Here is a 57,671-nt window from a genome sequence, read left to right on the forward strand (position 1 = left end):
TTTCCCTACACGACGCTCTTCCGATCTTAGCTACTGGGAGTCGGTCCAAAAGCAGACGGAACCATTCCTCAGGATGCCATAACCAGACTTGAAGATATAGGTAAATGGCTAAATGTAAATGGAAAGGCTATTTATAATACAAGAATCACTAAGGAATATCACGATGGTGATACCTGGTTTACGCAGAGTAAAGACGGGAAAATCAAATATGCATTAACCTGCCTTAAAGATAAAACTCCGGAATATGTAGTTTGGAACGGAAACATACCCGCCAAAGGTTCATCAGTTGAACTCGTTCAAACCGGTCAGAAACTTAAATGGGAAAATAAGGGGACTACCGTAAAGGTATGGTTGCCAAAAAATATCCGGAAAGATCTACCGGCATTAGCATTTTCTTTTAAAGGGGCTTTATAGCCCCTCTATTTCCAATTTTTTAGCGAGTTGGTTCAAGTCATGGACAACCACGTCAATTAACGGAATGCCGTTAATTCTACGCTCTTGCTCATAAGCAAATTCCGGTTCACCCGGAATAATTACCTTTTTATCCGGATCAACAGTTTTAGCGCTTTTAAAGCGTTCAATCCAATTGTCGAGATGATCTTTAAAATCCTGTGCCGGCCTAAATCCATCAATGCTCATCGCACCAAGAAAATGTCCTATACCTTCTCCAACAGGGTCTGTAGGGGGCTCTAAAAAAGCAACAAATGGCGGTACCCAAGGGCCATAATTTGCACCAGACAATACTGCCGATAAAATATCCACAGTAGCACTTAAACCATAACCTTTATGGCTTCCATGATCTTTGTCGCTACCAAGAGGCAGTAAAGAACCACCTTCTTTTAATTGATGCGGATTTGTAGAAGTATTACCCGAAGCGTCCTGTACCCATCCTTCAGGAATTGGCTGATTTGCTCTTTGAGCAATCTCCAGTTTTCCATTTGCCGCTGCGGCAGTTGCCATATCAACTATAACAGGAGGGTATTTGCCTGCAGGGAAAGCATAGCACATAGGGTTGGTGCCCAGCAAACGTTCATTGGCATAAGTAGGTGCAACAAGAGGGCTTGCATTAGTCATGCTAATCCCAATCATTTCCTGTTCAACAGCCATTAACGAATGATAGCCAGCAATTCCAAAATGGTTTGAATTTTTAACGGCAACCCATCCGCTGCCATAAATACGTGCTTTTTCAATTGCTACTTTCATAGCAAAAGGAGCAACTACCAGGCCTAAACCGCCGTCGCCGTCAACGGTGGCGGTTGTAGCCGTTTCATGAACAATTTTTATTACCGGATTGGCATTTATCCGCTGCTTTTCCCATAAGCGAACATAGCCGCTTAAACGTGCTACACCATGCGAATCAATACCTCTTAAATCAGATTTTAATAATACATCTGCCGCCAACTGAGCATCCGTTAATGGGCATCCCATTTTTAGAAATACATTCTCCGTAAACTGGCGTAATTTGGTTTCTGTAAACGTATAAAAGGTCATCGGATTTTTTAAGCAAAAAGAACTGTAAACTGATGGTCTAAAGGTTTGAAATGGGCGATCAATGACTCAATAAAATCATCACCGTAAAGCACAATCATTGGTGCAATATTAAGTACCCTTTCCTGTAGCACACCCGAAGGGAATAGTTTTTCTTTAAGATTATCTATTTGAGCGAATGAAGTAACATGCTTTCGCTTTTCGGCTCTTAGCATCTTTTTCTCCAGCGTAGAGATTAGTTTTAATGCCTTTGTTTTTGCAGCATCTGCAGATTGAGAAAGGCTTTTGTCTATTTTATAAGCATTAAGCTTTATTTGATCAAACACAGCTCTTATGGATCGTTCTTCATTATCAAGAGAGAACTGAAGATTAACGTGAGATTTAACCCACTCATTCTTTAACGCTTCCGATTCATTAAATAAATTCCTGTGACTAATCCCCAACACTTCCATTCTGGCTTCGCTTCTTTTATCAATAAGCATAGCCGAATTACGTAGGATCAATACAGGGAAATCTATCTTATAATAATCAAAATTTGCTTTTAATTGCAACCAGTAAGTAACTTCGGCACCGCCACCAATATAGGCTATATTGGGTAAAATAACTTCCTGGTAAACCGGTCGCATAACCACATTAGGACTAAATCTTTCAGGGTACGCATTGATTTCTTTTTGCAGCTCTTCTTTAGTAAAATCAATAGCAGCGTTCATCACTTTGTAATGGCCTTTTTCTTCAATAATACGTTCCCTTAAGCCATCAATCATGTAAAAGAAATTGATCTCTCTGGGGTTAACCTGGGGCTTGTAACCAAGGGTTTCCAACTCAGCATTTGTTTTGCTGATATGCTTAAAGCTGTTTTCTTCGGTAATGTCTTTATATATAATTTCGGCAAACTGACTTTTAAGATTGTGGTCATCGGCATCTACGCAAACCAAACCATATTTACCAAAAAGAGCATCTACCAGTTCGCGGGTAGCATCACTTAACTTTTTGTTTTTAGCATAAGCATGATCAACCATTTTAGAAAACTTAATGCCATTTTCGCTTATCCCAAGGTATCCTTTATAAGCAGCAAGCGCTTCTGCAATATCAGCGGTATCCAGTCTTCCTGTTGCACCGGCAGCCTCTTTATTCCAGGTAATCATTTTGTCCTCAACCTTAACATGATTGATCTCTTCAAAATCATGATCTTCTGTGGCCATCCAATAAACGGGAACAAAATTATACTCAGGAAATTGTTGTTTCAAATCAGCGGCAAGGTTTATTGCCGTTACTATTTTGTAGATAAAATATAGAGGCCCGGTAAATATATTTAACTGATGGCCTGTGGTAATCGTAAAAGTTTTCTTGTCGGCTAACAGCTCAATGTTGGCTTTTACTAATGGCGAGACATGAATTGATGAATATTGCTTTTGTAAAGTGCTAACCAGGATAGCTCTGTCGGCACTAAAATGCCGTTCAGCAATAGCCTTGGTAAAACCAGTAAAATCCGGTTCATACTTGTAAAAAGAGCTCAGCTTCTCATTTTTTCCGATGTAGTCTAGTACAGTGGAAGAGAACGCATTAGTTTCCTGATAAGAGATGTATTTAGCTTGCATTGCCACGAATTTAAGCTAATAAAGTATAAATCTAAATATGAAGCCTTTATTTTACAATCTGTCCATATAGATCGAAATCTTCAGCACGATCAATCTTAACATTTACAAAGGTTCCATTGGCGGCATAGCCGGTTGCAGCGTCAATTAAAACTTCGTTGTCAACCTCCGGAGAGTCAAATTCAGTACGGCCAATAAAGAAATCACCTTCTTTTCTGTCAACCAAAACTTTATAGGTTTTTCCTACTTTATCCTGGTTTATATCAAAAGAAATACCTTGTTGTAATTCCATAATCGCATCCACACGTGCTTGTTTTACTTCTTCAGGAACATCGTCAACTAAATTATGTGCATGGGTTTTTTCTTCATGAGAATAAGTGAAGCATCCTAACCTGTCGAAACGGGTTTCCTCTACCCAGCTAAGCATTTCTTCAAAATCCTGCTCAGTTTCTCCTGGGTATCCGCAAATTAAAGTAGTACGCATAGCGATGTTCGGTACTTTATCTCTAATCTGATTCACAATGTCGATGGTCTTTTGCTTGGTAATACCACGGCGCATAGATTTCAACATGTTGTCTGTAATGTGCTGCAGCGGCATGTCTAAATACTTACAAATATTTTCACGCTCATTCATTGCATCAAGAATTTCCATAGGGAAGCCAGAAGGGTAGGCGTATTGCAATCTGATCCATTCAATGCCTTTTACATCAGATAATCTGCGTAGTAATTCATCAAGGTTACGTTTTCCATAAATGTCAAGACCATAATAAGTAAGGTCCTGTGCAATTAGAATAAGTTCTTTGGTTCCGTTGGCGGCTAATATTTTAGCTTCGTTTACCAATTCTTCCATATCACGGGATACGTGTTTACCACGCATCAGCGGAATGGCACAGAAAGAACAAGGTCTGTTACAGCCTTCTGCAATCTTAAAATAAGCGTAATGAGAAGGAGTAGTTAACAGGCGTTCGCCGATTAGCTCATGCTTGTAATTCGCACCTAAAGAGTGCAGTAAGTTATTTAAATCATTGGTGCCAAAGTAAGCATCAACATTAGTAATTTCAGCTTCTAATTCAGGTTTGTAACGTTCAGATAAGCACCCGGTTACGATTACTTTGCCAACTTTTCCTTCATCTTTTAACTGGCTGTATTGTAATATGGTGTCTATAGATTCCTGTTTTGCGTTATCTATAAATCCACAGGTATTGATTACTACAATATCATTTTTGCCAATCTGATTAGATTCATGAACAACATCTAAACTGTTTCCGCGCAATTGCCCCATTAAAACTTCAGAATCGTAAGTGTTTTTGGAGCAGCCCAGTGTGATTACGTTGATCTTTGGTTTTTTAACAGGGATTATTTTTGTGGAAGTTTTTGTATTCATGTTTTGTAAGTCAGTATATTTTTTTATTTATTTTATGCTTGTCACTATTTAAACAAGCTATCAACAAATGCCTTTTTATCAAATAATTGCAGGTCGTTCATGCTTTCGCCAACGCCTATGTATTTTACGGGTATTTTAAACTGATCTGAGATTCCGATAACAACGCCACCTTTAGCAGTACCGTCAAGTTTAGTAATAGCTAAGGCATTTACATCAGTTGCTTCAGTGAACTGCTTGCACTGTTCAAAAGCATTTTGTCCTGTAGATCCGTCAAGTACCAATAGTATTTCGTGCGGTGCACCAGGAACTACCTTTTGCATCACATTTTTAATTTTACCAAGCTCGTTCATTAAACCAACCTTGTTGTGCAAACGTCCGGCTGTATCAATAATTACAACATCTTCGCCACTGGCAACGGCCGACTGCAGTGTGTCGAAAGCTACAGAAGCGGGATCAGATCCCATTGCTTGTGCTACCACACGTACACCAACACGCTCACCCCAAAGTTTAATCTGCTCAACTGCTGCGGCTCTAAAAGTATCGGCAGCGCCTAAAACAACTTTAAGATTTTCTGCTTTAAGTTTATGTGCCAGTTTTCCTATTGTTGTGGTTTTGCCCACACCATTTACACCAACTACCATTATAACGTATGGCTTGTGGTTACCGTATTCAAAACTTCTGAAATCGTTGCTGTTATTTTCTGCAAGTAACAGTTGGATTTCATCGCGCAGCAGATTGTTTAATTCAGAGGTAGATAAGTATTTGTCCTTTGCTACACGTTTCTGTATGCGATCGATAATCTTTAATGTGGTGGATACACCAACATCAGAGGTTACCAGAACTTCTTCGAGGTTATCCAGTACATCATCATCCACTGTAGATTTACCTGCTACAGCTTTAGTGATTTTACTTAAAAAACCCTCTTTAGTTTTCTCTAATCCCTTGTCGAGAGCTTCCTGCGCTTCAGGCGCGGTCTCTTTTTTCTTAAAAAAATCAAATAAACCCATAAGAATGTATAGAAAAACAAAAAAAGCCCTCCCAGAATAAAGGGACGGCTTTAATATTATAAAATATTAAAATTATTTTTTAGATGCAGAAATAGCATCTTGAACGTGATCGTTGTGAACAATAACTTCTTTGAAAGAATAAGCACCGGATTTTGGCGACTTAGTCATTGTAATAACTTTCGAATATTCCTTTCCTTTACCCGTTTTCAGGGTTGCAACTACCTTTTTTGCCATGATCTAAATAGATTGTATTTAGTTAAATACTAAATGTATTACTTAATTTCTTTGTGTACAGTTACTTTTCTCAACACTGGATTGAATTTTTTCAACTCTAATCTCTCAGTAGTGTTTTTACGGTTTTTAGTAGTGATATATCTAGAAGCACCAGGCATGCCGCTTGCTCTATGTTCTGTACACTCTAGAATAACTTGTACTCTGTTACCTTTTTTTGCCATTTTATTAATATTAAGGTTGATTTCACATCAACCAATGTTTCTACAAATATCCTTTTTTCATGAAGCGGTTAATCGCTTCTGTAATACCAATTTTATTGATGGTTTTGATAGCTGAAGTAGATACTTTCAGTGTTATCCAACGATCCTCATCAGGAATATAAAATTTCTGAAGTTGTAAGTTGGGATAAAACTTACGCTTGGTTTTAACGTTTGAGTGAGAAACATTAAAACCTGTCATTGCCATTTTTCCGGTTAAATCACAAACTCTAGACATGCCTTTAAATATATTGTTAATTGTTCTTCGCTTAATTTTTTTAAGAGTGTGCAAATATCAGTAAAATATTTGTAATCATCAAGTAAGAGTCAAAAATAATTTCAATTATTATTTATTCATCACAACTACATATATAAAGTAATAACATCGCCAATACCTCTAACGTACATGGTACGAACCACCTTTGTCGTATGTTCGACAAAAAGTGCATTTTTTCGAATCTGTTCCGAAGATACCTCGAACAAGCGTGCAACAAGCTCAACGGCAAATCTCTTTCAGAACAGGCTTTTTTCCCGCTATAATATTGATCAATAAAATTGTTTTTATAAAGCGCAATTTTATCTAAGTTTGGGTTTTAGTTGTTGAAATAAACCAAATATGCAAATTAATTCATTTGAAGAATATCAAAAAACTTATCAGTTAAGCGTAGATCAACCTGAGCAATTCTGGGCAGGTATTGCCGACAATTTTCTTTGGAAAAAAAAGTGGGATAAAGTACTTTCCTGGAATTTCTCGGAACCTAATATCAAGTGGTTCGAAGGTGCCAAACTGAACATTACGGAAAATTGTCTTGATCGGCATCTGGCTGAAAATGGCGATAAACCTGCCATTATCTGGGAGCCAAATGATCCACAAAAAGACAGCATTACTTTAAGCTATAAAATACTACACGAACAGGTTTGCCGGTTTGCCAATGTTCTGAAAAAGAACGGTGTGCAAAAAGGCGATAGGGTTTGTATTTATATGCCAATGGTTCCGGAACTGGCGGTGGCGGTACTTGCATGTGCACGTATTGGCGCTGTGCATTCTGTTGTATTTGGTGGTTTTTCTGCTAAATCTATAGCCGATCGTATTAATGATGCCCAATGCAGGGTCGTAATTACCGCTGATGGTGCATTTAGAGGTAGTAAGCAAATTCAATTAAAAGAAGTAATTGACGACGCACTGATCGGTTGCCCAACTGTTGCAAAAGTGATTGTTTTAACCCATACCAGAACTCCTGTTTCTATGTTAAAAGGACGCGATATCTGGTGGGAAGATGAGATAAAATTAGTTGATACCAATTGTCCGGCCGAAGAAATGGATGCCGAAGATTTACTGTTTATATTATATACATCCGGCTCTACAGGTAAACCAAAAGGTGTAGTGCATACCGTTGGTGGATACATGGTTTATGCCGGATACACGTTTGCTAATGTATTTAACTATCAGCCTGATGAAGTGTTCTTTTGTACGGCAGATATAGGCTGGATAACAGGACACTCTTATATTGTTTACGGGCCTCTTTCGCAAGGCGCAACCACAGTAATATTTGAGGGTATTCCAACTTATCCAGATGCATCAAGAATGTGGCAGGTGGTTGAAAAACATAAAGTAAATATTTTATATACCGCCCCCACAGCAATCCGCTCGCTAATGAGTTTTGGGTTACAGCCTGTTGAAGGGGTTGACTTAAGCTCCTTAAGGGTTTTAGGGTCGGTAGGAGAGCCTATAAATGAAGAGGCCTGGCATTGGTTTGACGAAAATATAGGCAAGAGTAATTGCCCTATTGTTGATACCTGGTGGCAAACTGAAACCGGTGGTATCATGATTTCGCCAATCGCCTTTGTAACGCCAACTAAACCTAGTTTTGCAACACTTCCTTTACCGGGTATACAGCCCGTGCTGGTGGATGAGCAAGGCAACGAGATTGAAGGTAACGGTGTGAGCGGTAATTTGTGTATTAAATTCCCTTGGCCTGGTATGCTGCGTACAACTTACGGAGACCATGAACGTTGTAAACTGACTTATTTCTCTACTTATGAGAACATGTATTTTACAGGCGATGGCTGTTTAAGAGACGAAGATGGTTATTATAGAATTACCGGTAGGGTAGATGATGTAATTAATGTATCGGGCCATAGAATTGGTACTGCCGAAGTTGAAAACGCAATAAATATGCACGCAGGTGTGGTAGAAAGTGCGGTAGTAGGTTTCCCTCATGAGGTAAAAGGCCAAGGTATTTATGCTTTTGTAATTTTTCCTAATGCACATGGTGATGAAGACCTTACCCGCAAGGATATTCTTCAAACGGTTACCCGTGTTATCGGGGCTATTGCTAAGCCAGATAAAATACTCTTCGTTTCAGGATTACCTAAAACAAGATCTGGTAAAATCATGCGCCGTATTTTAAGAAAAATTGCAGAGGGTGATACTACCAATTTAGGAGACATTACTACACTTCTGGATCCTGCGGTGGTTGATGAAATTATAGAAAAAGCAAAAAAGTAACAAACAATTTTTCCTTGAACTTGTTCATGTAGTATCTATTTATTGTTAAACAAAATAAGGAACTATCATGGATAAGTTAGAATTAAAAGGAAAATGGAATGAAATTAAGGGTAAAGTGAAACAAGCATATGCTGATTTAACCGAGGATGATTTGAAGCATGAAGAGGGGAAAGATGATGAGTTGTTGGGCAAATTGCAACAAAAAACAGGTAAAACCAGAGATGAACTGGTAACCTGGATAAAATCATTATAAAAAACATAAATAAAAACGCCTGATCATTTGATCAGGCGTTTTTATTTATGAGGACTTTTTAGGGTTTAGTACCCAAATATCTGTTCCAGTGTCAGTTTGGTTACGGTTCCGAACTTCTGCATGTCTTCCAATTTCACTTTTTTCTCTGAAGCAACAATGCAATAATTGTAAGGTTTATGGGCAACATTGCTGGTGTGGAATGCTTTGATGTCAGCAAATGTCAAAGGCTTTAAACCATTGTATTCGTCGATTCTCGAATCATGGTCAATCCCAAGTTTCTGATCTGCAAAGTAACTCTGTATAATATCATCCTTGGTAACGCGACTGGTTTCCAATGCATTCAATGCATTGTATTTTGAGGCGTCGAAAGACTTATCTGCTTGCGGTAAAACATTCAGCAATTCATTCATCCCGGCTACAGCGTCGTTCATTTTATCAGCCTGACTACCTACATAAGCTATCATAGCGTAATTTTTGTCTTTTCTGTCGGGCGATGAATAAACGGCAAACGTTGAATAAGCCAAAGCTTTAGATTCACGTATAGTTTGGAAAACTATAGATCCCATACCGCCACCAAAATAGCTATTAAATAAGTTTACTTTAGCCGTAAGATCTGGGTTAAAAGCACTTCCATTTCTTATCCAACGAATTTCTGACTGTACCATGTCGTAATCTGCAAAATAGACCTGATTGGTCGCATTGTTGGTATATGTGAATTTTTTGGCCTGAGGCTCAGGGCTAAACGCTGCAGGTAATTTATGGAGTTTACCTATGCTTTCTGTAAATGCTTCCAGGGTTTGTGGTCCATAATAGGTAATGGTATGTTTAAAGTTGTCGATATTATGTAAGATGCTGATCAACTGGTCTGAAGTAATATTTTTTACTTCCTCGTTGCTTGAGGTAGAATTAAATGGATTACTAGCGCCATATTGAGCATAGTTCATTAAGCCACCCAGTATGGCACTCTTATTAAGTTTATTGTTCTCTCTCGCTTTAAGGATACGGCTTTTAAGTTCTACCAATGCCTGTTCATTAGGTTTGCAGTTGGCCAAAATATGCTCAACCAGCGTTACTGCTTTCTCAAAGTTTTCTTGCAATCCACTAATATTTATTGTCGTAACCTCGTTGCCCACATTGATGCTGTAGGTGCAGGCAATATTGTAAAATTCTTTACTTATCTGTTCGGCAGAGTATTTGTCAGTCGCTAAAAAAGTCAAGTATTGCGAAGCATATGGTTGCAGCATATTATTTAATGCACCCATTTCAAAACGGTAAGATAAGCGGAAAATGCTGTTTTCTTTATTTTGAACTGTGATCACGTCGGCAATGCCCACTTTGCCATAGTTTAAGTCTTTTTTATAATCGAGAAACTTAGGTGCTATAGGATTTGTGGGGGCTTCAAGCAGATCTTTGGTGAAAACAGATGTTTCAGCAGCATTTGTATTTACAGGAGTGATGGCAGGTTTTTCGACCTTAGCAATGTTTTTGTCTTCACCTTTGTGTTTAAATGCAATAACATAGTTGTTAATGAAAAACTGTTTTGCAAATGCAGTAACCTGGCTTTTGGTAATCTTAGCCATCTCATCAGGATTGCTTAAAGATTTATCCCATTTAGTTCCACGGTTTAAAATAAACTCATTAGTGGCAGCATCGACACGGTATGCGTTATTGTCGAAGGCTTGCAGTAATCCTAGTTTACTATTGGCTACAGTTGCTTTGATAAGACTTTCATCAAAATCTCCTTTTTTTAAGATCTCAATCTGATCAAGTAAGAGCTTCTGAACTTCTTCTAATGTTTGGCCTTGTTTAGGTTGGGCCGACATATTGAAAACGCCATAATCCTTCATCTGCTGATAGCCAGCGCTTGAGCGTAAAACTTTTTGCTGTTTGTTTAAGTTGATGTCGAACAAACCTGCTTTTCCGTTAGCTAAAATGCTTGATATTAAATCTAATAACATACTCTGTTTGGTGTTCTCAGCATATCCTCTATAAGATATTTCTACACTTTCTGCGCTGGGGCCATATATGTCGACCTTTTGAATTTTAGTTAGCGGTTTTTCAGGAGCCGGATTGTAAAGTGTAACAGGCTTTGATTGCATAAAGGCAAATGACTTGTCAACTTTTTTAATCATTTCATCAGGGTTAAAATCACCGGCCAATACTATAGCCATATTGTCTGGTACGTAGTATTTGTTGTAATATTTTCTGATTTCGACAAGAGATGGATTTTTAAGGTGCTCTATTGTACCAATTGTTGTCTGCTGACCATAGTTGTGGGTAGGGAATAAGAGTGCCGACATTTTCTCCTCCATTTTCCAGGCATCATTATCAAGTCCACGGTTTTTCTCTTCATAAACAGCCTCCAGTTCAGTGTGGAAGATGCGGAAAACAGGGTTGCGGAATCTTTCGGCCTGCAGGGCTAAAAACTTATCAGTGGCATTAGCCGGAAAATCTTCATTGTAAACAGTTTCTTCATACCATGTATGAGCGTTGCTAGACTGGCCACCAATTGCTTTAATCATTTTATCGTATTCATTGGCGATAGAATAGTTAGATGCCAGACCAGATGTTTTATCTATCTGCGCGTAAATCTCTTTCCGTTTAGCAGGATCAGTGGTTTTGTTGTACTGCTCGTATAACCCATCTATTTTGTCTAACAAAGGTTTCTCCTTTGCATAGTCCATTGTTCCGAATTTGTCGGTACCTTTAAATAGCAAATGCTCCAGATAATGTGCTAAACCAGTTGCTGTACGCGGATCGGTATTACTTCCCGCTCTAACAGCCATTCTGAACTCAATGGTAGGCTCTTTTAAATTTTGTGATAAGATAACTGTTAGTCCGTTTTTTAGTGTGTAAAACCGCGACTTGGTTGGGTCGTTTGTTACGTATTTGTAAGTGTATCCATCAGTGGTGGCTGTTTTCCATTGATAGCCGGATTGAGCGATAACCCCAGATCCTATTAAAAGGAAAAAGGATAGCGCTAATAGTTTGTTCTTCATATATTTTATTTTTTTATGTATTGTGAGGTTGTTTTGGGTTCTAAATTAAAATAAATGTAAATCCCATATGGCCTCACAGCTTTTAAGTTATACATCAAATATATGTGGATTGTATATTAAGTCCTGAACTTTAGATCGAATTCTTGTACTTTTACAGCAACAAGGGCTGTAGGTATACCAGTTTTGCTTGAATAGGTGATTCTGACATATCAACAGGCTTTTATGATCCTAATAAAACAGATATATCTTAAATGAAAAAGCAGCAATCCAGACCTAATATTTTAGTGGTAAACGACGACGGTATAACCGCTCCGGGAATTAAGAATTTGATTGAAGTTGTTCAGGAAATCGGAAATGTAGTTGTAGTAGCACCAGATGGGCCTCAGTCGGGGATGGGCCACGCAATTACTATTGGTAAACCGTTGCGTTTTGATCGGGTAGATTTGTATCCGGGTGTGGAAATGTACAAATGTTCCGGTACACCGGTTGATTGTGTTAAGCTTGCTGTAAATAAAATATTTAAAGGTAAAAAGCCTGATCTGTGCGTTTCTGGTGTAAATCATGGGTTAAATAATTCCATCAACGTGATCTATTCAGGGACCATGTCGGCCGCGGTTGAAGGGGCAATAGAAGGTATTCCTTCAATTGGTTTCTCACTTGATGACTTTTCACAGGAAGCGGATTTTAGTCATTGTAAGAAGTTCATTAAGGCCATTTCTTTACAGGTACTTGAGCATGGTTTGCCGCCTGCAACATTGCTTAATGTTAATTTTCCAAAAGGCGATGGTTTAAAAGGCATTAAGATTTGCCGACAAGCGAATGCGAAATGGGCAGAAGAATTTGATGAAAGAAAAGACCCATATGAGCGTCCTTATTACTGGTTAACAGGTGTCTTTCAAAATAATGATAAAGGTGAAGATACGGATGTTTGGGCGCTTGAGAATGGTTTTGTTTCAGTTGTTCCTGTTCAGTTTGATTTAACAGCTCATCATGCAATTCCTGTTTTAAATACCTGGACATTTGATGTTTAGAAATGTAAAGAATTCTGTATTAATAGGTTTGGGTATTGGTGGGTTGGTGCCGGGTGTACTGGTTGCGGGGGTATGGTACCTGATGCATAGGTTTGCTTTTTTAGCTAAAGCAGATCTTTTGCTGATTGGCTGTATTGCGGTTAACGCCGTATTAATGCACTATTTTTTTAAGCAGGACAAGGAAAATGTAGGTAGGGGTATTATCAGTGCAACTTTTCTATGGGCTTTTGCCTTCTTTTATTATAAAGTTACCCAATCATGAGATACTATTTAGTAGCCGGAGAAGCATCCGGAGATTTACATGGAGCCAACTTAATGAAGGCATTAAAAGTTCAGGATCCAAATGCGGAATTCAGATTTTATGGTGGCGATAAAATGAAAGCTGAGGGTGGTGTTCTTCAAAAGCATTATGCTGAAATGGCATTTATGGGTTTCACTGAGGTTTTATTAAATATACGTACCATCCTCAAAAACATGAAGGCATGTAAGGCTGATGTACTGGAATATCATCCGGATACACTGATCCTTATTGATTTTCCTGGCTTCAATTTAAAAATCGCAGAGTTTGCAAAAGAGAATGGAATTCGGGTTTGCTACTATATCTCTCCAAAGGTTTGGGCGTGGAACCAAAAACGTGTATTGAAAATCAAAAGAATAGTTGATAAGCTGTTTTGTATTTTACCTTTTGAAGTAGATTTTTATAAGGGATGGGGCATGGAGGTTGATTATATAGGCAATCCTTTACTGGATGCAATTGCTCAATTTACTCCTGATCCTTCTTTCAAAAAAACTTATGGGTTAAATGATAAAACTATTGCACTGCTTCCTGGCAGCAGAAAACAAGAAATTGAACGCTTGTTGCCGGATATGCTAAGTGTAACAGGTCGTTTTCCCGATTATCAATTTGTTGTTGCAGCCGCTCCTAATTTTGATGAGGACTATTACAAACAATTCATCTTGTCTGAAAATGTAATACTGGTTTTTGAACGAACCTATGACCTATTGAATGTTGCCACGGCCGCAATTGTAGCATCTGGTACTGCAACGCTTGAAACGGCTTTGTTTCATATACCCCAAGTTGTGGTTTATCGCGGAGGGGCAATCTCTGTTGCTATTGCCAGAATGCTTGTCAAAATAAGGTTCATTTCTTTAGTGAACTTAATTATGGATAGAAAGGTGGTTACAGAATTAATTCAGGAAGATTGTAATACACAAAATATTTCTGATGAGCTTGGCATCATCTTAAGTGGAGAAGGCAGGCAAAAAATGCTGAGCGATTACGAAGAATTGTCTTCAAAAATGGGAACTGCGGGTGCATCAGAACGTACTGCAAAGCTCATAATTTCGTATCTAAAGGGTAATTAGGAAGTCCCTCTGTTTCAGTTTTTTAAGTGTGATTTATTTTTTAAAAAATATTCTTTTGTGAATTATTTTCCTTATTATTGGTATAGATAAAACGTTTTTATAAAATATAGCTCCCATATATTATGAGAAACAGAACCAACCAACCAGTAGTACATCTACACCAGGAATTTCTCCTTTTGATTGTAAGAGAAATTAGATTTTTTTTACATCCCACCATGTATGATCCCGTTGCTATAAAAGCATCTTAATTATACCCTTTTCAAACTTTTCTTAAGCATTCCTTTTAAGGTCATGTGCGTAATTGCGCGCTTATGATTTTATATTGGAATGGGGGGTTTTTAGTACGCTTACTCTAACTAAATATAAACTAAAATTAAGCTAATGAAAATCAAACAAATTATCCTCGCAGGGATTCCAATGCTCTGTTTAACAGGGTTACAATCCTATGCGCACCCCGCTGATTATACCAAGATCAGCTCCGGTATGGGCAGTGTCGCCTTCTTTCAGGCACAGAAAATTGTAATTACAGGCACTGTGGTTGATGAAAAATCTCAACCTATACCTGGTGTAGGGATCAAATCTCTCAAAACAAACAAGTCTACCGTTACCAATGCCAGTGGTAAATTCAGTATTGAGGTAGATAATGCAAATGAGCAGCTCTCATTCTCGTATATCGGGTATGCTACTCAAACACGGGCCGCGGGGTCTGGGGCATCACCACTTTCCATTAAAATGGTCCCAGCCGAAGGTGTGGAACTGGAAGATGTAGTGGTGATTGGTTATGGTACCTCCAAAAAATCTGATTTAACGGGCGCAGTAGGAACGGTGAAAGCCGAACAATTACAGGAACGTCCGGCATCTTCTCTAAATCAGGCCTTAACAGGAAGAATCTCGGGGGTTCAGGTCAATACAAACTCCGGACGACCTGGGGGAAGGGCTAATGTAAGGATCCGCGGTTTTAGTTCCATCAACTCATCTAATAATCCATTGTATGTAGTAGATGGGGTTCAGTTGCCAATGGGGAATCAAGCGCAGGCCAGCCAGGCGATTGACTACATCAATCCTAATGACATCGTTTCAGTAGAAGTGTTGAAAGATGCATCCTCTACCGCTATTTATGGTTCCAGGGGAGCCAATGGTGTTATTTTGGTTACAACCAAGCGCGGAAAGACCGGTGAAAGCAGGATCGATTATAATGTAGATGTGAGTGTGCCGTCAGTTGGTCCTAATTTTCCGAAAGTATTAAATGCGAAAGAATTTCTGGCTGTGGAAGATCTGGCGTATAAAAATATGGAGAAATATGATCCGGCAGGATGGGCAGCAGGTAAATATGTTACCAGAAACCCGGCACTGGCCAGAAAAGATCCGAGGTTGTTTGACAGCAGCGGCAATCCTTATTTTGATACCGACTGGCTTAAAGAGGCTACCCAGAACAAGCTATCTCAAAATCATGAGCTTGGTTTTAGTGGAGGTAATGAGCGCACTACTTATGCCTTTTCAATCGGACACAGAAATGATCAGGGACTCATCAAGACCTCATTCCTCAAAAGATATTCTGGCAGGTTCAGTATTGATGATCAGGTAAAACCGTGGTTAAAGGTAGGGGGTACACTAAGCTATACCAATCAGAACGAAAATCTGGTAGATCAAAGTGATCAGGTAGCGCGTAGTATTGTAGAAGATTTTCCGTTTTTACCTGTAAAATACAGTAACGGTTTTTATGCTGATAACAGAGACTATCCAAATGCCGAGGGCCGTTTCAATGTAGTGCACAGATTGTATGATACCAAGTTTTTACTTGGAACCCAAACCACTCTTGGAAGTCTGTATTCAAACATCAAGTTTGCCGAAGGGTTAGAAATGAAGACCATAATAGGTGCAAATGTGATTTCACAGGAAAATAATGAATATAGCGGACGTACGCTGAATATCTCCGATCAGGGTTATGCTGCCGGACGTACCAGGAAAGAAGCCTTTTGGTCTATAGAAAATTTCCTGACCTACAACAAGCGCTTTAACGAGAATCACTCCATCACTGGTTTGTTGGGGATATCCTGGCAGAAAAGCACTTTCAACAACATCAGCTCTGAGGTAAGAGGCTTTGCAACTGATTATTTTGAATTTAACAATTTGGGGGCAGGCAGTCTGAATCCGCAGGTCGGATCCAATAGATCGCTGCAGCAACTTAACTCTTATTTTGGTAGACTAAATTATAGTTTTAAGGATAGATATTTGTTCACTGTTACCGGCCGTGCGGACGGCTCCTCGAAGTTTGGCGAAAGTAACAAATATTCGTTCTTTCCTTCTGCTGCAATTGCATGGAGAGTTTCTGAGGAGAACTTCTTAAAAGACAACCGCGTGATTTCTAATTTAAAACTTCGCAGTAGCATCGGCGTTACAGGTAACTCGGAAATACCACCATACTCATCACTTCCATTGCTGGGCACCAATTATCCAGCAGTTATTAATGATGTAAGAGTAGTTGGAACAGGTCTAAACAGACTTGCTAATCCGGATCTTCGCTGGGAAAAGACCACACAAAGTGATGTTGGTGTTGAACTGGGAATGTTTGGCGGCAAAATATCACTGGAGTTAGATCTTTATTATAGGAAAACCACTGACATGTTGCTGGATGCGCCGGTTCCGCGTACAAGCGGTTTTGTAAATATCCGAAAAAATATCGGATCTATGGAGAATAAGGGGTTGGAGGCTGCATTGAACACCACAAACTTTGATTCAGAAGACTTTTCATGGAAAACGTCTTTTAATATATCCTTTAATAAAAACAAAATACTTTCTCTGGCAACACCTGCCGATATCTTTGGTATAGGTGGCCCTAACTTTACCAATCCAACTAATATTATCCGTGTCGGAGAGGCTGCCGGTTCATTCTGGGGACTTACCCGTTTGGGTGTTTGGTCTGAAGCAGAGCGGGCAGAAGCAGCGAAATTTGTGAGTTATCGAAATGGAAATACAATTCTACCAGGTGATATTAAATATCTTGATGTGAATGGAGATTATGCTATAAATGATGCCGATAGATCAATTATTGGTAATGGTAGTCCGGACGCCTGGGGTGCATTGTCCAATACTTTCCGCTATAAGAGTGTTGACCTAACTGTTGAACTTCAATATTCAGTTGGGGCAGACGTAATGGACATGACTACTCACTCGAGCGAAGACAGGGTTTCTCTGGCCAACAGTTATGCTACGGTATTGAACGCGTGGACTCCTCAAAACCAGAATACGCAGATTGCCGAAATCCGCGATACTCGTGCCGGCTATGTAACTAATGTGGATACCCACTGGATCAAAGACGGTTCGTTCATCCGTGGCCGGAATGTGTTGCTTGGATATAACTTCGCCAATTCACTTGTGCAGAAAATGAGGTTGAACAGATTAAGAGTCTATGTATCTGCACAAAACCTCTTTTTGATCACCAGTAAAGAGCTTCAGGGAGACCCTGAAACGACACCAACAGGTGGGTATGCAAATGACGGCAATAACGTATTCTCGCAGGGAATGAACTGGCACAGCTACCCAAGACCAACAATCTTCATGTTGGGTTTAAATATAGGTTTGTAATGTTTTTATTAATTCATTTTAATGATGCGATTAACACTTAAAAAAGATATACTGATGAAAATTAACATAATAAAACATATTAGCAGTGCGGCCCTTTTTGGACTATTACTGCTTGGATCAGGTTGTACAAAGTTTCTCGAAGAGCGCGATCCTTCAAATCTGGCACCTGATAATTTCTATACCATACCGGAACATGCTGAAGCCGCAATAGCCTCAGTATATGCAGGGACACGATTTATTGGCGATGGGGCCGGAATCTTCTCTTCAAACTGGCAATTGCTGGAAGCAGTGACGGGAACTTCTACCACAGAGACCGCGCAAAACTCCGACCTGAATAACTTATACGGACTGATTTACGACCCGAATACGGGACATGTAATCAATTACTGGAATGGTATCTACCGGGTCATTGCTCAGGCAAATCTGGTCCTTGCAAAAGTTCCGGGTATTACGCCTATGGATGATGCACAAAAGAAACGCATTTTAGGCGAAGCAAGATTCCTTCGTGCATGGGCATATTTCTATGCAGTAAGGTTGTGGGGAGATGTACCATTAATCACCAAACCACAAACACTGGAGTCTGAGGATTTTTTCCCTAAGCGGGGCACAACTGAGAGTGTATATGCGTTAATCGTAGAAGATTTGATTGCTGCTGAAGAAGCGGGATTATCCTGGATGAATAAAAACGGCAGGGTGTCACTGGCAGCGGTTAAGTCGGAACTGGCGTTGGTTTACCTGACAATGGCTGGCTTCCCATTGAGTAAAGGAGCGAGTCATTATAAATTGGCAGCGGATAAAGCCAATGAGGTGATCACTTATGCAAAAGCGAATCCGGCAGCTATTGATCTTTTTGCAACTTATGCCGAGGTACACAGAGAAACATTAAAAAATGAAAAAGAACACATTTTCATGATCCAATACAATTCAGTAGTTGCGGGTAACCCAATGGACAATATGTATCCAAACTTCAAACCAGTTACATTTAATGGTGCATCGGGTACCGGAAGTACCGTTCCTACCCGTCAGTTTTATAATTCCTACGAAGCAGGAGATGAACGTGCCAAAGACAGGGAAGGGTATTTTTATACCAGCTACTTTACTAATGGTAACGGAGCTTTATTTCAATTGGGAGCACCTTATATATTCAAACACTTTAATACAATCGCCAATGGTTCTTCGGGCGTAGCAGGGACACGCAATAACAATTTGAATGTGCCGTTGATTCGCTACGCGGAAATTCTGCTTGTCTACGCCGAAGCTCAAAATGAGTTAGGTGCTCCAACACAGGATGCTTATGATGCTTTTAAGCGCATTCGCGATCGCGCAAAACTGGTAACTCCAGCATTAGGCACTTACAACCAATCAACATTCCGTGAGGCCGTATGGAGAGAGCGCTGGCATGAGCTGTGCTATGAGCAGATTACCTGGTTTGATATGGTGCGACTTAGAAAGGTATACAACGAAACTACCAACGGTTTTGATAATTTTGTGGGGCACGTGAACCTAAGTTCCAACCAACCTTTGCAGAGCAAACACCTGCTTTTCCCTATTCCAAGACCTGAGTTGCAAAACAATCCTAACCTTGCCCCTCAGAATCCCGGATATCAATAATATTTAACAATAATTAATCAGAATAGAGCCTGCAGTCGTGTTTATACTGCAGGCTCTTTTTTTTGTGATTTTTTTGCTACAAAGCTCGGATTTTTATCAATTGTACGACCTCTTTTTTTGCCTTAAATTCCTTTAGTAATTGCTTTATTTTAAGGGGACTTAGCTTCTATTTGCCCTTCATATCATTTCAAATTGTAACAATATTGTTTGTAAAAAAAGCAAAAAAAAAATTCAGGTTTGAACAATTTTCTTTAATATTGGCGTTGATAAAACGTTTTACTGAAATCTACGTATACCAAATATTCATGAAAAACCAACGATTATTCTTAGCCGCTGCTCTCTCACAAAACATTCAGGTTGTTCCGCTAAAAAAATATTTTCTTTTTATCAATAACCGCTTCAGGGTATAATCTTAAACCCTCTCTCAACTAATCTAATTTTCTCTCTTTTTTAGGCTACTTCCAAAGTAGAACCATAGACTTTTTATGTCTTGGCTTTGATGTCTGGAAATAGCTAGTAAAACGTTTTATGCGCTTTTGTAACAGTATGAACTTGAAACATTTATTAACACTAACTATAATTTAAACTAAAAACCCATGAACATTAAACTACTAATTGGTACGGGGGTATGTCTACTCTGTTCCATGAGTTTTCGAAGCTACTCTGCTACAGAGGGTTATCTGGAAACGAATAATTTAAGCCGGGCCTTATCTAAGCCAGATAGACAGGCCATTGCACGTAAAGTAATCATAACAGGGGTAGTCCTTGATGAAAAATCTCAACCTATACCAGGCGTTGGGGTTAAAACGGCATCAAATAAAGCTACTGTAACCGATGCTAACGGTAAATTTAGTATCGAAGCTGAAAGCGAGACTGAATTAATTACTTTCTCTTATTTAGGCTATGCAACACAAAGTAAAGCTGCTGGAAATGGTACGGCTCCATTAACTATTAAAATGGCGCTTGATGAAGGTGTGAACCTTGATGACGTTGTTGTAGTAGGAGTAGGTTACGGAACATTAAAACAGAAAGAGGTTACTTCATCAGTGGCTCACGTAGGTAGAGAAGAATTCAGACAAAGCGGTTCAAGAAACCCACTAGATCTTATCCAGGGTAAAGTAGCCGGTCTTCAAATTTCCAGACCGGGCGGCTCTAATCCGAATTCTGGTGTAAGTGTTCAGCTAAGGGGAGCAGTAACTGCTACGGGTAGCGGAACACCTTTATATGTAATTGACGGTATACCTGGAGGTAACCCTGATCTCTTGCAACAAGACGATATCGCTTCGGTAGACATCTTAAAAGACGGATCTGGTGCGGCCATATATGGTACTAGTGCCAATGCGGGTGTAATTCTAATCACCACCAAAAAAGGTAAATCAGGACCTGCCACATTTGATTACTCTTCATACTTTAGAAAAGAGTATATCCAAAACAGACCAGATTTCTTAACTGCTGATGAGTACAGACAGAAAATCGCTTCCGGAGAACTTAAACAACAAGATTTTGGTCATAGTACTGATTTCTTTGATGACTTGATCAATCACAACAATTTTTCTCAGAATCATAACCTGGCACTAACCGGTGGTTCGGATAAAACCAGCTATCGTGCCAGTGTGAATTACAGGAATCTTGATGGGATTGCCCGTGAAAACGGTCGCGAGGAATATGGACTGCGTTTAAATGTAAATCAAAAGGGACTAAATGACAAGTTAAATGTGCAGCTTAATTTAGCTACCAACATCAACAAAGCAAACATGTTAGGCGGTGGCGGTTGGGAAAGCGAGTCCACAAAAAACCCGACATTATCTAATTTTAATGACGATGGCAGTTACCGTTTTGACTTAACCAGTACCAATGAGTATGCGCGTTTAGCCCAGCAAACCTCGTATAGGAAACAACAAACGAGCTCTGCAGATGCAAAGGCAGACCTGGAAATTGTTAAAGGCCTGAAAGCGTCAATTTTCGGATCGGTACAGCGCAACAGCTATACGGATGGACAATACCGTTTGAAAGCCAGTGAAGATTCAATGGAAAACACAGATTTTCCAGGAGGCGGATACGCTTATAAAGGTGATTTTTTAGAGCAGAAATATGCCTTGGAGCCAACAATTCAATATGAAAATACTTTCGCTGATAAACATAAAATAACTGCCATCGGTGGTTACAGCTATAGATACGAGATTCAAGAGGCATCTAGCCTGGAAAACAGAGGCTTTATCAATGATATATTTCATGAAGATAATATAGGCGCAGGTGCAGCGCTAGGTGTGGGAAAAGCGGCTATGTCCAGCTCAAAATCTGACAACACATTGATCGCTTTTTTTGGAAGGGTGAATTATGTATTTAATGACAAGTATATGGCGCAATTTATTTTACGCCATGAGGGTTCTTCGAAATTTGGTAAAAACAACAGGTGGGGTAATTTCCCCGCGGTATCTCTTGGATGGAATATGTCTCAGGAAAATTTCATGAAGGATGTTAAGTTTATCAATTATCTGAAATTGAGAGCTGGTTATGGTATGACCGGTAATGCACCTATAGAAAATAATATTTCAAGAGTGATGCTTGGAGGAGGAGGTAAATACCTGTATCCGGATGGCAGCTACTACGAAACATATGGCCCTACCACCAACTATAATCCTGATTTGAAATGGGAATCAAAAAGAGAGTTAAATATTGGTGTTGACTTTACCATGTTCGACAATAAATTGACAGGATCATTGGATGTGTTTAACCGCAAAACCAAAGATCTAATTGATCGTTATACCTCTCCTCAACCTCCATTTGTTGTTTCAGATATCTGGACTAACGTAGGTACATTTTCGTCGAAAGGGATCGAGTTAGCATTAGGCTATAAAGCCATTACTACAGAAGATTTTTCTTGGAATACCAATTTGACTGCAAGTACAACCAAAAATGTTATGGACAGTTATTCCAACTCTCAATATGTTGTTAAGTTTATCCAAAAAGGAGATATACAGGGAGCAGGTGACCTAGGGCAAGCTTTTACCATTTTTGAGGGTAAAGAGATAGGCGTCTTTTATGGAAAGAGATTCGCTGGCTTTACAGATGACGGTAAATGGCTATTCTACAATAGAAATGGCGAGAAGGTTAGGAATGATCAGATCAATAATTCAAGAGATGACTTAAATGCAACAGATCTTGCACCGATTGGAAATGCGGTGCCTAAGTACTACGCATCATGGGGTAACAATTTCAGATACAAAAACTTTGATTTAAGCATCTTCCTTAGAGGAAAATTTGACTTTGATATCTTAAATACAACAGCTTTAAGCTACGGCAATAAATCTGCCTGGAGTGGAAATATCTTAAAAGATGCCTTCACCAAATACAACCAGATCAACGATACTTACATGTATTCTGATTACTATGTAGAGAACGGAAGTTTTGTGAAAATTGATGAGATCACTTTAGGATACAACTTCAAATTGAAAACTAAAGGCTTGAGAAACCTGAGGGTATATGTAACAGGTCAGAACTTGGCTACAATCACCGGTTATTCTGGTAATGATCCTGATTATGTATTGGATACAGGAATTGGTAATGAAGATAACGGAAGATTTTTAGGAATTGACACCAGAGGGCCTTATCCAAGTACCCGTTCTTTCTTAGTGGGGCTAAATGTTGGATTTTAATTAATAAAAAAATGAAAAGTAAATCACTTATATATACTGCATTGGTTGGCGCATTGTGCTTAACAAGCGCTTGTACCAAACTTGATGAAAATGCATACGACGAAATCGCAGCAGATGATTTCTATAACAATAAAACTGAAGTCATATCTGCTGTTTTAAGACCTTATACTCATGCTAATGCATGGGCTACCCCTTCTGGACAAGATGGCTGGTGGAGACTTGCAGAACTATCCGGGGATCAACTGGCGTGGCCAACTAAAGGTCGTCATGGTGAAGATGGAGGTAAATGGAAAAGATTACATTACCATACCTGGACGGTTGATGAAGGTGGAATTAACAATGCATGGAAACTCATGTATTGGGGAATGGGTCTTTGTAACAGTGGTATTTCAAATATCGAGACTCGTGATATTGCAAAAATGGGTATCACACAAGCAGAGAAAGATGCTTATATCGCTGAATTGAAGTTGCTTCGTGCTTTCCATTATTTAAAACTAATGGACTTATTTGGGAACATTCCTATTTCAACAGTGATTCCAGAGGGTGCTTCAGCCGACCTTCCAAATACTACAAACAGGGCTGAAGTATTTGCATTTATTGAGAGTGAGATTAAAGCCAATATTGAAAAAGCGCCTAAGGCATCAAGAGCTACCCTCGGTCGTATGAATCAGGCAGCAGGATATGCAATGTTGGCGGAGCTTTATTTGAACGCAGAGGCATGGATAGGTACTCCTAGATGGGATGATTGTATCGCAGCAACCGATAAAATAATCTCAGGAGAAGCCGGCGGTCAAAATGGAACTATGGCTTTAGATCCAAACATTTCAGACCAGTTTAAAAGCACTAATGATCTGTCTAAAGAAGTGATCTTCTCCATTGCCTACGATTATAAAATTGCCAATTTTGCTTCAGGCTTTCCATCAGAATTCTATCACTTTAAACAACAGGAAATCTATGGCGGTGGCCGTAATGGTAACGATGGTATTGTTGTAATTCCTGGCGTATACACCACCTACAAAGACGCCGACAAACGTAAATCTGATTGGTTGTTAATTGGTAAAATGGTTAAGTTTTCGGATGGAACAACACCTGTTTTGGCTTCTGAAGAATACAAAGATCAGCAATTGGAATTTGTGGATAATATCCAGAAAAACAAAACTGGCTCTAAAGTTTCTAATATGAGTGAAGGCGAAGAGAACAGCGGTGTTCGTTTTAATAAATATAAGTTAGGTAATCAATTTCCTGGACCAGGCGGTAAACCTGAAATTGATCCCAATTATAACAATACAGACTGGAACATTTATCGCTTAACCTGGATTTACTTTGCAAAAGCAGAGGCGATTATGCGTAAAAACGGCGGTGTTGCAACTGAACAAGCTGTACAGTTAGTGAACGATTGTAAAAAACGTGCATTTACTGAGGCTGACTGGGCTGCTAACGCATACACGGCTTCAACGCTTACAATGGATGAGTTGTTAGCTGAACGCGGACGTGAGTTTATCTTTGAAGGTTTCAGAAGAGATGACTTGATCCGCTTTGGTAAATTTGCTACAGGTTCATGGTGGGATCATACACCTACCAGTGCAAACAAGGCATTATATCCAATTCCACAGCAGCAACGTAATTTAAATACTAACCTTACTCAGAACCCAGGTTATAATTAAGTAAATAATTCCTTAGGATTTTCCTAAGTACTAAGAACGGGTGATTGTTAACAACAATCACCCGTTCTGTTTTTAAAAGTTATTTTATTTTCATATTATTGGGATACTAAATCGTTTTAAACCAAATATAAAACCCCTTAGATAGGTAATAAGGGAGAACCACACAAACATGAAACTAAAAACTATTTTAATCGCATTTGTATTGCTACTCAACGTCGCATTTGCGCAGCAGCCAGATCTGGTGCAATACGTAAATACCCTGCAAGGCACCAATTCTAAACATGAACTTACAAGGGGTAATACATACCCCACAACAGCGCTGCCTTTTGGCATGCATACATGGACCCCACAAACGGGTAACAATGGAGATGGCTGGAAATACCAATATTTTAAGAAAACCATTCGCGGTTTTCAACAAGCCCATCAATGTAGTTCGTGGACAAATGATTATTGTGTATTTTCCTTAATGCCCGTTACAGGAAAGCTCACTGTAAATGAAAATGATCGCCAGACGAGTTTTGACCACAAGAATGAAACTGCTAAACCTAATTACTACAAGGTAAAACTCGATAATAATATTGTAACTGAAATAGCTCCAACAGAAAGGGGAGCCCATCTGCGTTTTACTTTTCCTAAGAATGGTAAAAGCTACCTTGTCTTGGATGGATACACCGGTTTAAGTGGGGTAAAGATCTATCCTAAAGAAAAAAAAATCACCGGGTATGTTCATAACGGCCGCATAAGAGACAGCCTGAATAGCTATTTCGAAATTATTTTTGACAAGCCATTTGTAAAGTATGGTACCTGGGATAACACTAATAACACAATATCAGAAGGTACATTAACAGCACAAGGTAAAGGGAAGGGTGCCTATGTCGAATTTAAACAGGGCGAAATCGTACAAGCAAAAACGGCCTCATCCTACATCAGTGAAGATCAGGCAAGCTTAACTTTGAAAAGAGAGCTAGGCAAGTTTAAAACCCTGGATCAAACAAAAGCTGCGGGCGCAAAAATATGGAATGACCACTTGGGTAAAATCCTGGTTGAAGGCGGATCGGAAGAGGATAAAGCTACATTCTATTCTTGCTATTTCAGAGCAAGTTTGTTTTCAAGACAATTCTTTGAATATGATAAAGATGGCAAACCATATTATTTTAGTCCGTATGATGGTAAAGTACATCAAGGATATATGTTCACTGACACGGGTTTCTGGGACACCTTCCGTGCCCAATTTCCATTAAATACCATTATGCAGCCTACAATGCATGGCCGTTACATGCAGGCAATGTTGGATGCGCAGGAGCAATGCGGATGGCTTCCATCCTGGTCATTCCCCGGAGAGGGTGGAAGTATGATTGGTAATCACGCCATTTCTTTATTGGCTGATGCCTGGGCAAAAGGGATCAAAACATTTAATCCGGAACAAGCACTAAAAGCATACCTTCATGAGGCAACCAATAAAGGTCCGTGGGGACCTGCCAACGGTCGTCATGGTTGGAAAGAATATTACGAACTGGGCTATGTCCCCTATCCGGAATACAGAGAAGCCACAGCAAAAACGCTGGAATACGCTTACGATGATTTTTGTGGCTATAACCTGGCAAAAATGACCAATAACGATTTCTATGCTGATGTATTTAGCCGGCAAATGTATAACTATAAAAACGTTTACGATCCAGGTACGCGCTTTATGCGTGGTAAACAAAAGGATGGCAAATGGGTGCCTAATTTTGACCCAATTGAATGGGGTGGTCCTTTTACTGAAGGTAACGCATGGCACTATCAGTGGTCGGTGTTTCAAGACGTTCAGGGGCTAATCAATCTGATGAAAGGCGAACAAAATTTTACTGCTAAACTGGATTCTGTATTTACAGAGCCCAACAAAGTTAAAGTAGGTACTTATGGCGGCTTGATCCACGAAATGACAGAGATGGTGATGGCCAATCTTGGTCAGTACGCACATGGTAACCAACCTATACAGCATATGATTTACCTATATAATTATGCTGGTGAACCGTGGAAAGCACAATTCCATGCACGCGATGTAATGTATAAACTTTACAATTCTACAGAAAATGGATATCCTGGCGATGAAGATCAGGGCCAAACTTCTTCATGGTATGTATTAAGTGCTATGGGTTTTTATAGCGTTTGTCCGGGTACAGATCAATATGTTATTGGCAGTCCGATGTTCAAAAAAATTACAATTAGTCTGGAAAATGGTAAGAAATTTATCATAGAGGGAAACAACAATAACAAAGAAAACTTTTACATTAGTGCAGCAACGCTGAACGGGAAAACATATACCAAAAACTATATCACACATAGTGACATTACCAATGGGGGTATATTGAAATTTGAAATGAGTAATAAACCAAATCTGCAAAGAGGCCTTTCTGGTGATGATAAGCCTTTTTCTTTATCAAAATAAAACAATGAAACGAAGAATCTTTTTACAAAACACCGGGTTATTGGCAGCCGGACTTATGGTAGATAAAGTATCATTTGCTGCGGCACCTGATTTCCCTATTGTCAGAGTACCTGAATCAAAAAGACACTTCCAAAGTAAAGCTGTGGAAAGTGCAATCGCTGAATTCAAAAAGAATGTCAAAAACAAGGAATTAGGATGGTTATTTGAAAATTGTTTTMYTWWKAYWWNAGAWAMWRSMKTAWCWTMWMCRGARMRRMMTSKTWRNCNWGATWYKKWCGTAATCACCGGTGATATCGATGCGATGTGGTTGCGCGATAGTACCGCTCAGGTAACACCTTATTTATCGCTTGTAAAGGATGATAAAAAGCTGCATGATATGATTGCAGGTGTAATTAACCATCAGGTAAAATGCATTCATAAAGATCCATATGCGAATGCATTTTATGGTGATGAAACGAAAGAAGGGGMKYKKMMRAYCGATATTACCGATATGAAACCCGGTATTCATGAGCGCAAATGGGAAATTGATTCATTATGTTACCCAATCCGTTTAAGTTATCAATACTGGAAGTTAACTAAAGATACAGCGCCATTTGACACTACCTGGAGAGATGCAATTGCTTTAATTGTGAAGACTTTTAAAGAGCAGCAAAGAAAAGACGGTCTGGGACCATATCATTTCCAGCGCAAAACATCCTGGGCTACTGATGGAGTGCCATTAAGCGGTTACGGATATCCAGTAAAACCAGTTGGTTTAATCTGCTCTTCTTTCCGTCCTAGTGACGATGCAACCATATATAACTTCCTTGTTCCTTCTAATTTCTTTGCAGTTATCAGTTTAAAACAGGCAGCAGAAATATTGAAGGCAGTAAATAAAGATACTGCCCTTGCAGATGAATGTATTGCTTTAGCAACTGAAGTTGAAAACGCATTGCAGAAATATGCTATTGTAACACACCCTCAATTTGGTAAAGTATATGCATTTGAGGTAAATGGTTATGGCAGTTTCAATATTATGGACGATGCTAACGTACCAAGTTTATTGGCACTTCCTTATTTGGGAGCAGTAAAACCTAATGATCCGGTATACATTAATACACGCAAACTAATTCTTTCATTAGAAAACCCTTTCTATTTTGAAGGTAAGGCTGGAAAGGGAATTGGTAGTCCACATACAGGATTAGATAAGATCTGGCCAATTAGTGTTGTAATGAGGGGGTTAACGAGTAACAATGACGCAGAAATTAAGCAATGTTTGCAAACATTGCAAAGCTGTCATGGTGGCACAGGATTTATGCACGAATCTTTTAATAAAAACGATGCTAAAGATTTTACCAGATCCTGGTTTGCATGGTCAAACACAATTTTTGGTGAGCTGCTCTGGAAAATTTACAAAGAAAAACCACACCTTTTGGTATAGGTTATAAATAACGATCTAAATAAAAGGGAGTGGAACGGCTCCCTTTTCGATGATACATAAAACAGTAGTTTGATTAGGCGAAATCGCAATTTTCTACTACAAGAGTTGCCGCACCTAAAAGTTCAGATTGTGATGCAAGACTCGAAACTTTTATTTCGGTATGGTCAGCTAATCTGGGGATACAGAATTCATTTATAGCTTGTTGTATTGGGGCCATTAAGAATTTACCAGCTGCCGCGCCTCGCCCACTTAACACTATAAGTTCGGGATTCATAATATGAATTAGTGTAGCAATCCCTTTTCCTATTAAAAAGGCAGCATCAGAAAGTATAGAGAGTGCTAAAGGATCTCCGGCCCTTGCTGCATCCAGAAAATGATCTCCTTGTAATCTCGATTCATCTTTGAATAAATTCTCCATACTAGAGCTTATACCATTAGCCATTTCAGATCTTGCCCTTTCAACCAGGACCAGTAAAGAGGTGTCAACCTCTAAACAACCTCTTTTACCGCATGAGCACAATTTGTTGCTTTGAGATAAGGGTATGTGGCTAAATTCACCCGCATAACCATTGTGCCCTTTAAAAAGATTTCCGTTAATGATCATTCCAAGACCTATTCCCCACCCAATATTTACGACCATAATATCATCGTAGCCTTTCCCCATCCCAAATTTCAATTCGGCGAAGGCAATTAAACTAGAGTCATTTTCAATAAATACGGGTAAACCAATTGACTTCTTTAGGTGACCTGTTAAGCTTTTTTCGTCCGGGGATTTAAGGAAAGTATGGTTAACTCCATGTTCTGCATTCACAAAACCTGGCATTCCAATCCCAATTCCAAGGAACTGCTCTGAGGGAATTCCGGAAAGCGATATGTTTGATTTGATGAATTGTACCAATTTGGGCAATGCATCGGTGTCATCCACCAGGTTGAGCGGGAGTGTGTAAGTTATGTTTTGAGGTTTATTTAGTAAATCATAAATAACCATGCGTGTGACTAACTGATCCATAGCAACAGCAATGATATACATTTGCTTTTGTGGGTTCAATGAAAAAGTTAAGGGTCTGCGACCGCCACTTGAGGGGGCAAGGCCATGTTCTAGAACATAACCGTCTTTTACCAAGTCACTCACCGCATTGGTAATTAGTGGTAAGCTCTTATGACTAAGAGAACTTAATTCAGTTAAGGTAAGCATCTTGCTGTAATACAGCTGTTTGATCACTTCTTTTCTTAAAATGCGGTATTTTCTAATTGTTGCAGTCATGATACATGTTTTCCATAGGCCGGTAGCGCCAAGAGTATGCCAGTTAAAATATTAATGCGCATAAGACTAAGGATAGCCGTTTAATTTATTATTGGGTTATTGTTGTTCATAAATGAACACGCATTGTGCGATTTGGGACAGCTCAATCGTTCCAGCACTTTGCGTTGTCTAAAATAATGAAAATTATTATCTCCAAGGATAATTGTTAGTATATTTATCGCATCCCACTAAATTAGGGCACTAACCAGTTCAATTTACCGTATGATCCACCTTACAAGACGAAACTTTCTTAAAGGAGCCGCAGGCTTAACTACAGGTCTCCTAATCAGCGATACTTTACTTGGACAGGATGATAATAAAGAACTTTCATTTCCTGAAAGAATGCTTCCAGCCCCTGTAAAAGGTGGTTTTGCTATGGATGATTACTGGGTCTGGGATCCTTCTGTTGTTAAAGGAGAGGATGGTTTGTATCACATGTTTGCCTCCAGGTGGTCTAAAGAGTATGGCTTTGGCAATTGGGTTACGAATTCTGAAATTGTAAGAGCTGTATCCAAAACGCCTGCAGGCCCTTATAACTTTGCCGAAGTTGTTCTGCCTGCAAGGGGTAAGCAGTTTTTTGATGGTTGTGTAACACACAATGCACGTATTGTGAAAAACGGAGAATACTTTGTGCTTTATTATTTCGGCAATCATTATACCGATCCTGCACCAAAACCTGGCGATGATGTATGGGATAACGGATTAGGACAAAGGGCCTGGATGAATAAGCGTATAGGTATGGCATGGTCTAAGTCTGTTTATGGACCATGGACAAGGAGCGATAAGCCCATTCTCGAACCTAGACCTGGCCACTGGGATGCATCAATTACCTCTAATCCATCACCCGTAGTGCTACCAGATGGAGGGGTTTATTTAATGTACAAATCCTCTCAAAAGAACTATGATCCGCCGTTATTGCTTGGTGCTGCAGGAGCTAAGACATTTCGGGGGCCTTATAAGCGTTTGTCAGATAAACCGCTGTTTGAATTCCATACAGCAGGACAAATGGATAATGATGTTGAAGATCCGTTTGTATGGTGGGCTAAGGACCACTATGAACTGATCATGAAAGATCGTTTTGGACATATTTGTGGCGAAGAGGGCGGTGGCATTCATGCATTATCTAAGGATGGAATAAAATGGGATCTTGCGAATCCAGTAAAAGCCTATTCTAGAAATGTTACATGGGACGACGGAACCACTACAAAACAGGGCAATTTTGAAAGACCATTTTTACTATTTGAAGATGAAAACCTACCCACTTATTTGCTGCTACCGGTGCCGGTAGCAGGCCTTATCAACTAGAAAGATCATGGAATATGGTTATTCCATTAAAATAGGTATCTTTAGAATCTTATTAGCGCCTAATAGTGAACGATTTATCTATATTTAACTGGTCTCTCAAAAGAACGTTGCTCAACGTCTCAGACCCTATTGAAAGAGCCAAAATAACTGTATTCTTCATTGTTTTACTATTAAATTTTCCAAAAATTGCACTATCAGTTACCGATCATTTAATTAGTCATAGCTACGATAAACTTATTGGCGACTCAATTTCATTTCTGGTCTCAATTGTGGTAATTAAGCTATTACTCTCCAGGCCAGATACTGTAAAAATATTAATACACATTGCGTTAATAGCAATTACAAGCTATATCATAAGGAATTTATTTTTTCATAAAGTAGGCATTCCAATAATGCAACATATTTTTATGGCAATGACCTTCAGTTTTTATGGACTTGGTCGTCGTTGGGGTATTCTCTACTGTTCAATATTTACGGTAACGATGTGCTTAGCACTTATTAATCGTGGAGGCAATTTTATAGTTCTTAGTAGTCAATATGATAATCATACTATATCAATACTCATAATAGGAATTAATTTCATTGCCATAGCAGCATCTCACTATTACTTTTATGCTGTTCTCTACGGTACACTTAATGAGAAAAAGATGCTTAACGAAGAACTGCAGCTTACGGTTAAGTCTAAAACAGATTTTCTTTCCACGATGTCTCATGAGCTCAGAACGCCCCTGAATTCTGTGATCGGAATGTCTAACGTTTTGCTAAACGATAAACCAAATAAAGAACAAAAAGAAAGTCTGGATGTGCTTAAGTTCTCTGCTGAAAGCTTGTTGTCGTTAATAAACAATATTTTAGATTTTAATAAAATAGACTCGGGGAAAATAGAGTTAGAATCGATTCCTTTTGATATCTCTACTCTGATCAGAAATGCCTGCGCCGGATTCGGATCAAAGGCGGGAGAAAAGAGACTTAATTATCATGTTCAAATAGATACCCAAATTGGAAAACAACAAGTAATTGGAGACCCAACAAGGCTTGTTCAGATCATCTTTAATCTAGTAAGTAACGCCATTAAGTTTACCCAAAAGGGGATGGTAGAGGTGCGCGCCATAGTAAGAAGGAAAAACCAGGAAGGTATTGTAATAAGGTTTTCTGTTAAAGATACGGGCATGGGAATCAGTCCTGAAAAGCAAAAAATAATTTTCGAACCTTTCTTACAAGCATCAAAAAGTATTACCAGAAATTTTGGTGGTACAGGATTAGGCCTTTCTATCGTAAAGCACTTGTTAGAACAGATGGGTAGTAAAATAATGATAGATAGTGAGGTGGGTAAAGGAACTCGCTTTTATTTTGATATTAAATATGCAACAACTGAGCTAGTTGCTAATCCAGTTAAAGAAGTAAAGCAAAAAGAGGTAAATATTGWTSANGCTWRWAAKWMWKMTWNNCGARRATWATKNCYAKRAATWTNTKGTKSWWSARRAWNTWGKYSTYKMKMTSGWAWANCWCWWRTTAKARYMGMYGRRWAKKRMNAAKARKSATNNTTARGTYKSYTWWYGMMMRCYNTTTNGATSWAATCTTAATGGATTTGAATATGCCTGTGATGGATGGATATGCCGCAACTAAAATGATTAGAGAAATTGTAGATTCCACTAAATCAAATGTTCATATCATCGCACTTACAGCCTCGGCCTCTGATGAGGTAAGAGAGAAAATAGAACAGTACAAAATGGATGATTACTTAAGTAAACCTTTTCAGCCAGAAGAATTAAGAGGGAAGTTGCAAATTGTCCAGGAACGTATAGCAAATTTTAATTCCCTGTAACCACTTAGTTTCGGCCTCTTTCATCTTCATTTCCTGTTTGATGATCCTTGGCTTTTGCTTCCTTATTTCCAAAACGATAGCTAAGACTTAACTGTGCATATCTATTGATTTGAAAATTGGTGAACTTTTGCTTAACTCCATTTACAACAGTTGTTACGGCCACGGCACTACTTCTAAAAACATCATTTACGTTTAATGTGATGTTCAGATTTTTTTTAAGCGCTAAAGCTGTCAACCCCAAGTCTAATTTGTAGTAGGAATCAGACTTTCCAATATGATTAACTTCTGGAAACTGATACCAGAAATTAGCTGCTGCAGCAAAAGTTTTATTTGCATTAAAATAAACTGTATTGTTAGTGGCCAAATACAAACCATAGCCTTTAACGTCATTAAAACTATTGTTATTAGAATAGGCGTTTGTACGGTAAAATGTTGCCTGATTGTTGTTTTCCAGCCAACTAACACCAGTTAAAGAGAAACTCTCTGAAATCCCATACCTGTAGGTTTTKANASAAMTYKAWRKKMSTWKTATATWCTRGMTKWRKATMAGGRYTTSYTATYNGYMAMATRSYKANAATSSRYTWTYSKTKWYKTTTRWRAAMATGRRASAASTYNAAWKTWCTWTTRTAWWCWKGMKRMARMTMRRRATTRNCNTRTYMNTAKNCTRKMTGMMGNTAARKAYTGMYYTSTYMKYAGCYAWATGCCGTAAATAATGATTTAAAAGGGTTTAAATTCCAAAAAGAAGGTCGGTTAATACGTCTTCCAAAAGAAAAGGAAAGCCCATTGTCGGCATTTGGCTGATAAGAAATCAGTAAGGAGGGAAAAAGCTTAAGGTAATCTACTTCTGTGTGCTGGTCAATGGTGTGAGAATACCCCTGAGTTTGTGTGAGCTCTGCTCTTAAGCCACCCTGGTATTTCCATTTACCCTTTTCTCCGTTAAAGTTTGCATATAGCGACTGAGTATTCTCTTTATAATCGAATTCGTTACTTAAATTGGTATCGTAAACCTGTTCGCTATTGATTTTTCTATAGTAAAAGGCATTGCTATAATTATCAATAAAGCTTAATTTACCACCAAAGGCCCAGATACCTATAGCTGATGGTATTTCGGTGTCAGCTTTGAAGGTGTACACATTTATATTTTGTTTATTAGTGTCGTAATAGCGTGTATTGTTTATTGGAACACCTGAATTGGGCAGATAACTTTTACTTTCAAAATCAGACTTGTCTGTGCGATAGTAGTTGTAGTAATCCGCATTCAGCAGAAGTTTTTTTCCTGTGCTATCAAAATTAATAGCTGTATGAACGTTAATCGAGTTGCTCATTGCAATAGGATGGTAGGTAGCATAAGTTCTCAGGGTAGAATCTAAATTTCCTGTAGAATTATTAAAAATGGGATTGTTTACATGATCTGAGCCATCATAAACATTTCTGCCACCCAGGTAGGAGAAGCCTATTGATGTTTTGGGGCTAACAATAAAATCTGCCCCTGCAATTAGATTGATATTCCGATAAGTATAATTTCCTGTGTCGGTCTGCTTCCATGTTTGCTTAGGGTAATATAGGTCTGTCTGAAACCCTTCAAGATGATGATCCTGATCAAGGTTTAAAGTTCCGTATATAGAAACTTTTTCGGAGTTGTAATTTAGATTGCCACTACCGTTTAGGGCATAAAAATTACTTATGCCATAAATGGTCTTTTGGTCGTGAATCCAATGTTTACCGCTAGTTTGTATATTCCCTGAATAGCCTTGTTTCTTACTTTGCTTGGTTACAATATTTATGATGCCCGCATTTCCTTCGGCATCAAAATTGGCTGAAGGGTTCTTCAGTAGTTCAATTTTAGAAATCTGATTTGCCGACATAGATTTTAGATACCTCATTAAATCAAGCCCGGTTAGTTGAATCAATTGACCGTTCACCATTATTTTAAGCAGGCCCTTTCCTGCGCTTGATATTTCATTGTTATTAACCATAACTCCCGGAATCTGGCTTACAGCTGTAAGTCCATCAGATCCTGTTGCAGTAATGCTATTTGAAACATTATAGGTTAGTTTCTCTGAGTTGTTTTCTAAAGTCGATTTATTGGAAATAACGTTCACCTCATTTAACACTGTACTAGCCTGTTTTAAAATGATTTTTAAAGTAGTATCTCGGGTGATCAGAATGTTTAACTCGGTTTTATGATAACCGGTAAAGGAGGCGGTTATTGAATAATTCCCACCTTTTAGATTGCTAAAAGTAAAAGCGCCAACACTATCTGTTGTTAAAGATTGCTTTTGATTAGTACTTAAATTAATTAGGGTTACACCGGAATTGGGTAAAGAAAGCAGTGAGGCATCATTTACAGTTCCTGTAAGTTTAACTTGAGCCCAAAGGGTGGTGTTAATAGTTAACAGAAAAATGGCAGCGGAGAAGAATTTCAAGTTTGAGAGTTTAAGGTTAAGTTGTATAAGGTTTACTAGACTACATTCTATTTTCAATTGTTTTTATCAGTTTTTCAAGAAGTTTAAATATTCCATCTAAAGCGTTCTCTGTTGCAGAGTTAGCCATAATGATATAGGCTACATTTTTATCCTTGTTAATCAAGGTATAACAATAAAATGTACCTGCAGAACCCGCGTGTTCAGATGAGTGCTTGTCTGGTTTATTTACATTAAGCCATCCTATAGCATAATCCTTTAATCCATAATGCAGATAATTATAAGTCTCTGACTTTAAAAGATTGTTCTTACCCCTTAATCCCGACAAGTTTAGCTGAATAAATTTAATATAATCGCTGATAGGCATGCTGATGTCTCCGGCTGGTTCAATAAGATTTAAGTTGTAATCAGTATGAGGAGATAGGGGAGTCAGTTTATTGTTCTCCATCCAATGTCCCCAAGGTTGATTCACGTCGGTTCTGTTTGGCCATCCCAATTTATAGTTTAGATGAAGTTTTTTGGAAAGGACTTCGTCTAGTAACCGTTCCCATGTTTTTCCGCTAGCTTTTTCAAGCATGGCAGTGGCAACACTGTACCCAGCATTAGAGTAATTATAGGTTTCGTTATTTTTTTCGAGCGCATCATTGCTGATCAGGTATTTTACAAACAATTTACGCTGCTCATCTTTGGTTCCGGTAAATTTGGGTAAGGATTGAAACTCAGTCCCGCTGTTGTAGGGTTTAATGAACGCTCTGTGCGATAATAAGTCGAGCAACGTGACTTCATAAAATGCAGGGTTGGCCTCTTTTTTCCATTCCGGGAAGAGTGTAAAAAACTTTGTGGTCCAGCTGATCTTTTTGTTTTCTACCAGATAACCTGCAATAAAAGCTGTTATTGCTTTTGTATTTGAGCCCAGATGAAAATAATCATCATTGTTAGCTTTTGTTTCCTCATTTTGAACATCAGATCTCCTAAAGCCCAATATATTTTTCACCAGTACGCTGTCGGCGGTAAGGGCAGCATAACTTAGCTCAGGTATTTCATTTTTAACCCTTATACTATCAGCAAAATGAGCTAAATCCTGACCCTTTGATGAGGAAAAGAGAAAAACAAGAATAAAAACTGATAAGACTTGCTTCATTACAGCTCGCTTACTCCACCAGATCCAATCACGGTTTTTTCTATAGTAGGATTTCCAGTGTAATAAACATTCCCAGAACCGCTAATGAATGCTTTAATGGTGCCATCCGTTTTAATGCTAACAGTGCCTGATCCACTAATCCTTGTTGATAGTCTATTGGTTACTAAGGTTTTCCCGTTTAAATTTCCTGATCCACTGATCGTAATTTGCGCTGCATCTGTTTTACCGCTTATGTTTAGGTTCCCAGAACCACTGATAACGCCGGTTAGCTTATCTACATCAATATTTGCTTTGATACTGCCAGAACCACTTAGTGTGGATGTAAATTCTCCACTGGTTAACGCACCCGATACAATTATGCTTCCATTTCCGCTCATGGTTAAACTGGTGATGTCTTTTGCTGTTACATATGCAGTAATGGTTTTGCCTTCATATTTTTTTGCCCAGCTTGTCCAACTGTTCTTTGGGCGAATTACCAGGACGTTGCCCTTAACTTCACTTATTAGTGTAGAAATTGCCTCTGCATCCCCTTCAAATTTTAAGCTTTCGGTACTGCCCATTTTAATCACCACATTAATAGGCCCACCCGCGGCAACACCCGTAAAGTTTTTTACATTTCTTTCATCAAAAGAAGGGACATCTATCTTAGCAAAAGGAGGGAAGGTCGAATTATTATTATTAGAAATTGCATTGAAGCCAATGGTACAGAATAAGGCAGCAAACAGAAATGTCTTCTTCATCTTTATCTTTTTAAATTTTATATGTCTAAATAAACGAATTAATAGCTAAAACCTTGTGTAAAGGGCAAGTTGGATTACATTGTTCATTGTAGAGGCATTTAGCCCCTTGGAAGTTTGATTCAGATAGCCAGCTTCAATATCCACTTTTTTACTTAATCTATATCCTGCTGCGGCGTAGGCACGATTTTGATCAAATACATGGCCATTTAATTCGTCTTTATTTTGAAGGTTCAGAAATACTTCATTTTGTAGGGCTACAAATGGTCCTTTCTCAAAATCGTTTTGTCCTTTTTTTAAGGGAATAATAAACCTTAAAAAATACCTGAAGCGTTGCGAAAACAGATCACCCGTTCCGTTTCTTTCTATAAAACGTTGTTCTGTTCTGAACCTGTGGCTAGTAAGAATTGTGCTAATTTTGTGTTTATAAATATATTGCTGCCATATCCTGTGTTCAGTTAATTTATTGTCACTGGCACCTATTGACTGGGTAAAGGTTTCATTTAATAAGTAGCCCAATGTCACTTCATTTTTATTATTAATGTAGTAGGTTAAGCCGGGCCTGAACATGAAATTTCTTAACTGTTCCCAGTTGTCGGCAGTTCTTAGTTGAACATCAAGATTGGCACCCCATTTGTTATTTATTTTAGTGGTGTTCATTAAAAATAACCAACCGCTGTTTTGTTGTATGGTCTGGGCAATACCGGCAGTACAAAATAGGCTTAATGCGGTGAGTAGAAATAAGGAAAGGCGCATAAAAATATTGTTCTATTTGTGTGTGCTGCTAAAATAGGAACAATATTTAAAAGTCCAACGCCCTAATAGATACAAGTAGTCTTAAAATGTCATTTAAGAGAGATGTAAAGCGCATGTTACGAATTAATTACATTTTTGCGCATTAGATGCTGTTAAAGAATTACATTATTTTTATTGTGACTAGCGGAATGAGGGGGATCGAGTAGGAGAAGCTGAAGGTGCCCAAGAGATTTTAAATTCATCTATTTCGTTATTTAATTTGCAGGGTTTCTAAAATTAATTACTTTTGCCCCACTCTGGTAGTTTTCGAACTACTATTAGCCAAGGGGGATTAGCTCAGCTGGCTAGAGCGCTTGCCTGGCAGGCAAGAGGTCAGCGGTTCGACTCCGCTATTCTCCACCCTTAGAAAGCCTTTCAGTTAATTCTGAGAGGCTTTTTTTGTTGTTTTACATTTAGAGCATACATGGGTGTCTGTCTTGTCCTGCTATAGCTTGTCATTAAAGCAGCACAAGTATGAAAGCAAAAACAGAAAAAAAGGCAAAAGTTACCCTTAAGAATCGCCAGCCATGGGGAAGGCTAGATGAGAAAATCAAAGAGAAAATTGTCGAAGAACTTCAGACAGGATTACTCACTCAACGTGGGGCAAGTAAAAAATACGGCATAGCTAAAAGCACTATAGGTCTATGGCGTGTTAAGCATAATTTAGTTACCTTGTTTGACAGGCAAGGTCTTAATAGGCTTCTAGCGATGAATGAATCCCAGGAATCAAAATTACTGTTAAAGAAGATAGAGAAATTAACTAAGGCTTTAGCAGAGGCACAATTCAAGAACGTTGCATTGGAAACCATGATTGAGGTCGCAGAAAGTGAACTTCACATCAAAATTCGAAAAAAGCGTGGTACCAAACAATCTTAAGAATGAGGCAAAATCTACCTGGTAATAGCCTTGTAGATTTTTGTGCATTGTTTGGTGTAAGCCGTCAGACATATTATTTGGCTCATCATAAAGCTGCCCGAACCAATATAGCACATATAGTGGTTTTGACGTTGGTTCGCGAGTTCCGTGCTGAAATGCCAATGCTAGGTACAAGAAAACTACTGTATCTGCTTATTCCGGAAATGGAGAAACACGACATAAAAATGGGAAGAGATCTCCTGTATGATCTTCTGCGTTTTCATGGTCTGCTCATACGTAGAAGAAAACGAATGGTTAAAACAACAGATTCTCATCACTGGCTCAGAAAATACCCTAATTTGATTAAACATATTGTGCTATCAGCTCCAGAACAACTATGGGTAAGCGATATCACGTATATACGTACATTGGAAGGATTTAGCTACCTGAGCTTAATCATGGATGCGTACTCTCGAAAGATTGTCGGCTTTGCACTACACCCAAATTTGGAAGCCGTTGGCTGTATCGCGGCTTTAGAGATGGCCATTGAGTGTCGGGAAAGGAAGTCTCCATTTATTCTTATCCATCATTCTGACCGGGGAATGCAATATTGTTCTCAAAATTATACGGCCCTTCTAAACGAAGACCGAATTGCAATTAGCATGATGCAAAGTGGTAGTCCATATGAAAATGCGTATAAGTCAACTTATAAGTAAATTATGTTTGTGGGGTGTAGTAGGTCAAATCGAATTGGGTTATAAAGTGTATTTTGAACATAAGTGCTGTTGTTTCTTTTTGCATTTTTTGTCGATGATGAGTTTTTTTTTAGCCTCGTGATTTAAGGAAAAATAAATTATTTGTGCTAAGGTCGCCATCCCTTGACGTATGGGATCGCTTCACCAAAGTAGTATTCAAAAAATAGGTATCCCTCTCGGGAGCCTCCATATTTTTTTGAATCTCTATTTTGCCCTTAATACATTCGCCACTTAATTCGAAAAACAAAAATGGGCCAATTACAAATTTTCAATGCCTTTGTATGTGGTTAAAATGTTATATTAAATGTAGTGTTTATGGCGAAATAATATTTTTTAATGCCTAGTAACTAATTAAGGGAGCCTCCCTTAACACTATCCTATTACGATAAGCTAAAATTTTCTATGTTATGATAAATATGTAATTTGTTTTAAAAGATTTCGCGAGTTGATTAAAGCAAAAAATACAGGCTCTCCAGCATGACTGCCGGTTTTATTTTAAATCAGCAACCAACTTTGGTCTATTGTATTAAGTATAGTTTGTTGAATAGCGGATTCTTAAATGAACCTAAAGAAATAAGGCAAATACAAAAGTTTTTTGCAGATAAAGGCTGGAATTTTAATGCGAATTCCAGCCAGATTGCTTTAAAAAGGATGAATGATGTTATTGTGATCAAAAAATCTGGTAGCAAAGGAAATACAAATATTTATTCTGAGTTGAAATAGATTATTCGAAAAATGAGGTTCAGGGTGTACATTTCAACCCTGTCATAAAAAAAAGCATTGTGTGGATCACGGAAAGGATGGCATATTAAGCAGATCGCCAATATGCAAGAACGTGTAGTGTTCCTAGAGGATATGGTGAGCCGTGAAGGTGAACAGTAGAGGGTATGGAGTTCGTGCCAGTTCAATGAATCCAAGGATAACTATGGTAATTACGCGATCAAGCAGTTCAGTCTATTACAAAACGATATTCATTACCATTGATAGGTACCTTTGTGATCGGTGCCATCTTATATCTTCATCTTCAATTTTAGTGTAATATGTGCCTTCATGGTTTGCTGTAAAAGATTCTTACGAGTAAGAGTATAGGGTATTAAGGCTAAACAGAAGCACTGTGAGAAATATTTTCATTGTGTCATATGAAATTAGCTACCAATCTACCCTTTCAAATAATTCTTCATATATTTCAGACCCTCCTATAGTACCAATGGTATGTAGTTTGCCATCCTTTATCGTTAGTTTGTAGTTAACTTTCATTTTCTCAAAGCCATCAAATGCGGCATATTTTGCGAACTCCTGATAGTTCCCATCTTGTAGGGTATAGGTTCCTCCGGACGCTACAGTAACAATTTTTTTATTATTTAACTCAGGAATTTTTTTTTCAACTATCGCAACAAAATTCGTCGGGGTCAGTATTTTTCGTAAAAAAACGGATGTACTATCTGATATTATCATTTGTCCATTTTCATAAGTTATCTTTTGCCATATTAGTTTCCAGGTTCCAATATGTGCTGTGTTCTGGGATGAGGCTTTACGCTGGACTTTTGTTTTGGTTTGTTTTGGTTTCTTTGGCGTTTGAGCGAAGCTGTTGGCTCCAATAAGCATACTCAATAGTATAATTATAAGCAGTTTTCTTTTCATATTGGGATTAATTACTTGGTTATTATAAATATATCAACTACTTTCCATACACCAATGAAAAATGTTTCATTTTTCTGAGCTAATGAATAATGTTGTGATCACTTTTAACGATAGAACGGCAAATTTTAAGTATTTAGCTATCCCCTCTATACCGGGATTTTTGAAGGAAATAGAGTGAGTAAGATCTTAAAATCATTAGGACCAAAATGGGGGAAGAACCGGTCTGCAGAGAAAGGAGGCGTTAGTTTAAATGCGGAATGAGCAGCTATTTTAGATGAAATACCCACTATTAAAGGTTTTCACAGAATGATCTTCATAAATTGAAGTTTCTGGTGAATTTGAGTCTTAGCTTTTAAACAGACACGTTGAAATAATCTCTGGCTGACTAGGTTTAATTTACATCGACAATGTTTATATTAATCGCTTACTCTTTCCAATTTTTTATACTTATAAACTTGCATTTGGCCACTGGCTTTAAAGATGCTGTCTTGTTGTTTATCCTTGTGGTATTCGGTCAAAACAACAAAGTCTGAGGTTATAAAGATCGCGTATTGGTTTTCTGCTACCTCTCCATCTCTGGAATAAAATTGAGCTGGTAATTCCTTTTGAACTTGTGCTCTATATAAGTCTCTTTTCCACTTGTAAAGTGTAATGTTATCATTACTGTATTTTTTGTCTTTCTTACATCCTAATGTCACAATTAGTATTAATGCAATCGTAAAGTTCCTAGACATGTCGTTTCTTTTCTTAAAATAAATAAAAAAAAAGGACTTCGCCAAACTTGCTATCGTTATTTAGAACTAATTGATTGGTTGAGTAAGTAATGCTAATCGCCTTATTAAACTAGTGATTTATTGTTGAAACTGATTGATAATCATATATATATGTGTTTTTTGTGGAAGGGGACGTGCGCCATAACAAAGAACAATCGTATATGCAACTAATTTGATATATAGTAAGTGGCTTAGATAGCAAATCAGGTACTTTATAAAGCCCTGCAAACATGACGTCCGATCATTTGGGCTCTGGTTAAGTATTAGCAAGATTATCAACATGGATATTATTTCATTTTTAATATTGTTTTTTTAACTATTTTAGAATTGGCGGGCTTATATATTGTACGGTAATTTTGAGTTATTCTCCAGGCCTTTCAATTCGACAGCGGATTTTGCAATTCAATCGACCACTCCCAGCAGTCGTTGAAGGTACTAATGGCGAATATGAACAAATCGTGAAAAATCAATGCCGTTGATGACACACTGTGGCTGGAAAATGATACCTTAAGAAAAGATTGGATTTAAATTATAATTATGAACAACTATTTTACCGCTATTGTTTTAAGCTATAAGCGGCCGCAGAATATCCAAAGGATATGTGAAACGATATTAAGCGTCAGTCAAGTATGTAAGCTGATTTTGTCGAATAACAACCCCGAAGTTGATCTGAAATCATATGTGAAAATTGATGACAATAGGTTTGTGCTTATTAATCAGGAAAGGGATTCTGGTTGTATTAAACGGTATGAACTGGCTTATGTAGAACACTCAGAATATTATTTCTGCATTGATGACGATTTGTTTCTCAGTAAGACCCAGATCCAGTATCTGATGGTGAATTTAATAAATGACCCTTTTAGGCCGCATGGCTTTTGGGGGCAAAGCTTGCTCAAGTTAAATGATAAAATTAGTTTTGGAGAAAGTGTTGTTAATTGCGACCAAGAGGTCGATATTTTAAATCGTGCTTATTTTTTTACTAGAAAACATGTTGTAGAGTTATTTAGATTGTTATCACTCAGTCAAATTGATATAGAAGATGCTGGACTGTGTGATGATATCTTTTTGAGTTCTTCAGGTGTCAAAAAGCCGTCAATGCACTTTATCGGAAAATTTGAAGATTGTCCCACCTCTAATGAATTTGGTATTGCTTCCTGGAAGGGCTTTGAATTTGAAAAAAAGAGACAGAAAGTATTGGAAAGGATTTTAAATATTAAAGAAAAAACTCATACCGATTTTTGAAAAACTGAGATTTATTTGTTGCTATTTTGAAGCTGAATTTCATTGCAACGATATGACTAGTGTTCCGCCAATTTGCTTTATACACCAGGGCTCATTATTTTAGTCCTTAACAATGACCTGTAGAGGAAAGGGGGATATCACAAGAAAAGGGATTTGCAGTGTTTTCCAATAGGTGCTTTCCAGCACAGCTTTTGAGTTTGCTACAGCATTATTGGTCTCTTTTGTTTTCTTTGCAATTACATCAAATTCTTTGATTCTGCGTGGCATTTTACATATTCATTGCGTCCATTTTTCTGCAATCTCTGCAACTCAGTTGGTGTCTAACCTGAACGAACGTTCCTTTCCACAGCAGTTTTTTTATCTGGAGTCTAGACAAAGACCATGTATTACATAAACAGCGCATTAAAAACAAAATCTTGCAGTCGTGCATGCCAGAGCTACCCTCCGAGTACGCATTCTATTTGCACTAAGATTAATAGGATTGCAAATGAAAACCCCTGTCTAATTTGATTCAACTTGACCAATATTGGGCAACAGGAAATCCCTTATTCAAAATTTTTCTTTCAGATCCTGGGGTAATATCGCTTCGAGTGAAGGAAGATAGTTGTGAACGACACTCGAAAAATATTCTGAGAGGCTCATCAAGAAACCATACATATCAACTAAAAGGATAGAATTTCTAAAAATGTAAGTAGTTCTTTTTCAGTATGTATACTTTGTCTTAACGGTTGGTAGACCACAATAGATATTTGTTTATGACGCAAAGAAATGAGTTTTATGGACTCCTTTTTATCCTACCGAGGATTGGAGCTCGTCAGTTTGTACTTATGTCATCAATAAAATGATAGTAAATAAAGTCAAATGTTTTAATTTTAGTCTTAGGTATAGAACTGTTTTACTAAATTATGTTAAATTTTTTCTAGCTATGCTGTTAATAAACCTACGAAGAACACAACCACAGATCTAAAAACGTCTTATGAAAATTGCATGTTTAATTATGGCTCATAAAGAGTTTGATTTACTTATTGATATCACAAATAAACTTTACCATCCCGATATTGATATTTTTATTCATATTGATATTAAAGCCAAAGTTGACATCCCTGATTTGTTATTTAGGTTAAATGAGGAAAAGGTAACCATTTTGAGTGACAGGCTCGATGTAGTATGGGGTGGTTACTCCATACTTAAAACACAATTGTTGCTTTTATCGATGGCCTCAGAAAAAAACAATTACGACTATTACTGCTGTATAAGCGGACAGGATTTTCCGTTAATAACCCCAACGGATTTTTTGGACTTCTTTATAAGAAATCGGGGAAAGGAATTTTTAGAGTATTTTGCTTTGCCATCTCCACAGCATTGGGGTGGAAATGGCGGACTGCATAGGTTTCAATATTTTTGGCCAGTTGACGAAATGGGGTTTCATCAGAGCGTGAAATTTTATGAGAAGCAGTTAAGAGAGAGCCTTAAAAGAACAATGCCCGAGGAATTAACTCCTTATGGCGGTTCAAATTGGATTTCTATAACTGGATCATGTGTAAGGTATATATTTGACAAATTAATGCTCAATCCAAGCCTTCTCCTGTTTTTTAGTATGGTTGCCCATCCCGAAGAAATTTTCTTTCAGACACTAATCTTAAATTCTCATTTTAAGGATAATGTTATAAACGATAATAAGCGATATATTGATTGGTCTGGCACCCCGAGCCCAAGGATTTTAAATACCCAAAGCGATATCGATAACATTGAAACTTCGAATGCACATTTTGCTAGGAAATTTGAGAGGGACAGTTGCGAGACCGTGTTAGATTACTTAAATAAAAAACTTTTGCCGTTCTAATTACAAGGGTGTTTCTGTGAATTTATCACATTATTTCAGCGAAAGTGGTTCTTCCCCACTCATATCTTTGAAATCAATTTCTTACTGATTTCAAAGATATGAGTGGGGAAGAACTTTTGCTAAAAATTGATGGAAGTATTTTTTCCATTTACAAGTGTTTAAACACCATGGAATATCGTCGGAAAAGATAAAGAATTTTGGATCATATATTCGTGATCTGATTGTGTCTATCGCGTTGTTTATATACTCAATACTAACAACTCCATGATAATCAGGTTTCTCAAAAAAATCTCCCCGTCGGACATTAATCATTATAGAAGTGCAATTGCGAATTTTTTCATACATATATCTCCATTTTCCTGTCAGTTTATTTCTGAAGGTAAAATCAGTATAAAGAATTGGAATTATTGTGCTGAAATATTTAGGGGATTGCCAATAACCAGAAACTGAAATGTTGATTTTTGGTTGTTTCTGTCACTAAAATATGCTTTCAACTTCTGCATCAAATGTTCATCGAACTGGAAAAACCGTCTTCAATCTTCAATAATGGTAAGCCCGAAGTTTCTATCAATTCAGCAGCTTGTTCTTCAGTTACTAATTTCGCACCTGACAAATCAAAGATGTCTAGATTATAATTGTGGTTGCCAATATTTCTATGATAAAGTTCTAGATTTAAATAAACTTCCATTTGAGTATAAGTGGATAGAAATTTTCCAAATGAATATTGAAACAAGCCTTCCCTTAAACTTACTATAACCATATATTAATTTGGTTAGCGTTAATTAAGGATTTTACTTTTGTGTGTTGCGATTAAGATAGTTTAATTATATGTGAATGTTCAAGAATTATGAGAATAATTTTATGTACATAAAAAAATCTATTCCGATTAAAAGAATTGATTTTTATGAAAATTAAAGAGATTTATGATTTTAATATTACCTCCGATTGTTCGACAAATAGGACAGCATAAGTTCATGACTATAGAATTTTGCGGATCTAACTTTTTTCAAGATTTTTAGACAGGTACGCTCAAATCCAGGAAAGGCATCATTGAACTCATACTGTAATGTATCGCCATGTAAATCAATTGCTTGCATAACATCTATCCCCCCCTTTAACTCACAAAATTTTGGCTCGATAGAGGAAGAGAATTTTTTTACAATTTTCCAAACTAGCTCATGTTCAAGTGTTATGTCCCATTTTAAAAGATTACGATGCATGAAGAGAATTTTTCCTTCACAATCATGCTGAACCATTGTGTTTCCAAAAAACGAATTATCGTGTACAACACCGCAACTACCAACATCGAAAGGGACCATATAATAAGGAGTTTTCAGTGCCATCCAAGCGAATCTGAATGTATCTTTATCACCGTATAGAAATCTATAATAATCAGCACCCTTCATATTAAAATAAATGCAAAGTTGTAATTGGTCCCAAGATCGTAGTTTATCAACTATAAGTTGCCCGCTTTCTTGTTCTGGACAGTCTTTAAAATCAACATCCAAAATCTTCCAGATTGGATTGTGTTCCGGCGTTTGCCAAAAATCTGGCCAGAATATGCACCCATGTTTCTTGTATTCCTCATTTTCAAAAAGATATGCCGGGTCTCTTAAACACACATTGTCTGCGTCTAAATACAAGACTTCTCTAAAATTGCTGAACATTATCGCTAGTGCTTTCATTAGAAACCCACCTGGAGTAACCTCGATGAATTGCTCAGTATTCAAACATTTCGCCCCTAGTTTCTCAAATTCATTGCACATATTTTTTGATAATTCGTCACCGTGAAACCAAATCTCTATTGGAAGTGTGCATTCGAATGTTCTAAGGATCGAAACCAATATATATGCCGATGTAAAATACTTTAAACCTCCAGCAGTGATGACTATACCTCGACCATGACCTACTTGTTGGCCCTTATAATGCTTTCTTTCTGTGACAAATCGTTGCCAGTCTGAACGAAGAGCCTGAATCTGATTTTCAATTAGAGCATCGTATTGAAAAAAACTGTTTACTTTACCGTCGATCATTTAATACTAATGCTTTAATTGGAAGATAATATAATCTATAACAAATTAGTGATTTTTTTAAATTTATAAAACGGCTAATCGAAGTGCACCTTTTTTAGGGTATGTAAGCAAATCACTGAATTAGCAGAAAACGAAAAATGCCGTATCTTTTTGTTTGAAACAAAATCGAAGGAGACCAATAAATGACCTAATTGGCAAATATGAACCTATTATTCGCTAGAATTATGCTCAGTTGTAAACTCTCTTGGAATATTCGAATAATATGCGAGGCAATTTTGGAGCTTCCACAAGCTATCAAGTTGATATTATCGTATAGCAATTCACAATTTGAATAAATGGATATGTAAACATCTATGATGACAATCATGTATTCCTGAACCAAAAAATATCTGTTGGTTGCAGTGGTAGGTTTCAAATTGCGTCTCGGGAAGAATGGGGATGTTATTTATGCGTTGACGATGATCGGCTTTGCGTAGCGACTAAATTTGAGATCGAAAAGGAAGACGGCGAATCAAATGATAATATTCTTATTGTTTTTCTGCTACAAAAAAACTGATAATTCATAAATTGGGAGCAATCAAAAATAGTCCTATTTCAGATGAGCCCAAAATAGCTTCTTGGAGGCAAACTATTTTGATGTAAAACGCAAACGAGTGTTATTAAAGCTATTGAAGATCAAATATTCTGATGATATAGAAATCCAGTGAGTCGAAACGTCTACTAAAGTTTTAGATAAATATTCTTTTTTGTACCATACAAAAAAGTCGACAAAACTAATGCCTAATCCAGGAGTGAACCCAATAATGAATCAGTGGTTGTGTAACCGGGTCGCTCGAGGGATTTCTAATTTCATTGTAATCATATGCGAAAACTTCTTTCAATGGCACTGAAGCCATTTTTGTTTCCGGATGTGCTATGAGACTATCACGCATTCTGAAAGGACCAGAGTATTGCGGTGAAAACATCTGGTCGCGCTCACCACTGTTAAATAGCCTAACTATGTCATGTGTGAGGTTCAATAAAAATGGATCATTAACTATCGAGCAGAAATATTCAGAGGCTATTGAACCGTTTGTAGAATCGACGATCATGTACCCTCTATTATGTGTTTTACCTAGGCGTAAAAATTTAAGAGGATCTAACAGCTCAATATCCCAATCAACATAGTATCCTCCATATGTATAGATAATGAGATACCTGGCAATATCAGCCGCTTCCGCATAGTTTCGTGATTTAATAAACGCCTCATAAGCAAAAGGATGGTAAGTTAAAAGGAATTCAATGATATCACTGTCGGTCCAAAGTTTTCTTTCGAAACCATCCAACTGGTTGTCGTTCCAGGAATTTAGACACCTTTCTATCAGAGAGTTAGTTTTTTGACCTACGATCTGATGGATAATTTTTGGAATTTCTAGAGTTCGCACGTCTTGATTTTGTTTAATACGTTTATCATAAAGCTTTTATACCTTTCGCCTACCATTCTTAAATTAAATTAACGCAGCATCACTTAGTCAATCTGGTCTGGCTTTTATGCAAAGAAATGAAATAATTGGAAGTGATTTTATTTCTCTGCATAGSTNAANGATYKKWWRARMKTCKKGTARKGARRRARWSNAKATYTYSKTKGTGTAACATAAAAAACAATTTCATATGATTTAACCTTACAGATGAGTAGAGAAACATTTCCTGAACAATTCCAGCATGGTCATTATGAAACTTTGTAACATCCGAAAAACCAAAGTCTTTTTGAACAGAAATAAAAGGCACCAATAACATTTTATTTGTCGACAGTTGCGAAAGTTTTATATCACCAATAACACTCTCATCAAAGGGGGCCTCCAAAATTTTTTGAAAGAATTTTTTGAAAACGATTAAAAATTGCGCTGAGAGGAAGTGGTTGGCCCAAAATACATTTTCATTAATTGGTACTGCTAAATCAAATTGACCTGTACCTCCGGAAATGTAATCACATCCAAGGGCATGTGCTAAGTAGATATTTTTGAGGAAATCTTCTCTTAAATAACTTGGAGTAAATTCATGGTCATCCTCACAGATTATTATAACATCATCATCGTTTTCGATAGCCATACGTACAACTTTTAATACACTAAGCCAATGCCCATAAGCCCCTATAGGATGTTTACATGCCTCAACCAATTTAACATTAAATTCAGCTTTATCCTTAAACTGACCTAAAATATGATGTCGTCTTTGTTCTCGTTCAGAAAGGTTTATTATGTAAGTTGGGATTGTAGCCTCGGTGTCAACATCTAAATTGTCCAAAATTGATTTTATGTTAAAGTTAGAATTATAGAAGTCTCTAATGTTACTAGCAATCTTTGCTTGAATGGCACTTTGAAGAAAAAGTTTTTGTACTCTTTCGGTACCGTTATTTACTTCAGTTGCGTCCGAATATCCAAACTCTTTTTGTACTGAAATTATTGGATGAATAAAATAAATGCTATCGGACAAGCTCGAAATCTTTGCGTCGGCAGTATCTTCAAATCCAAATTCCGCATCTAATAATGTTTGAAAGAACTTTTTGAAAATTATAATAAATTGTGTGCCAGAAAATTTTTTGACTGAAAATAGACTATCTGATATTTGAACAGCATCCTCAAACCAGCTTGCACCACCAATGAGAACATCGACCAAGTTTTTCTGAGCTTGGGTTATTATATCTTGAATATCCTCTTGCCTATAATTTGCGGTGAATAAATGGTCATCTTCGCAAATCAATACATATTCATCTTCACAACTGACTAAATCCTGAATTATGTGCCGTATGGTATGCCACAACCCTATATTGCCAAATCTATGAGTACGGGCCTCAACCACATTTACTTGAAATTCTTTTCTTTCAGCAAATTCGTTAAGGATGTGCGTTAGCCTATCTTCACGGGCTTTTAAGTTTATTATGTAGGTTGGAATTTTCATTATGATTATTAATTATCTTTTCTTTAAGCTGAATTAACTTTGCATGTTTAAGTTGGTTGTTGTATATCATAACACAATAAAGCGAAAGATCCTTTAAGTGTCATTTCATACAATAGTTTATTCTTGACTACCAATTCTGAGAACGGGATATTGATTTTCATTTAGAGTATTTACTATATCAATATGAAAGGTCAATATCTGATACATCTAATAATAGCATCAACCCATCCACCGAAGGGTTTTCCTTGGATGCAATAATTTTAGTTTGCATCCCTTGAAGAAGGTCAATGACTGGCGGTAAGTAGTTTTGTAATTGAATTTTATTCGTTTCAATATCAAAATAATACTTCTGTGGATTTAAATGTCTATTACTTTCGGACGCCCTAAAAGTCACCACCTCGGTTGTATTATCTCCTGCATTAATTACAGTAAGATTGRCYWWNTWCNTMKSAAATCAGTAACAATTACGCGATAATTTTCTTTTAAATTCTCACTCAAGAGTTTTCCTATGGACTGAATTTTAGTATTGTTAGTTACAAAAGGGCTCTCCAGGTACGATCTGGCCACCTCGGTATTTAGCGCATAAAAAATAGCCTTTTTATCTAGTCTACTCAGAATTTGATTTGCGATGTATTTGGTCCTCCGCTCAATAACATCATATGGGATTTTTTGGTGGGGTGAGTTGAAAGTTACTACATAACTGTTGTGAATAAGGTCGTTATCGCAGCTAATGATCAATTTTTTGACACTAAGTGGCACTTTAGAATGTTTCATTGATTCAATCCACTTTTTAATCTCAACATAGGCTGATGAGTCTGAGATACTCTGATCACTCCACCTCAAGCTAAGTTTTTTAGCTTCGGTTGAGTCAATGGGATATATATAAGTTGACAAAAAATATGATGGTGGAATTATTGTCTGAGTACCTGCGCCGAAAATATTAACCATATCATTGGGATGGTTAGTGTTATAAGCTTTAAGCCAACCAATTAATGCCTTGAATTCGTGGTTTCGAAATTGGCGGTCTGCGGGAAATATGCTTTTGATCGTTGAGTCTAACTGACTAGTGTTAAAGGCAGAGGAAGAAGTTATAAATGCATTGAGCGGTCGAACAGTCCAATCATCTATTTTTAAAATGATATTCCGGAAACTCTTTTTACTTATTAAGTAGGCTGCTAGGTAGGTGTTTACTTTTTTTGGCTCTTTTGCAAATATCCCAATGTCTCCAAGACCAATTAATTTAACGTCCGACATCTTGTTATTAGCAAAAGTATTGTCAAATATAGGTATCGCTTGATCAATCGGTTTTGAAATGATTTCTTGTAGCTTTTGAGCGCAAATTACTTTCCCAAATGCAATAAATAATAGTATAAAAAAAATAGGTTTGATTGTCATTAGCTTACGGTTAAATTAATGTGAACTTAAATTCACGTCCGAGAATATAATTAATGCATTAATTATGTTTTTTTCTGCAGGAAATACAAATTGATGTCCATAGTTGTCAATTGCATTTATATTGGCTTTTATACCCAAATCTTTCAATTTTTGGATGGAAAATATACCCTGAGAAATATTATAATTTTCAAAAAGCTTTCTTGCTGCAGATGATGGATCTGCAGTAAATGATTTAATGGAATAACTAAATTTGCCTTTGCTCATGGAGTTGCTATCCAGTATATGAACAGTAGCTAATTTTGGAAAATCTGTAGCGATAACAAAATACGATTTTTTATAGCGTTCCCTTAAAAAATTCCCCATGTTTTTGAATCCAGCGGCAACCACATGTGCATTATGTGCCCATATTATTGACTTTACATTTTGGCTAAGAAATTGCACATTTTGATACAATACACTGTCGCGAAATAGATTCGCACTGATCTTAGTTGATATATTGTTATTAGAATTTTTACGGTCATACTTAATACTGTTATCTGCAGTTCGCAAATAAAACGATAGCCAATTAAACTCTCGATTATCAAGCTTCGCTTTAAGGTTTGGCTGATTTAAATTAAACCAGTCATTGAGAACTTCAATCTGTTCAATGAACGAATTTTCAGTAGCTAGCTTATAGATAAGTGATTGAGTTTCTTGCAGATTATACGGGGTGATATATCTATATAAAATAAAATTAACAAAACGCTGATCAATACCAATGTCAAAACCAAAAACCTCCACAGGATTGTGTTTATTCTGAATATTATATTGTTTTAGCCAAGAAAATAACTTTAGATAAATAGTGGATGATGGTTCATTTAGATCAAGGTCTTTGACCCATTTAGATATGAAGGAAGTGTCCAATACCTCGGGTGAGTTTAGGTAGTTTCTCATTTTTGAAATAATGTAATCTGGACCTTCAATTAAAAGACTGCGATATTCTTTTTTCACAACTAAATATTTAACCATCTGGGCTTTGAAAGCGATAGGTGTATATCCGCCATGACTTACCTCACCTAAGGCCACTAATTTGACAGAATCAACAATTTCACTCCCAAAATGCATATTTAAATATCTGAACACGTCAGGTGATGTCATTGCTGCGGAATTAAAATCAGGAAATTCCTCATTTGCACTTTGACCGGAAGCACTATTACAAGGAACTATCAACACTAGAAAAAATACCGATTTGATAAAGTTGCAAAAGAATTTTCCTATTTCCTGGAGCGATTTTGACTTCATATTTATATTTGGAATGTCAACTAATTCAAATTACCCTATTACGCACTTATAAATAAGATATAAACAGACGAAAGTTTCCTAAAAGATAAAAGAGAAGGCTTGTAATGAACCGAAGTATGTAGTCCACAGCTTCAGTTCATTGATCTTTATGTCCACAAGGTTTAATTCTTCTCTTCGAATATTAGAAGGGAATTTTTAGTCCCCAGCCGGTCTTGCCTGTTGTAGTATTCAATGAAAATTCGAACTTAACGCCACCTGAACCGGTGCTGAACTCCGCTTTTGATGTAACTTGCCCCGAACCGTTAATGGTAGATAGAAATTTCACCGTCATGCCCTTATAAGTTCCTAGTAGCGGAGCTGCACTATAGTTACTTCCATTTATCGATGCCGATCCAAATTTAAATCCATCTTGAGTGCTTCCTGAGCCTGTTGGAACCCAATTTATAACTGGAGTCGATCCCCCTGATCCTGTTATTCCAAATGGGTTGATTGAGGGGCCGCTACCGCTTCCTGTTGAAAAATCACCAATATCAGCGGTGCCGGAATAATCACCGCTGCCGGTAGCATTAAATAGTCCACCAGAAAGCATGTCACCAACGTTTTTCAGGAAGCCTTCGTTAGTATCCCAACCATAGTTTGCTCCGCCATAGGTACCTCCTAAAATAGATTTTAGATCTTCGATAGACATAAGGATAGGAAATTCGCTTTCCAGTCTGTGAAAGGGTAATTTGAGTTTTTTTTCCATAACTTAAAGTTTGTTTTGATTAATGGATTGATTATTAGTTTAATACATATTTAAAAAAATAAATTAAGATTTCAAAATTTTTTTTTAGCTTAACAAAATATCTTAGATCGAAGAATCAAAACTATGGTGAATAAATTTCCTTGCGATAGACAGATGGATTTAATGGATTGTGGACCAGCATGTCTGAAAATGATTGCAAAATACTATGGAAAATATTATAGTCTGCAATATATGCGTGATCAATGCGGTATAACTAAGGAAGGAGTTTCTTTTCTCGATCTCAGTCATGCCTCAGAAAATATTGGGATGAAGAGTCTAGCATTGAAGTGCACAGTCGATGACCTAATTTTCAAAATTCCCTTGCCAGTTATCGTACACTGGGATAACAGTCATTTTATCGTAGTATATAATACAAACATAAAGAAGGGGTCTATTCATGTCTCCGATCCGGCTAAAGGTTTAATTCATTACACTAAAAGTGAATTTACTCAAAGATGGGTCAAAAGATCCGATGTAGATAAAGGTGTTCTAATGGCAATCGAACCACAGGCGGAATTTTATCAAAGAAAGGGAGAGGAACAAGTACAGCGAAGAAAAACCTTTGAGAATTTCCTTGGATATTTCCGACCATATAGGAAGAACTTTGTTACACTCTTCGTAATAATGCTGATAGCCACAATCTTGCAAGCAATGCTCCCATTCATTGCCAAAGCAGTTATTGATGTTGGCATTCAAACAAACGATATTGATTTTATCATGATTGTTCTGATGGCCAACATCGCGATTTATATTTGTATACTTTTAAGTAATATGGCTCGAGATTGGATTTTACTCCATATAACTGCGCGTGTCAACATTGCACTAATTTCTGATTATCTCATGAAACTTATGTTGCTGCCAGTTACTTTTTTTGAAACTAAGTTGACTGGCGACATCTTGCAAAGAGCGCAAGATCATGAACGTATCAGAGCATTCATAATGAATAACTCAATAAGTATGATATTTTCATCAATTACTTTTGTTGTTTTTGGGATTATATTATTGTTTTACCATACCACAATTTTTTACATTTTTCTTTCTGGAAGTATATTATATATATTGTGGGTTATGGCTTTTTTAAAGTTGAGAAGGAAAATGGATTGGGAATATTTCGATTTAGTTTCGAAAAATCAAAGTTACTGGGTAGAAACAATCGGAGCAATCCAAGATATCAAAATAAATAACTATGAGAAGCCTAAGCGTTGGAAATGGGAAAGTATTCAAGCTAGAATATATGCCGTAAATGTACGATCCCTGAAAATCAATAACCTTCAAAACTCTGGAGCTCAATTTATTGATAGCATCAAGAATCTAGGTATTACGTTCTTTTGTGCAATCGCCGTTATTCGCGGTCAAATGAGCTTTGGTGTAATGATCTCCACTCAATTTATAATTGGAATGCTAAATGGACCTGTAATTCAGTTTATTCAGTTTATCGTCGCCTATCAATTTGCGAAAATTAGCTTTTTACGCTTAAATGAGATTCACGCACTTGAGGATGAACATGAAAATGTAGGCACTAATCCTATTAAATTGCCTGACTGCAAAGACCTAAATATACGAAATGTTTCATTTCAATATTCGCCCCATGCTGCACCAGTTTTGAATAATATCAATCTAACTATTCCTGAGAAAAAAGTTACAGCAATAGTTGGAGATAGCGGTAGCGGGAAGTCAACGTTGCTTAAACTAATTTTGAGACTATATAAACCTAGTTATGGTGAGATACTTATAGGAAGTATGAATGTGAATAATATTAGCTTAAAACAATGGAGAGACAAATGTGGAGCAGTTATGCAAGATGGTAGAATTTTCAACGATACTATACTTAATAATATTGTTCTTGATGATGAAAATTTAGACTATGAAAAGCTAAAAAAGGCTCTTGATACCGCAAATATATCAATTGAAATTGAACGGCTGCCTTTAGGATATCAAACAGTAATGGGAGAACAAGGACGTGGACTCAGTGGTGGTCAAAAGCAACGTATCCTCATAGCAAGAGCACTTTACAAAGATCCAGATTATCTCTTTTTTGACGAAGCTACAAATTCTCTAGATACGTTAAATGAACAGAAAATAGTTGCGGCCCTGGATGATATTTTTAAAGATAAAACTGTGATTGTGGTAGCTCACAGACTAAGCACAATTCGGAAAGCAGATCAAATCGTTGTAATGCAAGATGGATTCATTGTAGAGATTGGAAACCATGAGACATTAATGGAACAAAGGGGACGGTATTTTCAACTAATTAATTCACAACTTGAAATGCAGCCGAATATTGGGACTGAATCTTCAATTGAAATCGAGACTGATGATGCAAAAAGTAATCGAATTCTTCAAAAAATAGCTAACGCTTTTGAATCAGAGTTTAAAAATGGAAATAAATAAAATAGAGCAGTCAATCGAAGTCATAGACGTTGAAAGATTTCATAGACGAGAAAGTACTGAGGAAGTACAAGATATTATCGAGCGAATGCCAACAAAATTCGCCATGGTAATAGGCTTTATCCTAACTTTTATCTTTATCCTCCTGATTTTTTTTGGATGGTTTATTCGTTATCCTGACATCGTCAAGGGAAAGGTCACTATCAATTCACCACTTGCTCCAATAAAATTAGTAGCAAATAGTTCTGGCAAGGTGAAGCTCAATTCTTCTATGATAAGAAACGATGTCAAAAGTGGTGATGTTGTTGCTTATATTCAAAGTTCTACATCGTATGAAACTTTGTCAAAAATTAGCGAGATTCTTCAGAAGTATAGTCCAAATAATGATGATACTCGCATTTTGCTGCAGCTGCCTTCAAAAGTTTCACTAGGGGAACTGACGGGTATTTATTATAATTTTTATAGCAGTATTTATCAGTTAAGAAACTTTCAGTTAAACAAACTTTACGAGGAACAGATACTCAGCTTGCAAAACGTGAATTTGCGACTGCAGGATCAATTTAAAAATAGCTTGGAAAGAGTTGAAGTAAATACTAGCAGTTTAAAATTTACTGAAAAATTTCTCAAACGGGATTCGATCCTATTCGCGAAAAAAGTAGCTGCGGAAGTGGAACTTGACCGAGCGGAGATGGAGTACCTAAATAATAAAAATGTGCTAGCCGCCTCCCGTAGCGAATTAATAGAGGCGGGAAAACAAGCAGAACAAACTATCAGTAAAATCAAAGAGCTTCAAATACAAAAAGAGGAAAAAATGAAGGAGCTTAAAATTGCTGTGGTAACCACTTACAATCAACTAATTGAAAACATTGCTTCTTGGGAACAACGATATGTTATCAGATCACCTTTCGATGGTAAAATACAATTTCTAAAATTTTGGACAGACAACCAATTTGTTCAGATGCAGGAACCGATGTTTACTATAATACCTAAGACAAAAGAACCTTACGGTCAAGTGTCCTTAACTACTATCGGTGCCGGAAAGGTTAAGGAAGGGCAAGAAGTTATTGTTAAGCTTGACAATTATCCGTACAGCGAGTACGGATCTATCAAAGGTATAGTCACAAGCATGTCATTAACCACGAGCACAGAAAGAACACCCCAAGGAAATATTGAAGCATATTTGGTTACGGTAAAATTTCCGTTGGGCTTACGCACAAATTATGGTGAGATTATTCCGTTTAGACACGAGACACAGGGAGATGCTGAGATTATAACTAATGACCGAAGGTTAATTGAACGTATAATAGGCAAAATTAAGTATGCAATTAGGAAATAAATGCCTTCATTTAGATACACGTTGATTGTTATCTCCGAAGTTAAATTCATCTATACGGCAGTTTATACTTTCTTCCGTTGAGGGATAGCGGGGCGTACCTAGGATCACTTTTTGTGGTCAATCACGAACTTATCCTTTCCAACTTTCAAAAAAGATCTCGGGTTTTTCGATGGTCAATTTTTAGATACCCGCCAATATCCATGGACGACGGTGATCAAATTAACAAGTTACGAAGAACTGTGCCATAGTTACGCTTCTATATTTGAAATTTAAGAAATGTACTTAAGCTCAAATAAGAACAAATTTCTTATTACTCTTCGGGATTGGAAAGATGATTTACCTATTTAAGTTTTTTTTTCATAAAATCCTTACAGTGCACAGTAGTCCAGC

Annotated in this window: 40 protein-coding genes, 1 tRNA gene and 4 pseudogenes; 22 read left to right on the forward strand and 23 right to left on the reverse strand. The window is 37.4% G+C overall.

Going from position 1 to position 57,671, the window contains the following annotated elements:
* Positions 1-33: 33 nt before the first annotated feature.
* A complete protein-coding gene (locus tag N824_RS38190) occupies positions 34-414 on the forward strand; it encodes an alpha-L-fucosidase (protein WP_373419279.1) in 381 nt (126 codons plus the stop codon).
* On the opposite strand, the gene N824_RS03450 is transcribed toward N824_RS38190, so the two are convergent.
* From N824_RS03450 to rpmB, 7 genes are all read right to left on the reverse strand, one after another.
* Positions 409-1,491 (reverse strand): Ldh family oxidoreductase, encoded by a 1,083-nt coding sequence (locus N824_RS03450; protein WP_048903763.1) that lies wholly within the window; start codon positions 1,489-1,491, stop codon positions 409-411. The two genes, N824_RS38190 and N824_RS03450, sit on opposite strands and share 6 nt — an antisense overlap.
* Positions 1,492-1,499: 8 nt before the next feature.
* Positions 1,500-3,086, reverse strand: coding sequence for a bacillithiol biosynthesis cysteine-adding enzyme BshC (gene bshC / locus N824_RS03455; RefSeq protein WP_048903764.1), 1,587 nt, complete (start codon positions 3,084-3,086; stop codon positions 1,500-1,502).
* Between the two features lie 46 nt (positions 3,087-3,132).
* Positions 3,133-4,467: a 30S ribosomal protein S12 methylthiotransferase RimO gene (rimO, locus tag N824_RS03460; RefSeq protein ID WP_048903765.1), complete on the reverse strand. Its 1,335-nt coding sequence runs from the start codon at positions 4,465-4,467 to the stop codon at positions 3,133-3,135.
* Between the two features lie 44 nt (positions 4,468-4,511).
* The gene (gene ftsY / locus N824_RS03465; RefSeq protein ID WP_048903766.1) at positions 4,512-5,474 is read right to left on the reverse strand and encodes a signal recognition particle-docking protein FtsY; all 963 of its coding nucleotides are present in this window, start codon (positions 5,472-5,474) and stop codon (positions 4,512-4,514) included.
* Between the two features lie 72 nt (positions 5,475-5,546).
* Positions 5,547-5,708, reverse strand: a complete 162-nt coding sequence (locus N824_RS28855; RefSeq protein WP_069378912.1) for a DUF4295 domain-containing protein — start codon at positions 5,706-5,708, stop codon at positions 5,547-5,549.
* Positions 5,709-5,746: 38 nt separating this feature from the next.
* A complete protein-coding gene (gene rpmG, locus N824_RS03470; protein ID WP_048903767.1) occupies positions 5,747-5,929 on the reverse strand; it encodes a 50S ribosomal protein L33 in 183 nt (60 codons plus the stop codon).
* 40 nt (positions 5,930-5,969) lie between these two features.
* Positions 5,970-6,203 (reverse strand): 50S ribosomal protein L28, encoded by a 234-nt coding sequence (gene rpmB, locus N824_RS03475; protein WP_039866682.1) that lies wholly within the window; start codon positions 6,201-6,203, stop codon positions 5,970-5,972.
* 378 nt (positions 6,204-6,581) lie between these two features.
* On the opposite strand from rpmB, the gene acs reads away from it, so the two are divergent.
* Positions 6,582-8,474 (forward strand): acetate--CoA ligase, encoded by a 1,893-nt coding sequence (acs, locus tag N824_RS03480; RefSeq protein ID WP_048903768.1) that lies wholly within the window; start codon positions 6,582-6,584, stop codon positions 8,472-8,474.
* Between the two features lie 67 nt (positions 8,475-8,541).
* Positions 8,542-8,727, forward strand: a complete 186-nt coding sequence (locus N824_RS03485; RefSeq protein ID WP_048903769.1) for a CsbD family protein — start codon at positions 8,542-8,544, stop codon at positions 8,725-8,727.
* A 65-nt stretch (positions 8,728-8,792) separates the two neighbouring features.
* Here the strand turns inward: N824_RS03485 and N824_RS03490 are convergent, their stop codons facing one another.
* Positions 8,793-11,726 (reverse strand): pitrilysin family protein, encoded by a 2,934-nt coding sequence (locus N824_RS03490; protein ID WP_048903770.1) that lies wholly within the window; start codon positions 11,724-11,726, stop codon positions 8,793-8,795.
* A 251-nt stretch (positions 11,727-11,977) separates the two neighbouring features.
* Between N824_RS03490 and surE the strand changes: the two genes are divergently transcribed.
* From surE to N824_RS03540, 9 genes and pseudogenes are all read left to right on the forward strand, one after another.
* Positions 11,978-12,757, forward strand: a complete 780-nt coding sequence (gene surE / locus N824_RS03495) for a 5'/3'-nucleotidase SurE (protein ID WP_048903771.1) — start codon at positions 11,978-11,980, stop codon at positions 12,755-12,757.
* On the forward strand, positions 12,750-13,019 hold the full coding sequence (locus N824_RS03500; protein WP_048903772.1) for a hypothetical protein: 270 nt from the start codon (positions 12,750-12,752) through the stop codon (positions 13,017-13,019). Before surE ends, N824_RS03500 begins: the two co-directional genes overlap by 8 nt.
* Positions 13,016-14,122: a lipid-A-disaccharide synthase gene (gene lpxB / locus N824_RS03505; RefSeq protein ID WP_048903773.1), complete on the forward strand. Its 1,107-nt coding sequence runs from the start codon at positions 13,016-13,018 to the stop codon at positions 14,120-14,122. Before N824_RS03500 ends, lpxB begins: the two co-directional genes overlap by 4 nt.
* A gap of 381 nt (positions 14,123-14,503) precedes the next feature.
* Positions 14,504-17,707 carry a TonB-dependent receptor gene (locus tag N824_RS03510; RefSeq protein ID WP_084498172.1) on the forward strand — a complete coding sequence of 1,068 codons (3,204 nt, stop codon included), beginning with the start codon at positions 14,504-14,506 and terminating at the stop codon, positions 17,705-17,707.
* A gap of 54 nt (positions 17,708-17,761) precedes the next feature.
* Entirely contained in the window at positions 17,762-19,318 is a 1,557-nt protein-coding gene (locus tag N824_RS03515; protein WP_048904077.1) for a RagB/SusD family nutrient uptake outer membrane protein, read from the forward strand.
* Between the two features lie 596 nt (positions 19,319-19,914).
* Positions 19,915-22,974, forward strand: coding sequence for a SusC/RagA family TonB-linked outer membrane protein (locus N824_RS03525; protein WP_235206980.1), 3,060 nt, complete (start codon positions 19,915-19,917; stop codon positions 22,972-22,974).
* Positions 22,975-22,985: 11 nt separating this feature from the next.
* Entirely contained in the window at positions 22,986-24,638 is a 1,653-nt protein-coding gene (locus N824_RS03530) for a RagB/SusD family nutrient uptake outer membrane protein (RefSeq protein ID WP_048903775.1), read from the forward strand.
* Positions 24,639-24,807: 169 nt separating this feature from the next.
* Complete coding sequence (locus N824_RS03535) at positions 24,808-27,069, forward strand: GH92 family glycosyl hydrolase (RefSeq protein WP_048903776.1); 2,262 nt, start codon at positions 24,808-24,810, stop codon at positions 27,067-27,069.
* A 55-nt stretch (positions 27,070-27,124) separates the two neighbouring features.
* Positions 27,125-28,489: pseudogene (locus N824_RS03540) on the forward strand (glycoside hydrolase family 125 protein).
* Positions 28,490-28,562: 73 nt separating this feature from the next.
* On the opposite strand, the gene N824_RS03545 reads toward N824_RS03540, so the two are convergent.
* The gene (locus N824_RS03545; protein ID WP_048903777.1) at positions 28,563-29,753 is read right to left on the reverse strand and encodes an ROK family protein; all 1,191 of its coding nucleotides are present in this window, start codon (positions 29,751-29,753) and stop codon (positions 28,563-28,565) included.
* Between the two features lie 261 nt (positions 29,754-30,014).
* Here N824_RS03545 and N824_RS03550 point away from each other — a divergent pair, with 261 nt between their 5' ends.
* From N824_RS03550 to N824_RS03560, 3 genes and pseudogenes are all read left to right on the forward strand, one after another.
* Positions 30,015-31,097, forward strand: coding sequence for a glycoside hydrolase family protein (locus tag N824_RS03550; protein ID WP_200869808.1), 1,083 nt, complete (start codon positions 30,015-30,017; stop codon positions 31,095-31,097).
* 647 nt (positions 31,098-31,744) lie between these two features.
* Positions 31,745-32,680 (forward strand): annotated as a pseudogene (locus N824_RS38195) (sensor histidine kinase).
* The gene (locus N824_RS03560; protein ID WP_255327409.1) at positions 32,674-32,922 is read left to right on the forward strand and encodes a response regulator; all 249 of its coding nucleotides are present in this window, start codon (positions 32,674-32,676) and stop codon (positions 32,920-32,922) included. The pseudogene N824_RS38195 and the gene N824_RS03560 overlap by 7 nt, the downstream one beginning before the upstream one ends.
* 4 nt (positions 32,923-32,926) lie before the next feature.
* Here the strand turns inward: N824_RS03560 and N824_RS03565 are convergent.
* The 5 genes and pseudogenes from N824_RS03565 to N824_RS03585 form a co-directional block, all read right to left on the reverse strand.
* Positions 32,927-33,469, reverse strand: a pseudogene (locus N824_RS03565) (outer membrane beta-barrel protein).
* A pseudogene (locus N824_RS03570) lies at positions 33,381-35,348 on the reverse strand (outer membrane beta-barrel protein). The pseudogenes N824_RS03565 and N824_RS03570 overlap by 89 nt, the downstream one beginning before the upstream one ends.
* 40 nt (positions 35,349-35,388) lie before the next feature.
* Positions 35,389-36,486, reverse strand: coding sequence for a serine hydrolase (locus N824_RS03575; protein WP_048903782.1), 1,098 nt, complete (start codon positions 36,484-36,486; stop codon positions 35,389-35,391).
* Positions 36,486-37,226 carry a head GIN domain-containing protein gene (locus N824_RS03580; protein WP_048903783.1) on the reverse strand — a complete coding sequence of 247 codons (741 nt, stop codon included), beginning with the start codon at positions 37,224-37,226 and terminating at the stop codon, positions 36,486-36,488. The genes N824_RS03575 and N824_RS03580 overlap by 1 nt, the downstream gene beginning before the upstream one ends.
* Before the next feature lie 45 nt (positions 37,227-37,271).
* The gene (locus tag N824_RS03585) at positions 37,272-37,979 is read right to left on the reverse strand and encodes a DUF2490 domain-containing protein (protein ID WP_048903784.1); all 708 of its coding nucleotides are present in this window, start codon (positions 37,977-37,979) and stop codon (positions 37,272-37,274) included.
* A gap of 325 nt (positions 37,980-38,304) precedes the next feature.
* On the opposite strand from N824_RS03585, the gene N824_RS03590 reads away from it, so the two are divergent.
* The 3 genes from N824_RS03590 to N824_RS03600 all read left to right on the forward strand — a co-directional run bounded on the left by N824_RS03590 (position 38,305) and on the right by N824_RS03600 (position 39,589).
* Positions 38,305-38,378: transfer RNA gene (locus N824_RS03590), tRNA-Ala, on the forward strand.
* Between the two features lie 114 nt (positions 38,379-38,492).
* The gene (locus tag N824_RS03595) at positions 38,493-38,894 is read left to right on the forward strand and encodes a hypothetical protein (protein WP_048903785.1); all 402 of its coding nucleotides are present in this window, start codon (positions 38,493-38,495) and stop codon (positions 38,892-38,894) included.
* A 2-nt stretch (positions 38,895-38,896) separates the two neighbouring features.
* Positions 38,897-39,589: an IS3 family transposase gene (locus N824_RS03600; RefSeq protein WP_052334047.1), complete on the forward strand. Its 693-nt coding sequence runs from the start codon at positions 38,897-38,899 to the stop codon at positions 39,587-39,589.
* Positions 39,590-40,777: 1,188 nt separating this feature from the next.
* On the opposite strand, the gene N824_RS03610 is transcribed toward N824_RS03600, so the two are convergent.
* The gene (locus N824_RS03610) at positions 40,778-41,269 is read right to left on the reverse strand and encodes a hypothetical protein (protein WP_048903787.1); all 492 of its coding nucleotides are present in this window, start codon (positions 41,267-41,269) and stop codon (positions 40,778-40,780) included.
* A 416-nt stretch (positions 41,270-41,685) separates the two neighbouring features.
* Positions 41,686-42,003: a hypothetical protein gene (locus N824_RS03615; RefSeq protein ID WP_048903788.1), complete on the reverse strand. Its 318-nt coding sequence runs from the start codon at positions 42,001-42,003 to the stop codon at positions 41,686-41,688.
* Positions 42,004-42,579: 576 nt separating this feature from the next.
* Here N824_RS03615 and N824_RS03620 point away from each other — a divergent pair.
* Complete coding sequence (locus N824_RS03620) at positions 42,580-43,284, forward strand: hypothetical protein (protein ID WP_048903789.1); 705 nt, start codon at positions 42,580-42,582, stop codon at positions 43,282-43,284.
* A 99-nt stretch (positions 43,285-43,383) separates the two neighbouring features.
* On the opposite strand, the gene N824_RS31135 is transcribed toward N824_RS03620, so the two are convergent.
* Entirely contained in the window at positions 43,384-43,551 is a 168-nt protein-coding gene (locus N824_RS31135) for a hypothetical protein (RefSeq protein WP_161662251.1), read from the reverse strand.
* Between the two features lie 709 nt (positions 43,552-44,260).
* Between N824_RS31135 and N824_RS03625 the strand changes: the two genes are divergently transcribed.
* Complete coding sequence (locus tag N824_RS03625) at positions 44,261-45,127, forward strand: beta-1,6-N-acetylglucosaminyltransferase (RefSeq protein WP_084498175.1); 867 nt, start codon at positions 44,261-44,263, stop codon at positions 45,125-45,127.
* Between the two features lie 90 nt (positions 45,128-45,217).
* Here N824_RS03625 and N824_RS38200 read toward each other — a convergent pair whose 3' ends face one another.
* The 6 genes from N824_RS38200 to N824_RS03660 form a co-directional block, all read right to left on the reverse strand.
* On the reverse strand, positions 45,218-45,586 hold the full coding sequence (locus N824_RS38200; protein ID WP_084498176.1) for an alpha-1,2-fucosyltransferase: 369 nt from the start codon (positions 45,584-45,586) through the stop codon (positions 45,218-45,220).
* A gap of 43 nt (positions 45,587-45,629) precedes the next feature.
* Positions 45,630-45,887 (reverse strand): hypothetical protein, encoded by a 258-nt coding sequence (locus tag N824_RS03630; protein ID WP_152541975.1) that lies wholly within the window; start codon positions 45,885-45,887, stop codon positions 45,630-45,632.
* Between the two features lie 175 nt (positions 45,888-46,062).
* Complete coding sequence (locus tag N824_RS03635; protein ID WP_048903792.1) at positions 46,063-47,160, reverse strand: hypothetical protein; 1,098 nt, start codon at positions 47,158-47,160, stop codon at positions 46,063-46,065.
* A 773-nt stretch (positions 47,161-47,933) separates the two neighbouring features.
* The gene (locus N824_RS03640) at positions 47,934-48,584 is read right to left on the reverse strand and encodes a glycosyltransferase family 32 protein (RefSeq protein ID WP_048903793.1); all 651 of its coding nucleotides are present in this window, start codon (positions 48,582-48,584) and stop codon (positions 47,934-47,936) included.
* 2,923 nt (positions 48,585-51,507) lie between these two features.
* Entirely contained in the window at positions 51,508-52,704 is a 1,197-nt protein-coding gene (locus N824_RS03655; RefSeq protein WP_161662252.1) for an erythromycin esterase family protein, read from the reverse strand.
* A 250-nt stretch (positions 52,705-52,954) separates the two neighbouring features.
* Positions 52,955-53,518, reverse strand: a complete 564-nt coding sequence (locus tag N824_RS03660) for a hypothetical protein (RefSeq protein ID WP_048903797.1) — start codon at positions 53,516-53,518, stop codon at positions 52,955-52,957.
* A 123-nt stretch (positions 53,519-53,641) separates the two neighbouring features.
* Here N824_RS03660 and N824_RS03665 point away from each other — a divergent pair, with 123 nt between their 5' ends.
* Positions 53,642-55,948 (forward strand): peptidase domain-containing ABC transporter, encoded by a 2,307-nt coding sequence (locus N824_RS03665; RefSeq protein ID WP_048903798.1) that lies wholly within the window; start codon positions 53,642-53,644, stop codon positions 55,946-55,948.
* Positions 55,935-57,281: an HlyD family efflux transporter periplasmic adaptor subunit gene (locus N824_RS03670; RefSeq protein WP_048903799.1), complete on the forward strand. Its 1,347-nt coding sequence runs from the start codon at positions 55,935-55,937 to the stop codon at positions 57,279-57,281. Before N824_RS03665 ends, N824_RS03670 begins: the two co-directional genes overlap by 14 nt.
* Positions 57,282-57,671 lie beyond the last annotated feature (390 nt).

The sequence above is a fragment of the Pedobacter sp. V48 genome (genome assembly GCF_000523515.1).
In the GTDB taxonomy this organism is placed as follows: Bacteria; Bacteroidota; Bacteroidia; order Sphingobacteriales; family Sphingobacteriaceae; genus Pedobacter.

What these genes read in the sequence shown, in the direction of transcription:
- N824_RS03485 (WP_048903769.1), top strand. Translation starts at nt 8,542, where the DNA reads ATGGATAAGTTAGAATTAAAAGGAAAATGGAATGAAATTAAGGGTAAA.
- N824_RS03535 (WP_048903776.1), top strand. Translation starts at nt 24,808, where the DNA reads ATGAAACTAAAAACTATTTTAATCGCATTTGTATTGCTACTCAACGTC.
- N824_RS03595 (WP_048903785.1), top strand. Translation starts at nt 38,493, where the DNA reads ATGAAAGCAAAAACAGAAAAAAAGGCAAAAGTTACCCTTAAGAATCGC.
- N824_RS31135 (WP_161662251.1), bottom strand. Translation starts at nt 43,551, where the DNA reads ATGCCACGCAGAATCAAAGAATTTGATGTAATTGCAAAGAAAACAAAA.
- N824_RS03530 (WP_048903775.1), top strand. Translation starts at nt 22,986, where the DNA reads ATGAAAAGTAAATCACTTATATATACTGCATTGGTTGGCGCATTGTGC.
- N824_RS03635 (WP_048903792.1), bottom strand. Translation starts at nt 47,160, where the DNA reads ATGATCGACGGTAAAGTAAACAGTTTTTTTCAATACGATGCTCTAATT.
- acs (WP_048903768.1), top strand. Translation starts at nt 6,582, where the DNA reads ATGCAAATTAATTCATTTGAAGAATATCAAAAAACTTATCAGTTAAGC.
- ftsY (WP_048903766.1), bottom strand. Translation starts at nt 5,474, where the DNA reads ATGGGTTTATTTGATTTTTTTAAGAAAAAAGAGACCGCGCCTGAAGCG.
- N824_RS03600 (WP_052334047.1), top strand. Translation starts at nt 38,897, where the DNA reads ATGAGGCAAAATCTACCTGGTAATAGCCTTGTAGATTTTTGTGCATTG.
- N824_RS03510 (WP_084498172.1), top strand. Translation starts at nt 14,504, where the DNA reads ATGAAAATCAAACAAATTATCCTCGCAGGGATTCCAATGCTCTGTTTA.
- N824_RS28855 (WP_069378912.1), bottom strand. Translation starts at nt 5,708, where the DNA reads ATGGCAAAAAAGGTAGTTGCAACCCTGAAAACGGGTAAAGGAAAGGAA.
- N824_RS03630 (WP_152541975.1), bottom strand. Translation starts at nt 45,887, where the DNA reads ATGGTTATAGTAAGTTTAAGGGAAGGCTTGTTTCAATATTCATTTGGA.
- N824_RS03660 (WP_048903797.1), bottom strand. Translation starts at nt 53,518, where the DNA reads ATGGAAAAAAAACTCAAATTACCCTTTCACAGACTGGAAAGCGAATTT.
- surE (WP_048903771.1), top strand. Translation starts at nt 11,978, where the DNA reads ATGAAAAAGCAGCAATCCAGACCTAATATTTTAGTGGTAAACGACGAC.
- N824_RS03625 (WP_084498175.1), top strand. Translation starts at nt 44,261, where the DNA reads ATGAAAATTGCATGTTTAATTATGGCTCATAAAGAGTTTGATTTACTT.
- N824_RS03665 (WP_048903798.1), top strand. Translation starts at nt 53,642, where the DNA reads ATGGTGAATAAATTTCCTTGCGATAGACAGATGGATTTAATGGATTGT.
- N824_RS03500 (WP_048903772.1), top strand. Translation starts at nt 12,750, where the DNA reads ATGTTTAGAAATGTAAAGAATTCTGTATTAATAGGTTTGGGTATTGGT.
- rimO (WP_048903765.1), bottom strand. Translation starts at nt 4,467, where the DNA reads ATGAATACAAAAACTTCCACAAAAATAATCCCTGTTAAAAAACCAAAG.
- lpxB (WP_048903773.1), top strand. Translation starts at nt 13,016, where the DNA reads ATGAGATACTATTTAGTAGCCGGAGAAGCATCCGGAGATTTACATGGA.
- N824_RS03585 (WP_048903784.1), bottom strand. Translation starts at nt 37,979, where the DNA reads ATGCGCCTTTCCTTATTTCTACTCACCGCATTAAGCCTATTTTGTACT.
- N824_RS03575 (WP_048903782.1), bottom strand. Translation starts at nt 36,486, where the DNA reads ATGAAGCAAGTCTTATCAGTTTTTATTCTTGTTTTTCTCTTTTCCTCA.
- rpmG (WP_048903767.1), bottom strand. Translation starts at nt 5,929, where the DNA reads ATGGCAAAAAAAGGTAACAGAGTACAAGTTATTCTAGAGTGTACAGAA.
- N824_RS03450 (WP_048903763.1), bottom strand. Translation starts at nt 1,491, where the DNA reads ATGACCTTTTATACGTTTACAGAAACCAAATTACGCCAGTTTACGGAG.
- N824_RS03610 (WP_048903787.1), bottom strand. Translation starts at nt 41,269, where the DNA reads ATGAAAAGAAAACTGCTTATAATTATACTATTGAGTATGCTTATTGGA.
- N824_RS03525 (WP_235206980.1), top strand. Translation starts at nt 19,915, where the DNA reads ATGAACATTAAACTACTAATTGGTACGGGGGTATGTCTACTCTGTTCC.
- bshC (WP_048903764.1), bottom strand. Translation starts at nt 3,086, where the DNA reads ATGCAAGCTAAATACATCTCTTATCAGGAAACTAATGCGTTCTCTTCC.
- rpmB (WP_039866682.1), bottom strand. Translation starts at nt 6,203, where the DNA reads ATGTCTAGAGTTTGTGATTTAACCGGAAAAATGGCAATGACAGGTTTT.
- N824_RS03515 (WP_048904077.1), top strand. Translation starts at nt 17,762, where the DNA reads ATGAAAATTAACATAATAAAACATATTAGCAGTGCGGCCCTTTTTGGA.
- N824_RS03545 (WP_048903777.1), bottom strand. Translation starts at nt 29,753, where the DNA reads ATGACTGCAACAATTAGAAAATACCGCATTTTAAGAAAAGAAGTGATC.
- N824_RS03615 (WP_048903788.1), bottom strand. Translation starts at nt 42,003, where the DNA reads ATGTCTAGGAACTTTACGATTGCATTAATACTAATTGTGACATTAGGA.
- N824_RS03670 (WP_048903799.1), top strand. Translation starts at nt 55,935, where the DNA reads ATGGAAATAAATAAAATAGAGCAGTCAATCGAAGTCATAGACGTTGAA.
- N824_RS03490 (WP_048903770.1), bottom strand. Translation starts at nt 11,726, where the DNA reads ATGAAGAACAAACTATTAGCGCTATCCTTTTTCCTTTTAATAGGATCT.
- N824_RS03620 (WP_048903789.1), top strand. Translation starts at nt 42,580, where the DNA reads ATGAACAACTATTTTACCGCTATTGTTTTAAGCTATAAGCGGCCGCAG.
- N824_RS03550 (WP_200869808.1), top strand. Translation starts at nt 30,015, where the DNA reads ATGATCCACCTTACAAGACGAAACTTTCTTAAAGGAGCCGCAGGCTTA.
- N824_RS03580 (WP_048903783.1), bottom strand. Translation starts at nt 37,226, where the DNA reads ATGAAGAAGACATTTCTGTTTGCTGCCTTATTCTGTACCATTGGCTTC.